This window comes from Mycobacterium sp. NGS19 (genome assembly GCF_059813155.1).
This window is the reverse complement of the sequence record NZ_JCALEB010000003.1, coordinates 164,864-219,932: the sequence shown is the minus strand read 5'-3', so window position 1 is coordinate 219,932 and position 55,069 is coordinate 164,864. Positions and strand designations below refer to the sequence as shown.

Here is a 55,069-nt window from a genome sequence, read left to right as displayed (position 1 = left end):
GCGACACCCGGCTGGAGTTCGCCGCCGCTTCCCCCTAGTCCGCGGCGCGAGCGCGCGCGTCTGCACGCCGACACGGGCGCGAGCGCGCGCGTCTGCACGCCGACACGCCGGGCTCTGCTGTACCGGAGCGCACCCTCGTCACGGTGCGAGCATGCACATCGCGCGGCTGCTAGCGTCGTCACCCATGAGTGGCGCGGTCTGCCCCGGGTCTTTCGACCCGGTGACACTCGGACATATCGACGTCTTCGAGCGCGCGGCCGCGCAATTCGACGAGGTGATCGTCGCGGTGCTGACGAATCCGAAGAAGAGCGGAATGTTCAACGTCGACGAACGCATTGCGATGATCGAGGAGGCTTGCGCCCATTTGCGCAACCTGCGCGTGGAATCCGGGCAGGGTCTCGTCGTCGACTTCGTCAAGGCGCGCGGGTTCACCGCGATCGTCAAGGGACTGCGCACCGGCACCGACTTCGAATACGAGCTGCAGATGGCTCAGATGAACAAGCACATCGCAGGCGTCGACACGTTCTTCGTCGCCACCACCCCGCGGTACTCTTTCGTGTCGTCATCGCTGGCCAAAGAGGTTGCATCGATGGGTGGGGACGTCTCCGACCTGTTGCCCGAGGCGGTCAACAAGCGGTTGCAAGCCAAGCTGCAGGCCAGCTGAAGGATTAGCCCACTGCCACGACGGGTAGCCCGGAGTTGGCGCACAGCCCATTCGCGCCCAATCCAAGTCGTATCTCCGGAGGTTTGTTGCCGTGGTTGAAACGTTCGTCCAGTCGACCGATGACGTGGTGAAGTTCCTTAAGGGACAACACAATCTGATCAAGGACCTGTTCGAGGAAGTCTTCTCGGCGTCCAGCGACGAGGCCCGAGAGAAGGCGTTCGTCGAACTGCGTCAGCTGCTCGCGGTACACGAGACCGCAGAAGAGATGGTGGTGCATCCGCGGGCCCGCGGCGAGCTCGGGAACGGCGACGAGATCGTCGACGCTCGGTTGAAGGAAGAGCACGACGCCAAGGAGCAGCTGTCCAAGCTCGAAAAGATGGACATCGGTTCCAAGGAGTTCATCGACGAGCTCAAGAAGTTCCAGCAGGCGGTCGTCGAGCACGCCGAGCTCGAGGAACTCGAGGAGTTCGACAAGCTGCAGCGCAAGCTCGACGGTGACGACCTCAAGCGGATGGCCACGGCGGTGCGGGCCGCCGAAGCGATCGCACCCACCCGGCCACACCCCGGCGTCGAGTCGGCCAAGCTGAACTTCGCTGCCGGGCCGTTCGCGTCGATGCTCGACCGCGCCCGCGACGCGATCGCAGCCGCGCTACGGTAGCCGACACACCCCTCCAGCCTTCCTAGTCACAGGCGTAACACCAGGCACACTGGTCTCAACAGATGCTGCGGCGATCCCGGTCGCCGGTGACTAGGGCTGGAGGGTGGCCGTGTACCGAGTTTTTGAAGCGCTCGACGAGCTGAGCGCGATCGTCGAAGAGGCTCGCGGTGTGCCGATGACGGCGGGCTGCGTAGTTCCGCGCGGCGACGTCCTCGAATTGATCGACGACATCAAAGATGCGATCCCCGGCGAGCTCGACGACGCTCAGGACGTTCTCGATGCGCGCGACACGATGCTGCGCGAGGCCAAGGAGCACTCGGAGTCGATGGTGGCGACGGCCACCGCCGAGGCCGACTCGGTGCTCAACCACGCCCGCACCGAAGCCGATCGGCTGCTGTCAGACGCGAAGTCGCAGGCCGATCGCATGGTTGCCGAGGCCCGCGCGCATTGTGACCAGATGCTCGCCGAAGCGCGGGACGAGGCCAGCCGCATCACCGCCACCGCCAAGCGCGAGTACGAGGTGATGACCACCCGTGCCAAGAGCGAGGCCGACCGCCTGATCGAGAACGGCAACCTCTCCTACGAGAAGGCCGTCCAGGAAGGCATCAAAGAGCAGCAGCGTCTGGTGTCGCAGACCGAGGTGGTGCAGTCGGCGCGGGCCGAGGCCACCAGGATGATCGACGCGGCACATGCCGAGGCCGATCGGCTGCGCGGCGAGTGCGACATCTACGTCGACAGCAAGCTGGCGCAGTTCGAGGAGTACCTCAACGGCACACTGCGCTCCGTGGGCCGGGGCCGTCATCAACTGCGCACGGCCGCCGGGACTCACGACTACATGCAGCACGCCTGACCGCTGCCCGGTTACGGAGTCGCCGGCGAGAGCAGGTCGTACACCGTCGTCCCACCGATGTCCGTGGCGGCGAAGTGCTGCTGCACCCAGGTGGTGATTTGCGTAGCGCTGCCCGAGCGGCCAGCCGGACCGCCCATTCGGCCGGCGATGAAATAGTGGATCTGGCGCTCTGCCACGTACCGCTGGAACTGCTGCAGCGTCGGGGAGTTGTCGCCGCCGGTGAAGCCGCCGATTGCCATGATCGACGCCCCGGTCTGCAACTCGAGGCTGCTGGCGGTCATCGAGCCGACGGATGCTGCGGCCCAACGTGTTTGGCTGTTCACGAGGAGTTGGTTGAGCGCGTCATTGGTTCCCGAGTCTCCGGGGCCGCGACCGCTGGGACCGAAGTCACCGCTGACCGGGCCCGCGGTGGGCATCGGGCCGCCGTGCGACCGGCTGACCGTCGCGATCGCGTATGCCGCGGGCGCGGCAAGCCCGACCACCAGCGTCGCGGCGGCGACCATCACGGTCGCTTTTCCGAGCCGGTGCGCGCCGACCGCGAGCACCGCGGCGAGTGTGACCGATGCGGCCAGCACTACCCAGCGCAGCGGCGGCAGCCAGTCCGGTGTGCGGTGCAACAGGATGAACGCCCACACCCCGGTGACGGCGATCATGGCCGCCAAAATAGCTCTGGCCCAGGCAAATTCACGTCCTCGCCACAACTCGCGCACCGAGATGCCGATCAGTGCTGAGACCGCCGGCGCGAGTGCCACGGTGTAGTACGGGTGGATGATGCCCGCCATGAAGCTGAAGACCGCACCGGTGACCAGCAGCCACCCGCCCCACAGCAGCAGGCTTGCCCGCACCCGGGCAGTGCGGGGCGTGGTGGCGGTGAACCAGACGCCTGCGACCAGACCGATCAGGGCCGCGGGCAGCAGCCACGAAATTTCGGTGCCCATCGACTGGCCGAACAACCGGGTGATTCCACTGGGTCCGCCGAACATCGGACTGTTGCCGGCCGGCATGCCCTCGCCGCCCGCCACACGTTCGACCCCGTTGTAGCCCAACGCCAACTGAAGCAGGCTGTTGTCGGTCGAGCCGCCGATGTAGGGCCGCGAGCCGGCCGGCCACAAGCTCACCAACGCGATGAACCAGCCAGCCGATAACGCCATCGTCACGGCGCCAATCAGCAACTGCCACAACCGTTTCTGCACCCGGCCCGGCGCGGCGAACAAGAACACCAGTGCAAAGCCGGGCAACACCAGGGCGGCCTGCAGCATCTTTGTCAGAAACGCCAACCCGATCACCGCTCCGACCAACGCCATCCAGCGGGTCGCGCCCGACTCGATCGCCCGCACCATGAAGTACGCCGCGGCCGTCAGCAACAACACCAGCAGCGCGTCGGGATTGTTGTAGCGGAACATCGCTGCGGCGACGGGCGTGACAGCCAACACCGTGCCGGCGATCAGTCCGGCCGCCGCACCGTTGCATCGGCGCACCGCCGCGTACACCAGCGCCACAGCCCCCACTCCCATCAGTGCCTGCGGCAGCAGCATCGAAAACGAACTGAAGCCCAGCAGCCGCGCCGATGCCACCATCACCCACAGCGCGGCGGGTGGCTTGTCGACGGTGATCGAGTTGCCGGGATCCAGTGATCCGAACAGCCACGCCTTCCAGTCCTGGGTGCCGGCTTGCACCGCGGCTGCGTAGTAGTCGTTGGCCCATCCCGCTGAACCGAGGCCCCACAGGTACAGCACAGCGGTGGCAGCCACCAACACGAACAGCGCGGGGCGCTCCCAGCGCAGATGGCGTCGCGCGGGCGCGGTCTCTGCGGCACCAATCGTCATGCGGTCGTCGAGCAGGGTCATGCGGTGGCTCCCTGAAGTGGTTGGGCATTATGACTTCTATGGTCCCGGGGCGGTGTGGGCGGTCCGTGGGATGAAGCTATGCGCAGACTGTGACGTTGACGCTACGTCAGGTCGTACAGCGTGGCGCCGTCGATGGTCCGCGCCGGGAAATGAGCCGCCACCCATGCCGCGATGTCTGTTGCCTCATGGCTGCCGGTGGATGATCCGCGCATCGGGCGACGCATTCCGCTGTCGATGAAGTAGTGAATCTTCTTGGCAGCGACCATGTCCTGGAACTCGCGCAGAGTTGGCGAAGGATCGGTGCCGTTGAACCCGCCGACCGCCATCACCGGCGTTGCGCTGGCGAGTTGATATCCGGCGGCGTTCGACGAGCCGACTGTCGCAGCGGCCCAGGTGAATCGGTCCGCGTCCGCGGTGAGCGCAGCCACCAGCGCCGGCGACGGATCCGGTGAATCGAAAAGCCCGAATCTCGGCGATCCGCCGGACGGACCCGCACTCGGGATCGCGCCGTGGTGTGGCGTCGCGGCGGTCGCGACCGAGTATGCGGCCGGTGCGGCCAGGCAGGCGACGACGGCCAGCGCGCCGACACAGTGCGCCACTGTGACCGGTAACCGACCGGCCACCAGGACCAGCGCCGCTGCGCCCAACCCGGCAACCGCGATCCCGCCGCGCAGCCACGGCAGCCACCAGTCGGTGCGAGCAAGCAGCACGCATGCCAGCACGGTGGTGACCAGCAAAGTAGCGGAAAGTGTTGTGGCAGCGCGGATGTCATTACGCCGCCGCCAAAGCAACGGCGCGCCGATGCCGACGCCCGCGGCGACCGACGGCGCCAACGCGACCGTGTAGTACGGGTGGATGATGCCGTTGCTGAAGGACAGCACCGCGCCGGTGACCGCCAGCCAGCCGCCCCAGAGAATGCTGGTGCCCCGGATTGCGTCCGTGCGGGGTGCGCGCCGGGTGATCACCAGCGCGGCGACGAGGCAGATCACCGCAGCTGGAGTCAGCCACGCGATCTCGGTGCCCATACCGCGGTCGAACAGCCGCGCCCAACCGACGTCGTAATCGAGATTGCCCAAGCCGCCGGGCTCGTTGCCCGTGACTCTGCCGAAACCGTTGTAGCCCAAGGCGAGCTCCACGATGCTGTTGTGCTGCGAGCCGCCGATATAGGGCCGCCGATCCGCGGGCCAGAGCGTGACCAAAAGCAGGTACCACCCGCCCGAGACCAGCAGTGCAGCTCCTGCGGCCGCGGTGCGCGCCAGCCTCGTCCGCCATGGTGCGGGCGCGGTCAACAGATAAGCGGCCACGAATGCCGGCAGGACCAAAAACGCCTGAGCCATTTTCGCCAGGAACGCGCAACCGACGGCGACGCCGGCAAGCGGTAACCACCAACGGCTGCTGTGTTTTTCGCAGGCACGTTGCACACAGTAGGCAGCCGCCACCAGCAGCAGCACCAGCAGCGCATCGGGGTTGTTGTAGCGGAACATCAGTGTGGCCGCAGGCGTCACCGCGAGCACCGCCCCGGCCAGCAGGCCCGCGGTTGCGCCGTTGACGCGCCGCACCGCTGCATACATCAGTGCCACCGCAGCGACGCCCAGAAGGGCTTGCGGCGCAAGGATGCTCCACGAGCTCAGCCCGAAGATCCGCACCGATGCGGTGGTCACCCACAACGCGCCCGGTGTCTTGTCGACCGTGATCGCGTTCGCCGCGTCGCTGGAACCGAACAGGAACGCGGTCCAGCTTTGTGAACCGGCTTGTGCTGCAGCGGAATAGAAGCTGTTAGCCCAGCCGCTGGCCGACAAATGCCACAGGTACAGCACCGCGGTGGCGGCAAGCAGTACGACGAATGCCGCACGCTGCCAACCAAAGCGGGGCAAAGGCTTGGCGGGCGCCGCGTCGAGGGCAGGCCGCGCCGCGGTGAGCGTCATCCGTCCATCGTGGCGTCGGCCGCTATGCACTGGATTTGTCGCCGCTGTGGGGTGGCTGTGATCCCGGCAGCCGCACCGTGAACGCGGTATCGCCGGGAACGCTGCACACCTCGATGGTGCCGTGATGAGCCTTGACGACCGCCGACACGATGGCCAGGCCCAGCCCCGTGCTTCCCTCGCGCCGCGACCGCGACGTGTCGCCGCGCGCGAAACGCTCGAAGATCTCCGGCTGCAACGGCTCTGGAATGCCCGGCCCGTTGTCGGCGACGGTCAGCACCGCGCCGCCCGAATCGTCGCTCGACAGCGACGTCGTCACCGTGGTTCTAGCGGGAGTGTGCGTTCGGGCGTTGGCGAGCAGGTTGACGAGAACCTGCTGAAGCCGCGCCTCGTCGCCCGTGACCACCACGGGTTCTTCAGGCAGTTCCAGCGACCACTCGTGATCCGGCCCGGCGACGTGCGCGTCGGCGACAGCGTCGACCACCAGCTGAGACAGATCGACGGGATCGCGCCGCAGCGGGCGTCCGGTGTCCAGGCGGGCCAGCAGCAGCATGTCCTCGACGAGGTGCGTCATGCGCTCGGCTTCGGACTCGACACGGCCCATCGCATGCGCGACGTCTGAGGGCAGCACGTCGCGGCGGCGCTGGGCAAGTTCGGTGTAGCCGCGGATGGCGGCCAGTGGGGTCCGTAGTTCGTGGCTGGCGTCGGCGACGAACTGGCGCACACGCATCTCGCTGGCATGCCGAGCGGCGAGCGCGTCGGAGATCCGTCCGAGCATGCGGTTGAGCGCGGTGGCCAGCTGTCCGACTTCGGTGTTGGCGGCCGCCGGGTCGACCGCGAGCACACGGGTCGGCAGCGTTACTTCGCCGCGATCGAGTTCGAGGTCCGCGACGTCGCGTGCGGTGGCCGCGACCCGTGACACCGGGGCCAGCTGGTGGCGGATGATCACAATGCCGGCCACCGTCGCGGCGATCAGCGCAATGCCGGCGACGACTCCGAAGATCGCACCGACGGTGAGCAGCGTGTCGTCGACGCCGGTCATCGGCAAGCCGGAGACGATCACCGGGCCGCTGTGGGAGTGCCGCGCGACCACGCGGTAGCGGCCGAGCCCGTCGAGGTCGACGGTGACCGGACGGGAGCTGGGTGTGATCCCGGCGAGCTGCTGGGCCGCCGCCTGACTGATGCCTTCCCGGGCGCCACTGGGGGTGATGATGCCGGCGTCTTGCACATGCCCGTCGAGAACCACGGCACCGACCGTGCGAGTGGCCTGGCCAGGCGCATCGAGAAACACCGGGCCGGGACCGGCGTGCGGCTGGAATCGTGGTGAGCGCCTGGGGAATCCGGGCGGCGGGGGAGGTGGCGGCCCGAGATCGAACAGCGCCGAGGAGCGTCGGCCGGCATCGATCACCTGCTCGTCGAGCTGGCCCATCAGAAACCGGTGCAGCGCAAGCTCGGTGCCCGCGCCGATGCCCACGCAAACGAACCCCAGCAGGGCCACGACGGTGACGAGAAGCCGCGTCCGCAACGACCATGCGCGCGGGCGAAGCCAACGCTTGTCAGTCGGCAGGTTTGAGGACATATCCCGCACCGCGCAGCGTGTGGATCATCGGTGCACGACCGTTGTCGATTTTCTTGCGCAAGTAGGACACATAAAGCTCGACGATGTTGGAGCGGCCGCCGAAGTCGTAACTCCACACTCGATCGAGGATTTGCGCCTTGCTCAACACCTTGCGGGCATTGCGCATCATGAATCGCAACAGCTCGAATTCGGTTGTGGTGAGCGGGATGACGTCGCCGCCACGGGTGACTTCGTGGCTGTCTTCGTCGAGAACGAGGTCGCCGACGACGATTTTCGCGCCGCTGCTTTCGGTGGCGACCCCGGTGCGGCGAAGCAGCGCGCGCAGTCGCAGGACCACCTCCTCGAGGCTGAACGGCTTGGTGACGTAGTCGTCGCCGCCAGCGGTCAGTCCGGCGATGCGGTCTTCGACCGAATCTTTCGCGGTGAGCAGCAGCAGTGGCAGCCCGGGAATCTGGTCGCGGAGTTTGCGCAGCACGTCTAGCCCGCTCATGTCGGGCAGCATCACGTCGAGCACCACCACGTCTGGTGGCTGCTTGCGGGCGGCGGCGAGCGCGCTGGCGCCGTCACCTGCCGTGGAGACCGTCCAGCCCTCGTAGCGCAGCGCCATTGTCACGAGTTCGGCGAGCACGGGCTCGTCGTCGACGACCAGCACGTGGATGGGTCGGCCGTCGGCGCGGCGCATGACCACTCGGTCGTTGACCGCCGAGGGTGAGGTGTCGGACACGACCACGATTATCTTTGTCGCGTATTGGCGACCCCTGTGCCGACCCTATGCGCCCGCTGTGAAAACGCTGCGGTGCACATCCGATGCTGAACCGTCGCACAGTCAGCGCCTAAGTTTGCGGCGCACATTGGGACTCAGCGGGACCGACGGTTCGACGGGAAGGCTTGGTATGAGTTCGGACATCACCTCCACCGCGGCGCAGGAGCCGGTCTGGGGTGCTCCGCAGCAGGGCGGCTGGTCCAGAAAGCACACGCTGGCAGCCGTCGGCATCGCGGCGGTGATTGCGGCTTTCGGCGGCGCGGCGATCTACGCGGCGACAAGTGACGGTGCCGATGCGGCCGGTCCGGGGATGCGCGGGCCGGGTCCTGGTGGCCCCGGCTTCGGTCCGGGCGGCCCGGGGGGCTTCGGTCCGGGCGGCATGGGCCCCGGCGGGACCGGCCCGGGTGGTGCGCCCCTGCACGGGGAGTTCGTCGTCGCCGCCCAAAACGGAAGCTACACAACCGAACTCGTCCAGACCGGCGTTGTCACAGCGGTGTCCGACACGTCGATCACCGCCAAGAGCGCCGACGGGTTCACGCAGACCTATACGCTGGGCAGCCAAGCCGCGAATGGTCAAGTGGCAGTGAACGATACGGTCGTGATCCACGCGACAAAGGCGGGTGACACCGCCACCGCCAGCTCGGTGGCCGAGCCGAACCAGCCGGGACCGGGCGGACCGCGACGGCAACGTTAGTTCTGCTTTTCGGCTTCGGGCTTGGCTTCGGGGTGGAAGGATACCTCGATGTGCTCGAATCCCTTGGCCTGCTGGGCTTTTGCCTGCCCCGCATAGGTCTTGCGGTCACCGTGCGTCAATGACACGTCGTCGGTGAACGGTGTCAGCAGCGCGCGTGGATAAAGATGGTCGACGCGCACGGCGTTGATCTCGGCGCAGATGATCAGCGCGACGGACGTCAGGTACAGAAACGCAAGCAATCCCAGGACCAAAGCGAAGACGCCGTTGGTCATGCTGGCCGACTTCACCACGTGGGTCACGTAGAGAGCGCCGAAGGACTGTAAGAGCTGCCAGACGATGGCCGCGGTGATCGCACCGGGTGCGACCTGGCGGAAGGTCAGCTCTCGAGCGGTGGTCACCTTGAAAGCGACCAGGCACACCGCCGCGTTGAGCGCGACCGCCGCGACGATCACGGCAACCTTTCCGGCGATGCCCAGCACGGCGGACTCCCGGCCGAGCGCGGACAGCAGCGTCGCGCCCACCAGCGCCGAGCCGAGCAGAAAGAGCAACACGAGGCTGCGGACACGCGAGCGGATGGGGTCCGGACGCGCATGGCGCGGCACGGCCCAGACGGTGTCCATCGCGTTCTGCAGAGCTTGGCCGACGCCCAGGCCGCCGTAGAGGGCACCGGCGACCCCGACCACCACCGCGGTCGCTCCGCCGCTGAGGTGATGTGGCTCGCCGAGCTGATTGCCGATGACGGGGAACTGGCTCAGCGCCGAATGCACCACCTGGTCCTGGAGCTCGGGGTGGCCGGCCAAAACCACACCGAGCACCGTCGTCAGCAGAAGCAGCAGCGGAAACAGGGACACGAAGGCGTAGTAGGTGATGAGCGCGGCGAGGTAGCCGCCCTGGTCGTCGACGTACTTGTAGATGACCGCGATGACGAATCCGGCGGCGCGACTGCGCCGCTGTAGCCGATCCAGCCAGCTGACCATGCGCACTCCGGATGACGAGGGCGCGGATGCACCCGTTCGACGCACGTCATACCCGCTTTTGGCGGCGAAAACCCAGATCAGCCAGCGACCGGTGAGCGGCTGGGCAGCTCCGCCTACCATGGAAGCCATGGCCACGCAGTCGCGCGCGGCAATCCACCACACTCCCGGGTCGCCGCTCACCTTCGACGTTTCACGGCTTCCTCGGCGCCCCGGGTCGATGCAGCCGCTTCAACAGACCGTCTTCAGCCCGTTGCGCATCGGGCTGGACCTCATCGCCATCGTCGAGGGTGCGCCCCTGGAACTCGACCTGAAATTCGAGTCGGTATCCGAAGGCGTGCTGGTGACGGGCACCGTCAACGCGCCGACGTCGGGGGAGTGCGCGCGCTGCCTGACCGCGACCAGCGGCGACATCGAAATCCACTTCACCGAACTTTTCGCCTATCCCGACAGCACCACCGAGGCGACCACCGCAGAAGACGAGGTCGGCCACGTCATCGACGGCACCATCGACCTCGAGCAGCCGCTGATCGACGCCGTCGGGCTGGAGCTGCCGCTGTCCCCGGTGTGCCGGGACGACTGCCCCGGGCTGTGCGCGGAGTGCGGGGTGGCGCTCGCCGAGGCCGAACCGGGCCACCACCACGACCAGATCGATCCGCGATGGGCCAAACTCTCCGGGATGATGTCGGAAAAGACGCCGGATCGCCCGTGAGCCCCGCACGCGAGGAACTGATCGCTGCCCTGGGTGTCGACCTGCCCGACGACCTGCTGACGCTGGCGTTGACGCACCGCAGCTATGCCTACGAGAACGGCGGCCTGCCCACCAATGAAAGGCTGGAGTTCCTCGGCGACGCGGTGCTGGGGCTGACGATCACCGACGAGCTGTTCCACCGCCACCCGGACTGCTCGGAGGCCGACCTGGCCAAGTTCCGCGCCAGTATCGTCAACACCCGGGCGTTGGCGGACGTCGGCCGCGGCCTCACCGACCACGGGTTGGGTGCATACCTGCGGCTCGGCCGCGGCGAAATCAACTCCGGAGGCGCCGACAAGTCGAGCATCCTGGCCGACGCCGTCGAATCCCTCCTGGGCGCGGTCTACGTCGCCCACGGATTCGACGTCGCCCGCAAGACCGTGCTGCGGTTGTTCGGCGAGCTGATCGACACCGCACCCACATTGGGCGCCGGACTGGATTGGAAGAGCAGTCTGCAAGAACTCACCGCCGCGCGCGGCCTGGGCGCACCCACCTATGCGTTGACGTCGGCCGGCCCCGAGCATCAGAAGAAGTTCACCGCGAAGGTGGTGGTTGCGGGCACTGAGTACGGCGTCGGCGTCGGCCGGACCAAGAAGGAAGCCGAGCAGAAAGCCGCCGCGGCGGCGTGGAACGCGTTGGACGCGGCGTCACTGGATGCCTGAACTGCCCGAAGTCGAAACCGTCCGGCGCGGCTTGGCTTCCCACGTCACCGGCCGCACGATCACCGCCGTTCGCGTCCACCATCCTCGTGCGGTCCGCCGCCACGAGGCCGGTCCCGCCGACCTGACTGCGCGCCTGATCGGGCAACGCATCGTCGGCACGGGCAGGCGCGGAAAGTATCTGTGGCTCAACCTCTTTGACGAAACAGCGCTCGTCGTTCATCTGGGAATGAGCGGCCAGATGCTGCTCGGGCCCGTGCCCAAGACAGATCACGTACGGATCGCCGCACTGCTTGACGACGGCACCGCGCTGAGCTTCGTCGACCAGCGCACGTTCGGCGGCTGGATGCTGGCCGAGATGGCCGACGACGTCCCGGCGCCCGTCGCCCATCTGGCCCGCGATCCCCTCGACCCGCTCTTCGACCCCGACGCGGTCGTCAGGGTGTTGCGGCACAAAGACTCTGAGGTCAAACGCCAGCTGCTTGATCAGACCGTCGTGTCGGGCATCGGCAACATCTACGCCGACGAGGCGCTGTGGCGGGCCAAGGTGCACGGGGCGCGGGTGGCGTCGTCGTTGAGCCGGCCCAAGCTTCGGCTGATCCTCGACTGCGCCGCCGACGTGATGCGCGACGCACTGAAAGCCGGCGGCACATCGTTCGACGCGCTGTATGTCAACGTCAACGGCGAATCCGGCTACTTCGACCGGTCGCTGGATGCCTACGGCCGCGAAGGCACACCGTGTCGGCGCTGCGGTGCGGTGATCCGCCGCGAGAAGTTCATGAACCGCTCGTCGTTCTACTGCCCGCGCTGCCAACCGCGGCCGCGCCGCAGCTGACGCCGAAACGGTATTCCGCGTGGCCCGCACTCGCAGTTCTACGCGGCAGTTACCGTCTCGGGAAGGAGGAAGTAGATGACGCAACTGTGGGTCGAGCGCACCGGGGTACGCCGCTACACCGGCCGCAGCTCGCGCGGCGCGGAAGTGCTGGTGGGCAGCGAGGACGTCGACGGCGTCTTCACGCCCGGTGAGCTGCTCAAGATCGCGCTGGCGGCATGCAGCGGGATGGCTTCCGATCAGCCGCTGCGGCGCAGACTCGGCGACGACTACCGCGCCACCATCCGCGTCGCCGGACCGCCGGACCGCGATAAGGAGATCTACCCGCTGCTGGAGGAGCGCCTCGAAGTCGACCTCTCCGGCCTCTCCGACAACGAAACAGCCCGGCTGCTGACGGTGGTGAATCGGGCCGTCGAGCAGGTCTGCACAGTCGGGCGCACGCTCAAGCAAGGCACCACGGTCACCTTCGAGGTCGAGAACATTGGCTGACGCACGGTTGACAGCCTGGGTGCACGGCCGCGTGCAGGGCGTCGGCTTTCGGTGGTGGACCCGCAAACGCGCGCTCGAACTCGGCCTGACGGGCTACGCCTCGAACAAGCCCGACGGCCGCGTGCTCGTGGTGGCGCAGGGTCCGCGGGACTCATGCGAACGTCTACTGCAGCTGCTGCAAAGCGGCGACACGCCGGGCACCGTCGACAACGTGGTCGCGGACTGGACCGACGCGACAGAGCCGATGCACGGCTTCGTCGAGCGCTAGTCTCAGAGCCCGTGCACCTCAAGAGTCTGACGCTGAAGGGCTTCAAGTCCTTCGCCTCGCCGACGACTCTGCGCTTCGAACCCGGCATCACCTGCGTCGTCGGCCCGAACGGATCGGGCAAGAGCAACGTCGTCGACGCGCTGAGTTGGGTGATGGGCGAGCAAGGCGCCAAGACCCTGCGCGGCGGCAAGATGGAGGACGTCATCTTCGCCGGCACCTCGTCGCGCGCGCCGCTGGGCCGCGCCGAGGTGACCGTCACCATCGACAACTCCGACAACGCGCTGCCGATCGAGTACTCCGAGGTGTCGATCACCCGGCGGATGTTCCGCGACGGCGCCAGCGAGTACGAAATCAACGGCAGCTCTTGCCGTTTGATGGACATCCAAGAGCTGCTGAGTGACTCCGGTATCGGCCGCGAAATGCATGTGATCGTCGGCCAGGGCAAGCTGTCGGAGATCCTCGAGGCCCGACCGGAGGAACGGCGAGCCTTCATCGAGGAGGCCGCCGGCGTGCTCAAGCACCGCAAGCGCAAGGAGAAGGCGGTGCGCAAGCTCGACGCGATGTCGGCGAATCTCGGCCGGCTCACCGACCTCACCACCGAGCTGCGCCGCCAGCTCAAGCCGCTCGGCCGCCAGGCCGAGGTGGCCCGTCGCGCCCAGACCATCCAGGCCGACCTGCGCGACGCCCGGCTGCGACTGGCGGCCGACGACCTGGTGACACGCCGCAACGAGTTCGCCGGCGTAGGTGATGCCGAGGCCACCCTGCGCCGCGAACACGACGAGGCGACCGCACTACTCGAGTCGGCCACCGTCGAACTCGCCGCCCACGAACAAGCGGTGGCCACGCTGAGCGAACGCGCGGAAGCCGCGCAGCAGACGTGGTTTCGGCTGTCCGCGTTGGCCGAACGCGTCTCGGCGACCGTGCGTATCGCGACCGAGCGCGCCCAGTACCTCGACGAGGAGCCGCCGCGGGGCTCAGGCGTGGACCCCGACATGCTCGACGCCGAGGCCGACGAGGTGGCCGCCACCGAGTCGCGGCTGGTCGCCGAGCTCGACGAGGCCCGCGCGCGACTGCAAGAGGCGCGCACGCGGATGGCCGAGGCCGAGCGAGCGGCCGCTGCGGCCGAGCAAGCCCACCTGGCTGCAGTGCGCGCCGAGGCCGACCGGCGTGAGGGGCTGGCCCGCCTCGCCGGCCAGGTCGACACGATGCGCACTCGGGTGGAGTCGATCGACGAGGCCGTGGCCCGGCTGACCGGGGCCATCGACGAAGCCGCCGCCCGGGCCCAACAGGCACAGGCCGAATTCGAGACCGTCCAGGCCCGGGTCGGAGAGCTCGACCAAGGCGAAGTCGGCCTCGACGAGCATCACGACCGCTCGGTGGCGGCATTGCGGCTCGCCGACGAACGCGTCGCCGAACTTCAAGCCGCCGAGCGCGCCGCAGAACGCCAGGTCGCCTCGCTGCGCGCTCGCATCGAGGCGCTGGCGGTGGGGCTGGACCGCAAGGACGGCGCCAGCTGGATCCTCGAAAACCTAAGCGGCCCAGGGCTTTTCGGCCCGCTGGCCAACCTGGTCAAGGTGCACCACGGCTACGAGGCGGCGGTGGCGACGGTCCTGGGCGCGGCGGCTGATGCGGTGGCGGCTCAGGACGGCAAGACGGCCGCCGACGCGGTGGCGGCGCTCAAGGAATCCGACGGCGGACGGGCCACGATCGTCGTCGGTGACTGGCCGTCCCCCGCCGAGGCGCGGCCGATCGACCTGCCGCCGGGTGCCCGATGGGCCATCGACCTGGTGGAGGCGCCGGAGCGCTTCCGCGGCGCCGTGGCGGCGATGCTCTCTGACGTCGCCGTCGTGGATTCCCTGGATGCGGCCCTCGATCTGGTGGCGTCGCATCCGCGGCTGCGCGCAGTGACTTGCGACGGCGACCTCGTGGGCGCCGGCTGGGTGAGCGGCGGCTCCGACCGGCGTCCGAGCACGCTGGAAATCACCTCGGAGATCGAGAACGCGCGCGCCGAACTCGCGCGGGCCGAGAAGCAGGTGCACGAGCTGGGCGCTGCACTTGCCGGCGCACTGGCCGAGCAGTCCGCCCGACAGGACGCCGCCGAGCAGGCGCTGGCCGCGCTCAACGAGTCCGACGCGACGATCTCGTCGGCCTACGAGCAGCTGGGCCGGCTGGGGCAAGACGCACGCAGCGCCGAGGAGGAGTGGCGCCGGCTCACGCAGCAGCGCGCCGAATTGGAAGCCACCCGGGCCCGCACGGTCGAGGAGCTGACCGACCTCGAGCAGCGGCTCGCCAACGCGGAGCAAGTGCAAGAGCCTGTCGCCGACGACTCCGCAGAGCGGCAGGCCAGCGTGGCCGCCGCTGAAGCGGCCAGAGCGGTCGAGATCGAGGCGCGGCTGGCGGTGCGCACCGCCGAGGAACGCGTGAACGCCGTTCGGGGGCGGGCGGATTCGCTGCGCCGGGCCGCGGCCGCCGAACGCGAAGCGCGGATCCGGGCAGAGCGTGCGCGGGAAGCGCGCCGGAATGCAGCGGCGGTGGCGGCGGCGGTCGCAGAATCCGGCCGGCAGGTGGCGTTGCGCCTGGCACAGGTGGTCGCTGCTGCCTCACAGATCCGCGACGCACTGGCCGCCGAGCGGACACAACGCGCGACCGCGCTGTCGCAGACCCGTACGACGGTGACCGCGCTGACCGCCAAGATCGGCACGTTGACCGAGGCGCTGCATCGCGACGAGGTGGCCAAGGCCCAAGCCGCATTGCGGATCGAGCAACTCGAGGAGCACATCCTCGAACAGTTCGGCATGGCCGCCGAGGACCTCATCGCCGAGTACGGACCCGATGTGCCGCTGCCGCCGTCAGAGCTGGAGCTTGCGGAGTACGAGCAAGCCCGCGAGCGCGGCGAGCAGGTGAGCCCGCCGGCACCGATGCCGTTCGACCGGCCCACCCAAGAGCGGCGCGCCAAGAGGGCCGAACGAGAACTGGCCGAGCTGGGCCGCGTGAACCCGCTGGCACTCGAGGAGTTCGCCGCGCTCGAAGAGCGTTACAACTTCCTGTCCACCCAGCTCGAGGACGTCAAGGCCGCGCGCAAAGATCTGCTCGACGTCGTCGCCGACGTCGACGCGCGTATCGAGTCGGTGTTCGCCGAGGCCTACTACGACGTCGAGCGCGAGTTCCGGGTGGTGTTCGACGCGCTGTTCCCTGGCGGCGAAGGACGGCTGTTGCTGACCAACCCCGACGACATGCTGACCACCGGCATCGACGTCGAGGCGCGTCCGCCCGGCAAGAAGATCAAGCGGCTGTCGCTGCTGTCCGGCGGTGAGAAGTCGCTGGCGGCGATCGCCATGCTGGTGGCCATCTTCCGCGCGCGTCCCTCGCCGTTCTACGTCATGGACGAGGTCGAGGCCGCGCTGGACGACGCGAACCTGCGCCGGCTGATTGCGCTGTTCGAGCAGCTGCGGTCGCAGTCGCAGCTGATTGTGATCACACACCAGAAGCCGACGATGGAAGTCGCCGACGCGCTCTATGGCGTGACGATGCGCGACGACGGCATCACCCAGGTCATCTCGCAGCGGCTGCGGGGGCAGGAGATCCCGGCGGGGCAGGAGCGCAGCGACCGGGGGGAATCCGTGGTGACCGCGGGCTAGTCCTCACGTAGTGCAGGTCGGCACTCGCACCTCCTCTGCAAAACGTCAATCTCGCGACACGCCGATCTGCCGCAGATCCGCCAAATCGCTTGCTCCGCAACCATGTAGGCAGATTCGCAACTCGTCGACGAAGCGTGTCAGCCACTCCAGCGCCGCCGACGCCGATGCGATCGCCGGCGCCAACAGCGGGCGCGCCACCGCGACCACGTCAGCTCCCAATGCCAGCGCCTTGGCGGCATCCATGCCGGAGCGGATGCCGCCCGACGCCACCAGTGCAATGTCGGGCAGTGCCCGCCGCACCTGCACGATTGCGTCCGCTGTCGGCACGCCCCAGTCGGCGAGCTCCGGGTGACGCAGCTCGCCGTACCGGACGTACTGCTCCACCCGCGACCACGATGTCCCGCCCGCGCCGGCGACGTCGATGGCCGCGACAGGCAGCTCGCCGGGTGCCCGCAGCAATTCGGCGACCGCCGCCGCTCCGAGGCCGTGGCCGACTTCTTTGAGCAGAATCGGATATCCGAGCGCTGCCGACACGTCGCGCAGCCTGTTGACCGAACCGGAGAAGTCGGTGTCGCCGCCGGTTTGCATCGCCTCCTGCAGCGGATTGGTGTGGACGGCCAACGCGTCGGCGCCCACCCGGTCCAGGGCTTTGACCAGATCCGGCAGCGTCGACTTGGTCAGTTGGGAAAGCCCGATGTTGCCGATCAGCAGGACGTCGGGCGCGACGTCACGGACGTCGAAGCTCGCGGCGGCCCGCTCGCCCAGGGCGCTGTCCAGCATGATCCGTTGCGAGCCGAGCATCATCCCGATGCCGAGTTCCGCAGCGGCCGCGGCCAGGTTGCGGTTGATGGTCCCGGACAGCTCGGCGCCGCCGGTCATGGCGCCGACCAGCACGGGCGCACGCAACGAGGCCCCCAGGAAGCCGGCCGACAGGTCGATTTGGCTCAGGCTGGTCTGCGTCAACGCGTTGTAGGGCAGCCGGTAGCGCTCGAGTCCGGTGGTCAGGCTGCCGTTGTCGACGTCCTCGGTCAGGCAGACGTCGATGTGTCTGCGCTTGCGCCCGGCCATCCCAGCGGAAGTCATCACCGCGCGCCCTTGGTTGAATGGCCGGGTGGGAGAAGGTCTGTGGATAGCACTCGCTGTCGTTGCCGTTCTGCTGGTCGCCGCGCTGGTGGTGGGGCTGCTGCTGTACCGGCGCCGACGGATCACATTGTCACGTTCAGACACTGCCACACAGATCGACCGCTCCGGCGGCTATACCGCAGCATCGGGGATCACGTTCACCGAATCGTCAGCGACTGACCTCAAGGAGCGCGCGAGCCCCAGGCCCACGGTCGAGGAGGTCATACCGCCGCAGCCGCCCGTCGAGCCCACGGTCGAAAGACCCGCGCCGGCTCCGGTCGTGGAACCGGTCGACACGCCCCCTGCACCGCCTGTCGGCGAAGAGACGGTAGCGCCGCCCGAGCTGGAGACCATCGCCCCCACCGAGGGCCGGCTCGAACGGTTGCGCGGACGACTTTCCAAGTCGCAGAACGCAATTGGCCGCAGCATGCTTGGTCTGCTGGGAGGCGGCGACCTCGACGAGGACTCGTGGCAGGAAGTCGAGGACACCCTTCTGGTTGCCGATCTGGGACCGACCGTCACCGAATCGGTGGTGTCGTCGCTGCGGTCCCGGTTGGCCAGCAGCACTGTGCGCACCGAGGCCGACGCCAGGGCGGTGCTGCGCGAAGTGCTGATCACCGAGCTGCGCCCAGAACTGGACCGCTCGATCAAGGCGCTGCCGCACGCCGACGCCCCGTCGGTGCTGCTGGTGGTCGGCGTCAACGGCACCGGGAAGACCACCACCGTCGGCAAGTTGGCGCGAGTGCTGGTAGCCGACGGCAGACGTGTGGTGCTCGGCGCCGCCGATACGTTCCGCGCCGCGGCGGCCGACCAGTTGCAGACGTGGGCGTCACGGGTCGGCGCGCATGTGGTCCGCGGCGCCGAGGGTGCCGACCCGGCATCGGTGGCGTTCGACGCGGTGGACGCCGGCATCAAGGACGGCGCGGACGTCGTCGTCATCGACACCGCAGGGCGGCTGCACACGAAGACCGGGCTCATGGACGAGCTCGGCAAGGTCAAGCGGGTGGTCAGCCGCCGAGCTCATGTCGACGAGGTGCTCCTGGTGCTCGACGCGACCATCGGTCAGAACGGGTTGGCTCAGGCCCGGGTGTTCGCCGACGTCGTCGACATCACCGGCGTCGTGCTGACCAAACTCGACGGCACAGCCAAGGGCGGCATCGTGTTTCGCGTGCAGCAGGAACTCGGTGTGCCGGTGAAGCTGGTGGGGCTCGGCGAAGGGCCCGACGATCTGGCGCCGTTCGAGCCGGCCGCTTTCGTCGACGCGCTGTTGGGCTGAGGTGCCCTCGTTTCCCGCCGAGCAGACACCAAGTCGCATGGATCCGGTGCCGGTAATGCGATTCCGCGTCTGGTCGGCAAGGCAAGCAAAGGCCGCGTAACACCGCGGAAACCGCGACCGCCTATCCGTTCACACGAGCGAAACACCGCAGCGTCCTCGACGAAACAACCACTGCGCATTGTCTGAAGCCGACGGTCGGATGCCTCGGCGGCCAGCGGGGTCGCAGGGCTTCGGCGAAGGAGGAAGCTGCGAGTGGCTGATTTCCCGCTAATGGGTGTGCCGGACGCCGGTGACACCGCTTGGATGCTGGCCAGTTCGGCGCTTGTCTTGCTGATGACGCCCGGGCTGGCCTTCTTCTACGGCGGCATGGTGCGCGCCAGGGGGGTGCTCAACATGATCATGATGAGCATCAGCGCGATGGGCGTCGTCACCGTGCTGTGGGTTCTCTACGGCTACTCGCTGGCGTTCGGCAACGACGTCGGCAATATGTTCGGCAGCCCGTCGACGTTCTGGGGTCTGCACGGGCTCATCGGTGCGAATGCCACCGCGCCCGATGCCGCCGGCGCCGGCGGGGTGCCCATCCCGGTTGCGGGCACCATTCCGCAGACCGTGTTCGTGGCGTTCCAGCTGATGTTCGCGATCATCACCGTGGCGCTGGTGTCTGGTGCCGTAGCGGATCGCTTGAAATTCAGCGGCTGGCTGCTCTTCGCGGCTCTGTGGTCGACGGTCGTGTATTTCCCCGTGGCGCACTGGGTGTTCGACTTCGACGTCAAGAACACGGCCGGCGACATCGTCCACCACGGCGGGTGGATCGCGAACAAGCTGCAGGCCATCGACTTCGCCGGTGGTACCGCGGTGCACATCAACGCCGGTGCGGCCGGCCTGATGCTGGCGATCGTCCTGGGCAGGCGCCGCGGCTGGCCCGGCACGCCGATGCGGCCGCACAACCTGCCGTTCGTGATGCTCGGGGCCGGGCTGCTGTGGTTCGGCTGGTACGGGTTCAACGCCGGTTCAGCATTGTCCTCAGGAGGCCTTGCCGGGTCCACGTTCGTCACCACCACCATCGCCACGGCCGCCGCGATGCTCGCGTGGTTGCTCACCGAGCGCATCCGCGACGGCAAGGCGACCTCGCTGGGCGCCGCGTCGGGCATCGTGGCCGGCCTGGTCGCGATCACTCCGTCCTGTTCGTCGGTCAACGTCTTGGGCGCCATCGTGGTCGGCCTGTGCGCAGGTGTGTTCTGCGCGTTGGCCGTTGGCCTGAAGTTCCGGCTCGGGTTCGACGATTCGCTCGACGTCGTCGGTGTGCACCTGGTCGGCGGCCTGGTCGGCACCCTTCTCGTCGGCTTCCTGCTGGCGCCGGAATCAGGAGCCGCGGCGGCGGTCGGCCGTACCGGCTTGTTCTACGGTGGTGGATGGGACCAGCTGTGGCGCCAGGCGGTGGGTGCTTTCTCGGTTATGGCGTTCTCCGCGATCGGGGCGGCTATCTTGGCGTTGATCGTGAAGTACACGATCGGTCTGCGCATCAACGAAGAGGATGAAGTGAACGGTATCGATGAGGCCGAACATGCCGAAACCGCATACGATTTCGCCAGCCTCGGCACAGGCTCTGCGTTGAGTGCCGCTGGCGTGGGCGGCAGTTCGATCATCGGGCGTCACGGGGCGGAGGTTTAGGACACATGAAGCTGATCACCGCGATCGTCAAGCCGTTCACTCTCGAGGACGTCAAAACCGGTTTGGAACAAACCGGAATTCTCGGAATGACGGTGAGCGAGGTGCAGGGCTACGGCAGACAAAAGGGCCACACCGAGGTCTACCGCGGCGCTGAATACTCCGTCGACTTCGTTCCCAAGGTGCGCGTCGAAGTGCTTGTCGACGACTCGGCCGTCGACAAGGTGGTGGACATCATCGTGCAGGCTGCACGCACCGGCAAGATCGGCGACGGCAAGGTGTGGGTGAGCCCCGTCGAAACGGTGGTCCGGGTGCGCACAGGGGAGCGGGGCGCCGACGCGCTGTGAGTGGATGACACCGCACACGCCTGATCCCGCTGCCGAAACACCCCAGCCTTCGGCAGCGGGATCACCCCGCCCCGCAAAGGATTTGGTCGCTGCCACGCAGCAGCTCTTGGCCGGCGGACCGCGCCATCTCGACTCCGCCGCACTGCGCGACGCTCTCTCGGACTTACACGAGTTCTGGCTGACCACCAAGGCAACCGAAATCGGTATCACCGACACGAGCGGCTTCGCGATCGTGGCTACCGGCGGCCTCGGCCGTCGTGAACTGCTGCCGTATTCGGACCTCGATCTGATGTTGCTGCACGACAACATGCCTGCCGATGACGTCAGCAGGGTCGCCGATCAACTGTGGTATCCGTTGTGGGACGCCAACATTCGCATCGACCACAGCGTGCGCACGGTAGCCGAGGCGCTGCACGTGGCCGGCGACGACATCTCGGCCGGGTTGGCGATGCTCGAGGCGCGCCACATCGCCGGCGACGCCGAGTTGTCGAATCTGCTCGTCGGCGGCGCACGACGACAGTGGCGCACCGGAATCCGTTCTCGTTTCGATGAACTCGTCGAGCACACGCATGCGCGCTGGCAACGCTTCGGTCAGATCGCACACCGCGCCGAGCCCGACCTCAAAAGCGGCCGCGGGGGACTGCGCGACGTGCAGTTGCTGAATGCGCTGGCAATCGCACAGCTGGCCGACCACTATTCGAGCCGAAACTCGGACGGCCCCAGCGGTTCACTGGCCGGGGCGCATCTGGCGCTGCTCAATGTCCGCACCGAGCTGCACCGAGTTTCGGGGCGAGGCCGCGACCTGCTGCTGGCTCAGTACGCCGACGAAATCGGTGCGGCGCTGTGCATCGGTGACCGCTTCGACCTGGCCCGCATGCTGAGCGACGCGGCCCGCACCGTCAGCTACTACGTCGACGCGGGATTGCGCACAGCGGCGAATGCGTTGCCACGCCGGGGACTTTCGGTGTTACGTCGTCCGGTACGCCGACCTCTCGACGAAGGGGTCGTCGAGTTCGCCGGCGAAGTGGTGCTGGCCCGCGACGCCCGCCCCGAACGCGACCCGGGGCTGATCCTGCGGGTCGCGGCCGCCTCGGCCATCACCGGGCTGCCGCTGGCCGGTTCGACGCTGAGCCGGCTGGCCGACGCGGCCCCCGAGTTGCGAACTCCCTGGCCACGCGAGGCGCTCAACGACCTTTTGGTCCTGCTCGCCGCCGGGCCCACGGCAGTGGCAACCATCGAGGCACTGGACCGGACGGGCTTGTGGGGCAGGCTTTTTCCAGAGTGGGGAGCTGTGCGCGACTTGCCGCCTCGCGACATCGTGCACACCTGGACGGTCGACCGGCACCTCGTCGAAACCGTCTCGAAGGCAAGCGCTTTCACCACCCGGGTATCGCGCCCGGATCTTCTGTTGCTCGGTGCGCTGCTCCACGACATCGGCAAAGGCCGCGGCGGAGACCACAGTGTGATCGGCGCCGAGTTGGCCACCCAGATCGGCACCCGGCTGGGACTGTGGCCGTCGGACGTGGAGGTCTTGTCGAAAATCGTGCGCTTCCACCTGCTGCTGCCCACCACGGCCACCCGCCGTGACCTGCAAGACCCGGACACCATCACCTTCGTGGTAGACCGGCTCGACGGCGACCCGCTGCTGCTCGAGCTGTTACACGTTCTCGCCGAAGCGGACTCGCTGGCCACCGGACCCGGCGTCTGGGGCGACTGGAAGGCGCTGCTGATCGGTGACCTGGTGCGCCGATGCCGCACGGTGATGGCAGGCGAGCCGCTGCCGCACGCGGATCCGATTGAACAGCAATATGTTTCGCTTGCAGCCGACGGCAAGGTGCACGTCGAGCTGAGACCCGGCGACGGCGATCACATCTTCAAGGTGACCATGGTGGCGCCCGACCGCCGGGGTCTGCTGTCCAAGGAAGCCGGTGTGCTGGCGCTGAACTCGCTGAGCGTGCATTCTGCGTCGGTCAACAGCCACGAGGGCTCGGCAATCAACACGTTCGTCGTCTCTCCGCACTTCGGCGCACCCCCGGCGGCGGAACTGCTGCGTCAGCAACTCATCCAGGCGCTCGACGACGATTTGGACGTGATCGGCGCGCTGGAACAGCGCCACCACGAGGCCACCCGGTACGGGACGGGCCGGGCCGGCGAGGCGCTGGCTGCGGTGCCCGCCAACCAGGTGCCGGCACCGCCGCGGATCCTGTGGCACGACGGCAGCACACCCGGTCAGCTGCTGGTGGAGATCCGCTCCACCGACCGGGCCGGCCTGCTGGCTGTGCTCACCCGCGTGTTCGAAAAAGCAGGCGTCGACATCGCGTGGGCCAAGGTGACGACATTGGGCTCGTCGGTGGACGACGTATTCGGCGTGGTGGCGCCGCCCCTGGTCGGCGGGGATGTCGACGGTCTGCGGCAGGCGCTGGAACGCGAGCTGCTGGCCGTGCTGCCGCATCCGCCGCCGCAGAAGCCGGCGGAGCACGCCAGCTAGGCTGGCCCACGTGTTCGAAACCCTGTCAGACCGGTTGACCGGTGCTCTGCAGAACCTGCGCGGCAAAGGCCGGTTGTCCGACGCCGACATCGACGCCACCACCCGCGAGATCAGGCTCGCACTGCTGGAGGCGGACGTCTCGCTGCCGGTCGTGCGCGCCTTCGTCGCACGCATCAAAGAGCGCGCCAAGGGTGCGGAGGTCTCCGCCGCACTGAACCCGGCCCAGCAGGTCGTCAAGATCGTCAACGAGGAATTGATCGCGATCCTTGGCGGCGAAACCCGCCGGCTGGCCTTCGCCAAGACACCGCCCACGGTGATCATGCTGGCCGGCTTGCAAGGCTCCGGTAAGACCACGCTGGCCGGCAAACTTGCGAAATGGCTTAAGGGACAAGGCCACACACCTTTGCTGGTGGCATGCGACCTGCAGCGGCCAGGCGCGGTCAATCAGCTCAAGATCGTCGGCGAGCGAGCGGGAGTGCAGGTGTTCGCACCGCACCCCGGCACATCGGTGGAAGGCGCGGCGCAGGCCGGTCCGGGCGACCCGGTGGCGGTCGCGGCGGCGGGGCTGGCCGAGGCCAAGGCCAAGCTCTTCGACGTGGTGATCGTCGACACCGCGGGTCGCCTCGGCATCGACGAGGAGCTGATGGCGCAGGCCGCTGCCATACGCGATGCCGTCGACCCCGACGAAGTGTTGTTCGTGCTCGACGCGATGGTGGGCCAGGACGCCGTCGCGACGGCCGAGGCGTTCCGCGAGGGCGTCGGCTTCACCGGGGTGGTGCTGACCAAACTCGACGGCGACGCCCGCGGCGGCGCGGCGCTGTCGGTTCGCGAGGTCACCGGCGTGCCGATTCTTTTCGCGTCCACCGGTGAGAAGCTCGAGGACTTCGACGTCTTCCACCCCGATCGGATGGCCAGCCGGATCCTGGGCATGGGCGATGTGCTGAGTCTGATCGAGCAGGCCGAGCAGGTCTTCGACGCCCAGCAGGCCGAGGCCGCAGCCGCCAAGATCGGCGCGGGCGAGCTGACGCTCGAGGACTTCCTCGAACAGATGCTCGCGATCCGCAAGATGGGACCGATTGGCAACCTTCTCGGGATGCTGCCCGGAGCCGGCCAGATGAAAGAGGCACTGGCCGCGGTCGACGACAAGCAGCTGGATCGCGTGCAGGCGATCATTCGCGGCATGACACCCGAGGAACGGGCCGACCCGAAGATCATCAACGCGTCACGGCGGCTGCGGATCGCCAACGGCTCGGGTGTCACCGTGGCGGAGGTCAACCAGCTGGTCGATCGGTTCTTCGAGGCGCGCAAGATGATGTCGCAGATGGCCGGCCAGATGGGCATGCCGGGCTTCGGGCGCAAGAGTTCCCGAAAGGCCAAGGGCGGCAAGGGAAAGAAGGGCAAGAAGGGACGGGGTCCCACTCCGCCGAAGGTCCGCAGTCCGTTGGGCATGCCGGCGGGCTTTCCCGACCTGTCGCAGATGCCGCCCGGTCTTGACGAATTACCGCCCGCCTTGGCGGATTTGGACCTGTCGAAGCTGAACTTCCCCGGCAAGAAGTGACGTCACGCCTGCATGTGCGGGGGCGCGGCCTGCCCGACGGCGAGCCGGTCGAGTGGTGGATCGTCAACGGCCAGTTGAGCGCTGAGCCGGTAGCGGAAGCGGACACCGTGTTCGACGGCGGCTGGATTCTGCCCGGGCTCGTCGACGCGCACTGCCACGTCGGGATCGGTGCGGACGGACCCGCCGACCTCGACGAGGCGATCATGCAGGCGGAGATCGAACGTGGCGTCGGCGCGCTGCTGCTGCGTGATTGCGGCTCGCCTCTCGACACCCGCAGCCTCGATGACCACGCCGACTTGCCGCGCATCATCCGCGCCGGGCGTCACCTCGCTAGGCCCAAGCGGTATAGCCGCGGACTGGCGCTCGATCTCGAGGACGAGACGCAGCTGCCGGAAGCCGTTGTGGCACAGGCCCATTGGGGCGATGGCTGGGTGAAGCTGGTCGGTGATTGGATCGACCGGTCGATGGGCGATCTGGCGCCGCTGTGGTCCGACGACGTGCTGAAAAAGGCAATCGATGCCGCGCATGCGGTGGGCGCCCGGGTCACTGCGCATGTGTTCGGCGAGGATGCGCTGCCAGGGCTGGTCAATGCGGGAATCGACTGCATTGAACACGGCACCGGGATCACCGACGACGTGATCGATGCAATGGTCTCGAACGGCACGGCGCTGGTACCGACGCTGATCAACATCGACAACTTTCCCGGAATCGCCGACGGCGCAAGTAAATACCCGGTCTACGCCAAGCACATGCGTGACCTCTACGCGACCAGCCGCCAACGGGTGGCGGCCGCCCGGGAGGCCGGTGTGCCGATCTACGCGGGCACCGATGCAGGATCGATGGTGGCCCACGGGCGGATCGCGGACGAGATCGACGCGCTCAAGGGCATCGGGATGAGTCCCACGGACGCGCTCGGCGCGGGCTGCTGGAGTGCGCGGCGATGGTTGGGCCGGCCGGCACTAGAGCACGGCGCGTCAGCGGACTTGATCTGCTTCGCCGAGGATCCCCGCACCGGCGCGGCCGTGCTGAGTGCACCTGACGTGGTGATCCTGCGCGGCCGCGCCTTCGCCGCTTAGAGCGGGCCGATCCCGCTCTGCTGGCTCTGCGCGAAACCCCAGTCGAACAGGCTCATCGCCTGGTCCCAGTAGGTGGGGCCGCCATCTTTGACCAGTCCGTACATCAGCGAGATCACCAGACGTCGGCCGTTGCGCTCGGCGGCGGCGACGTAAGTCTTGCGGGCCGCGTTGGTGAAGCCCGTCTTGCCGCCGAGCGTGCCGGGGTAGCGCTGCAGCAGCTGGTTTTCGTTGACGATCTGCACGGCGCCGTTGTCACCGGGGAACATCGCCGACGGTTGGGCGGTGATCATCGCGAACACCGGATTGGCCATGGCCGCACGGAAGATGATGGCGAGGTCGCGTGGGGTGGTCCAGCCGGAACCGCCCGGCCCGTCGAGTCCCGACGGGGTGGCGGCATGAGTGGCGGTGGCGCCGATCGCGGCGGCTTTGGCGTTCATCTTGGCCACTGCGGTGTCGAACCCGCCCAGCATGTCGGCCAGCGTGTTGGCGGCGTCGTTGCCCGATACCAGCAGAATCGCGTCGAGCAGCTGGCGGGCGGTGTAGGTGCGGCCTCGCTTGATGCCCACACAGTTGCATTCCACGTCGGTGTCGGCGACGGTCGCGGTGACCGTATTGCCCAGGCCCACTTCGTCGAGGGCGGTCAGTGCCAGCAGCGTCTTGATGGTGCTGGCCGGTGGATGGGGCACGTCGATGTCGCGGCCGGCGAGCACCTGACCGGAGTCCATGTCCGCGACAATCCAGGCCGGCGCCGGGCCGGTTGGCACGACGGCTGTGCCGGGCGGTTGCACGTCGGAGTCGGCCTGGGCGACCGGTGCCGCGAGGGCGAAGAAGGCGACCACGAGGGCTGCGAACCATCGAGCCGATGAGCGCTTGCGCGAAGAGCAAACAGTCATGGCGCGTGAGCCTATCGTGTTCAATCAACTGCCATGTTGAGCTTGCAGGAGATCTCCGACCGGCTGGAAATTCAGCAGCTGCTGATCGACTACTCGACCGCGATCGACCAGCGGCGGTTCGACGACCTCGATCGGGTGTTCACCCCGGATGCGCACATCGACTACAGCGCCTTCGGCGGCATCGTGGGCAGCTATCCCGAGGTGAAGTCATGGCTTGCGGAGGTGCTGCCGAACTTCCCGTCGTACGCGCACATGCTGGGCAACGTCGACATCCGGATAGACGGCGACAGGGCGTCGTCGAGGACGATCTGCTTCAACCCGATGGTGCTCGGAGGCGAACAGAAGCAGGTGATGTTCTGCGGGCTCTGGTACGTCGACGAGTTCGTCCGCACGTCCGACGGCTGGAGGATCACCCGCCGGGTCGAGGTGAAGTGTTTCGACCGCGTGGTCTAGAGGCGGCGGGGTCTTATTCACGCCTCGGAGATCCGGCCTCGTCGATAATCGTCCAAGGTGTAGGTCTGGCCCGCTCTGCGTCTGCGCTCGGCCTCTTCGATGGCGCGCTGGCGTTCGTCCGCAGGCGCGTGCACCAGGTGACGGTAGAGCTCGTTGTCGACGGCGTACACGCCCGGAACGGGCTCACGTAGGTGGCGGCGGTAGACCTGGTCGGCGTGGGCCAGGGGATCCTCGCCCGCATTCTGCCGCCGGATGAATTCTTGGCCGAGCCTCTGTAACGCTTCGCCTCTGCTGCGCCCGCACACCGACCAGTCAGCACCTGGATACGACGCCCTCCACCCGTCGTCGTCCGCCTTCAGTTGCGGTTCCATATGAAAGGCGAAGCGGCGCAACTCATCTTCGGCTTCCCACGACGATGTGCTCATCCCCGTACCTTTCTCGTCCGCAGAGTCGGTAGTCATGGCAGCGATTCGATGATCCAACGTCGCGGTTCATGAGGTCGTGTGTCGGTGAGTGTGCGGATTTGTACGCGGCGACGTCGTGTCGCCTACGAAACCGCACACTCGCCGATTTCGCCCGCTGAGCGGCGGTCTGGCACAATAGTCGGCTGGTCAGACCCACGCGAGGCAAAACCGGATCCGGCAACCGCCTGGCATCGCTGAATTGCCGCGTGACACCTACAGGAGTATCCGCATGGCTGTGAAGATCAAGCTCACCCGGCTTGGCAAGATCCGCAATCCCCAGTACCGCATCGCCGTCGCCGACGCGCGCACCCGCCGCGACGGCCGCGCCATCGAGATCATCGGCCGGTATCACCCCAAGGAAGACCCGAGCCTCATCGAGATCGACTCAGAGCGCGCCCAGTACTGGCTGTCCGTGGGTGCGCAGCCCACCGAGCCGGTGCTCAAGCTGCTGAAGATCACCGGCGATTGGCAGAAATTCAAGGGTCTGCCCGGCGCCGAGGGCACGCTGAAGGTGGCCCCACCCAAGCCGAGCAAGCTCGAGCTGTTCAACGCTGCGCTCGCCGAGGCGGAGGGCGGCCCGACCACCGAGGCCACCACGCCGAAGAAGAAGGCCCCCGCGAAGGTCGGAGCCGCGAAGGCGGCGACATCAAGCAAGGCCGCCAAGAAAGCGGCGGACAAGGCGGAAGACCAGCCGGCGGGGGAGGCTTCTGAACCTGCCGCCGAGTCCGCCGGCACAGAAAGCTAAGCGATGAGCTCTGTGGTCGTCGATGCCGTCGAGCATCTCGTCCGCGGCATCGTGGACAACCCCGACGACGTCCGCGTCGACATGGTGACCAACCGCCGCGGTCGCACCGTCGAAGTGCATGTGCACCCCGACGACCTCGGCAAGGTCATCGGACGCGGCGGGCGCACAGCAACCGCGCTGCGCACCCTCGTCGCCGGCATCGGCGGCCGGGGGATCCGCGTCGACGTGGTGGACACCGACCGATAGTCGTGGAGCTCGTCGTCGGGCGGGTGGTCAAAGCGCACGGTGTCACCGGTGAGCTCGTCGTCGACGTGCGCACCGATGATCCGGACAGCCGCTTCGCGGTAGGCGCCACCCTGCGGGGTCGGGCTCCGAAGAGCGCGACACAAGCCACTTACACGGTCGAGTCGGTCCGCCCGCACGGCGCCCGGTTGCTGGTCCGGCTGGCCGGGATCGCCGACCGCGACGCCGCCGACGCGATGCGCGGCACCGTGTTCGTCATCGACTCCGCTGATCTGCCGCCGATCGACGACCCCGACGAGTTCTACGACCACCAACTCGAGGGCCTAAGGGTCCACACTGTCGACGGGCTTCCAGTCGGTGCTGTCACCGAGGTGCTGCACACCGCGGCCGGCGAGCTGCTGGCGATCCGCCGCGACGACGGCAGCGAACTGCTAGTGCCGTTCGTCACGGCGATCGTCACGTCGGTTTCGTTGGCCGACAAGCTGATCCAGATCGACCCGCCCGACGGTCTGCTGGAGTTGACGTAGCCGTGCGCATCGACGTCGTCACCATCTTCCCGCAGTACCTTGACCCACTGCGACAGTCGTTGCCCGGCAAGGCAATTGAGGCCGGCATCGTGGACCTGCGGGTGCACGATCTGCGGAAGTGGACTCACGACGTGCACCACTCGGTCGACGACGCGCCCTATGGCGGAGGCCCGGGAATGGTGATGAAAGCGCCGGTGTGGGGGGAGGCGCTTGACGAAATCTGCTCGGCGGAAACGCTTCTGGTGGTGCCGACGCCGGCGGGTGTGCCGTTCCGCCAGGCCGACGCCCAGCGCTACAGCGCTGAGCCGCATCTGGTGTTCGCCTGTGGCCGCTACGAGGGTATCGATCAGCGCGTGATCGACGATGCCGCCCGGCGGATGCGCGTGGAGGAAGTGTCGATCGGCGACTACGTGCTTCCCGGCGGTGAGTCGGCAGCGCTGGTGATGATCGAGGCAGTGGTGCGCCTGCTGCCGCAGGTCATCGGCAATCCCGAATCGCACCAACAGGATTCGTATTCCGACGGCCTGCTCGAAGGGCCGGCCTACACCCGTCCGGCCAGTTGGCGCGGACTCGACGTGCCGGAGGTCTTGCTGTCCGGCGACCATGCCCGCATCGCGGCGTGGCGGCGGGAGATGTCGTTGCGCCGCACCGCCGAACGCCGCCCCGACCTGTTGGACTGACGAGCAGCCCGTCGCCGCCGAGACGGGAACTACCGCGGGGAAGTGCGAGAGCGCGCCACGTGGAATACCGTTTCGGCGTCTGACGCGGGGCGGACGCCAGCGCTCAGATCCGTCCGTTCGGGAACATCGTCTTGACGGCTTGGGTAATCGTGTTGCGTGCCGTCAGGTCGTCGCTGGGCTGCAGCGATCCGATCGCCATCGCGTACCGGCGGTCGGCCCCGACCACGCCTGTGGACAAGTGCATCCAATTAGGACCGTCCCAACAGCACATCCAGCCCTGCTTCACCGCGACCGGCGTGGCATACAGGCCGTCGGGGATGCCGAACCGCTGCGAATAGCCGTCGACGCCCGTCGGCGTGGACTGCGCGAGGTTGGACACGATGATGTCGGCCAGCTCGACAGGCAGGCCACCGCTGCCGTCCAGAAGCATGTCGTAGTAGCGGACGATGTCGTTTGCGGTGCTCAACGTGTTGAACCAGCGCCCGTCATACGGGGTCGTCGTCGCGGTCAGGCCGTAGCGCTGAACGACGCGAGAGATCACCGCGCTGCCGCCGCTGCGGTTCCAGAATTCCTCGGCGGCGTTGTCGTCAGACGAACGCAGCATGACCTCGAGCGCCGCGCGGTCACCGGGCGTGAGTTGCGTCTGCCCCTTGGCTACTTGTGCCAACAGGTCGTCGGCGATGAACACCTTGGCCACCGAGGCGATGGGCATCGGCGAATCGTCGCCGTTGGACACGGTCTTTCCGGTGGTGCGATCGACCACCGCGACCGAGATCTCCGCACCGCTCTCGGTGGCCTGCAGCGTGGCCTGCGCCACGCGCGCTTCCAGCCCGTCCAAGGCGGCGGCGGCCACCACTTCGGCGGGAGCGCCGGGAGCCGGGATGTGCGTGGCCAGAGCAGTGAACCCGTTGTGGTTCCGGTGAATTCCGGTGACGCCGCGCTCTTTGGCGACGCACGCTGCGATCAGCACGGCAGACACCAGTACCGCAGTCGTCGTCCTCAGAACCGACCGCGGCCGCCGCATGTCTCTCCTCAATCAATTGGTGTGGTGTAGAACGGTCCGACCGCACCGCCGTCCGTTGATGCGCCAGCCTATCGAGTTTTTCGGTCGCTCGGGCCGTTACGCCGGGGCGCCGGTCGCGGTGTGTCGGACGCGATTTCCGCCCATGCGGGCGATCTGGCACAATTGACCAGTTGTCTGCGCGCTGGGAGATCGTTCCCGCGCCGCAGGGATCACGACGTCAAACCTGACGGGGCTGCGTTTTCACGCGCCCCTGCCGCGACCGCGAGGAAGATTTCGATATGAACACGCTGGACTTCGTCGACCAGGCATCGCTGCGCGATGACATCCCGGCTTTCAACCCCGGCGACACGGTCAACGTGCACGTCAAGGTCATCGAGGGATCCAAGGAGCGGATCCAGGTGTTCAAGGGCGTGGTGATTCGTCGGCAGGGCGGCGGCATCCGGGAAACGTTCACGGTCCGCAAGGAAAGCTACGGCGTGGGCGTGGAGCGCACCTTCCCGGTGCACTCGCCCAACATCGACCACATCGAGGTCCTCACGCGTGGCGATGTGCGCCGGGCGAAGCTGTACTACCTGCGGGAACGTCGCGGCAAGAAGGCCAAGATCAAGGAGCGGCGCTGACCGCCGGGGCTCTCTCGCCCCTGATGCCTGCGTGGCTACGCTGATCCCGTGACGGACAAAACCGAATCGACAGACGCGCCGCAAGAGCGACCGCTGACCGCGGAAGCCGAGTCTGACGCCAAAGCCGACGCGAAGAAGTCGAAAGGCAAGAAGTCCGCACTGAAAGAGGGCGCGATCCTGCTCGTGATCGCGGTCGGCCTCTACTACCTGATGCTGACGTTCATCGCGCGGCCGTATCTGATCCCGTCGGAATCGATGGAGCCGACGCTGCATGGCTGCTCCGGATGCACCGGTGACCGGGTGATGGTCGACAAGCTGACCTACCGGTTCAGCACCCCCGAGCCCGGCGATGTGATCGTTTTCAAGGGCCCACCGAACTGGAACGTCGGCTACAAGTCGATCCGGTCGACGAATCCACCCGTGCGATGGGTGCAGAACGCTCTGTCGTTCGTCGGGTTCGTGCCGCCCGACGAGAACGACTTGGTCAAGCGCGTGATCGCGGTGGGCGGCCAGACCGTCGAATGCCGCAACGACACGGGCCTGACCGTCAACGGCAAGCCTCTGAACCAGCCCTTCTTGGATGCGAAGACCATGGGTGTCGAGGGTCTCGATCCGGCCTTGTACCGCTGTTTGGGACCTGAGTTCGGGCCCGTGAGCGTGCCGCAGGGGCGGCTGTGGGTGATGGGTGACAACCGCACCCATTCGGCGGACTCCCGTGCGCACTGCACGAGCACGCCAGCGGACCTTCAACGCCGGATCCTGTGCACGGGAGACCCGACTGCGGGCACGATTCCGATCGACAATGTCATCGGCAAGGCAAGGTTCATCGCCTGGCCGCCGTCGCGATGGGGTGGGGTTAGTTCGGTGGACGTTCAGCAACAGCAGTAGGTAGCAGCGATGGGCACTCGCTGGCCGCCGCGCGCGGTCGTTCGCAAGTCGTCGGGTCTTCGCACGCTCGAGTCGGCGCTGCACAACAGCGGCCTGGGTCCGGTGGCGGGCGTCGACGAAGTCGGCCGAGGGGCGTGCGCCGGGCCGCTGGTGATCGCCGCGTGCGTGCTCGGGCCGAACCGCTTGAAGAGCCTGGCCGCCCTCGACGACTCGAAGAAGCTGACCGAGAAGGCCCGTGAGGCGCTGTATCCGCTGATCCGCCGCTACGCGCTGGCCTACCACGTGGTGTTCGTGCATTCGCACGAGGTGGATCGCCGCGGCGTGCACGTCGCCAACATCGAGGGCATGCGCCGCGCGGTGGCCGGGCTCCCGGTGCGCCCCGGCTACGTGCTGTCCGACGGCTTCCGGGTGCCGGGGTTGCCCATGCCCTCGCTGCCGGTGATCGGGGGTGATGCGGCCGCCGCGTGCATTGCCGCGGCCAGCGTCCTGGCGAAGGTCAGCAGGGACCGCTGGATGGTCGCCAAGGACGCCGAGTACCCGGGCTACGGCTTCGCCGAGCACAAGGGCTACTGCACGTCGGCCCACGCCGCGGCCTTGTCACGGCTCGGGCCGTGCGAGATACACCGCTATTCGTTCATCAACGTGCGCAGGTCGGTCGTCGAGTTCGTGATGCCCGAGGAGCGCATGGAGCAGGCGTGAGAGAAAATACGGAAATAGTGAGCAAAGGACAGTCGGGTAGATGAGTGCCGAAGATCTCGAAAAATACGAAACCGAGATGGAGCTCTCGCTCTACCGCGAATACAAGGACATCGTCGGCCAGTTCAGCTACGTGGTGGAAACCGAGCGACGGTTCTACCTGGCCAACAGCGTCGAATTGATTCCCCGCAATGCCGACGGGGAGGTCTATTTCGAACTGCGCCTCGCCGACGCCTGGGTGTGGGACATGTACAGGCCGGCTCGCTTCGTCAAACAGGTGCGGGTGATCACGTTCAAGGACGTCAACATCGAAGAGGTGGAGAAGCCCGAGCTGCGGCTGCCGGATTGAGCCGACGGCTCGTCAGTGCATTTCGAGCGGCTGTCCGTAAGTCGTGACACTGTCGCCGTCTTTCGACGTCAGCCGCGCATAAGGGCGCAGCGTTACGCCGCCTGCCGCCCCGGTCACCGAGCCGTGTGCACCGGCAACCGCCACGGCGCCGTCGGCTCCCGAGACGTCGACACTGAAGGTGGAGATCTCGCGCAGCCCGGGGCCGTTTCCGAGGTCGATGCTGATGCCGAGTCCGGGAATGAAGGGTGGCGTGGTGATCAGCAGCTGCGGAACGGGCGCCACTTGCGTCTGGTCGAGGTTCAGATTGGGTGTGGTGTAGCTGAAGTTGATGCCGCTGCCCAGTTCCCACGGAAAGGCGACTTGATAGCCCAATTCCAGTGTGCCCTGGAAGTTTTCGGCGTCCTCGCCGGTCACGTGGTAGACGGCACGGCCGGTTTCGAACCACTCGCGGGTCAGCGGATTGCTGTCCAACGGCGACACACTGTTGATCAACACGTCCCACTGCTGGATGTTCAACGTCCGGCCATGACCGTCGACCACACTGAGCTCGTTGTCCATCGCGGCTTGCGTTGTGGCTGCACCGACGGTCATAGCGGTGGTGACCGCGGCCACCACCGACACGAATAACCGGGTGACGCCCTTCATCTTCTCCTCGGCTTGAAAACAGGCCGTCGCAACGAGCCGACCGGTCAGATTAATGCCTGCGGCGCGGAGACATTGGTACTGCGTTGGTTTCCTCGTTTCGAAAGATAACTGCGGCAAACAAGCTTGGGCAATAGCTCGTGACATTTGCTGGCTGAACTGTCGCGAAGTTGTTGCCATTCGGCGCCCGTGTCGTGACAGCATTCAACGGCTGACTTGAAGACCTGTGTGCTATGAGCGAAATCAGCTGTGGCGCAATATATCCGAAAGCACTTTAGCGTGCGGTGCGCGTCACCCCGGCGAGAGCCCCAGACGAGTGGTTGTACGCACCGGCGAAATTTGCTTGCGCTGAATCGGCGGAAATGACGCTCACCGCTTAAGCCATGCTCGGTCAGCCACTTGGCGCCACGGCGTTTCGACGCGCGCGAAAGCCACGCGTCCTGGATCAGTTCGGCGAGTTCGTCGCGGGAGATGCGATCTAATTGCGACGCGCGCACCAAGACGGACAGGTGGCCGTCGAAGTGGCTGGTGGTGAAGAACGGGCTTTGCGGATCCTGCACCAGGGCCTGTTTGTCCGCGTCGGAGCCCACCCAGATGACGATGACGTCGGAATACGGTTCGCCCGTCGCGGGGTCTCGGGCATCAGGCCGCGGATTACGAAAAAACACGAACGACTTTCCGCCTACCTGATAGATCGCATTGCCCTTCGGGCCCTCGAGGCGCGTCGTGTGCGGCATCGCTGCAGCGATCTCATGCACGTCATCGACATTGGCCGGGCGTTTCGCCATGCCGGAAGGGTACGGGACCTATTCGGCCGCAGTGTCCGGCGCCGGGCGTGATGCTCGAGTGCGCGGTCTGCGCGGGGCCAACAGCACGCGGGCCGACGAGTCGAGGAGATAACCGATCACGCCGATGACGACAATCACTGCGACCACTTGGTCGTACGCCAGTTGATCGCGGGCATTGAGGATCTGATAGCCCAAACCCGAACGCACACCGAGCATCTCCGCAGGAACCAGGACCACCCAGGCGATCCCCAAGGCCAGTCGCAGACCGGTCTGAACGTGGGCACGGATCGCCGGCAGCACCACCGCGGTCAGCAGCTCGACACGGGTGGCGTGAAACGACCGTGCCACCGAAAGATAGCCCGGGTCGATAGCGTGTACGCCGGCGGCGGTGTTGAGCAGGATCGGCCAGACCGCTGCGACGGCGATCAAGAAGATCACCGGCTGGTTGCCGATACCGAAGACGGCCAATGCGATTGGCGTCCACGAGAGCGGCGAGATCATCCGAATGAACGCCACGACGGGACTCACGGCGCGTTCCGTGGTGCTGCTCAGCCCGACGAGCAGTCCGGCCGGTATCCCGAGGACCGCGGCCACCAGCAGCCCGATCACCAGCCGGTAGAGGCTGATACCGGTGTCGGGAAGCAGCACGCCGCGTCCCAGCAACTCGCCGATCGCGGGTACGGCTTTCTGCGGTGCGGTCTGCCGCAGCAGCGATTGCGGCGCGCACAATACCGATGTCACCAGCCACCAGAGCCCGACACTCACCGCGATCGCCGCGAGCGCAGGCCCCACCCGCTGCCAGCGTGGCGGCGAGGAGTCTGCGGGATGCGTTGCCTCATCGTGCCTTTCGGGTGATACGGCATCGACGGCGGCGCTGGGCGCGGTGGTCATATCGCTTGTACCTGTTCGTGTCGGATGAGGTCGTCACTGAGGCCGAAGGCGGCTGGCCCCCCTTGAGCGAAAAGGGATTTGCGCACGAATTGGTCATCGACCAGGTCGAGGTGCACGGCCGCCGGGTCCAGCTTGTCGAGGAAGCGTCGGTCACCGTCGACGATGGTTTCCCCCATCGCCTCGATCAGCCGCTCGGTGAAGCTGGGGTAGGGAAACGGCTGAAAGCCCAGGCGCTGAGGCTGCCAGTCCGGATGCGCCAGCGGATAGGGCGGCTTGGGATACGTCAACGCCAATTGAACCGCCGGGACGGGCTGGGGCAGATAGCGTCCGCCGGCGAGTGCGACCGCGGTTGCGCGTCGGTCGTCGTTGATACGCAGCTGCGCTGCCACCACCGCATCGGCGAGTGACTGCACCGCCTGCGCGCGGTCGGCGATCACGTCGTCGCGGGTGATCAGCACGCAGCAGGCGTGGTCGCGCCACACGTCGCCCAGGAACGTATGGATCCGGCCGATCTTCTTGATCTGGGCGACGGCATTGAACGGATCGGCCACGACGTAGCCGCCGATAGAGCGGTTCGCCAGCGCCGGCACCATGTCGGAGGGGCTCATCACGATCAGCTCGACGGTGCGTTGCGCACGAGAAGCGTTGCGGCGCAACACTGGTCGCAGTCCGTGGGCGCGCAGCAACTGCTGCAGCACGATGTTGTGGATCGACCACCAGAACGGGATGGCCACCTGAGTGCCCGCCAAATCGGCGAGGTCGGTGATGTGCGGTGCGACGGTCAGCGCAGAGCCGTTGGTGTGATTCCAGCCCAGCACTTTCACAGCGCCGCCCAGCGCGTAACGGAGCTGTACCGCCATCGGCATCAACAGGTGGACGACGTCGACCTGGCGGGTGATGAATGCCTCGGCCAGCGCCGACCAACTGCGGAACATCACCGGCTTGGCCGTGGCCACGACGCCTGCCGGAAACAGCGCGGCGCTGTGCGCGATCAGAAGGGGAGCGGCGTCGGTGATCGGTAGATATCCGATCCGCAGCCTCCCGCTGGCGTTGACCGTACTGGTGGCTGCGCTGCGCGCCAGGTCGCCGATACCGAACAACCCGCCGGCAGCGGCCAACGCTGCTGCGCCAGTGAGGAATTGACGACGGTTCGGCTGCAGCGACATCATCGGGCCACCTTCGCGGCGTGCTGGTAGTGGCGCAGAATGTGCGCCCGCAGACCGGTTTTGTCCGCCCCTGGCGTGTCGGCGAGATGCCATTGCCCCCGGAGCTCACCGCTCGTGCCGAGCAGCACGACGCGATCCGCCAGGGCCAGCGCTTCGTCCACATCGTGAGTGACCAGCACGACGGTGACGTCCAACTCGTCGGCCAACTCGGCCAGCCAGCGTTGTAAATCGCTTCTTGTCGCAGGGTCCAATGCACTGAACGGCTCGTCGAGCAGCAACAACCGGGGCGACGTCGCGACCGCCCGCAGGATTGCCACCCGCTGCGCTTGACCGCCGGAAAGTTGTTCGGGATAGCGGTCGGCGAGGACGTCGACACCGAAGCGGGCCATCAGCGCGGTGGCGTGGTCGTCGTCGAACGCGTTGCGGTGCGCGGCGAATCGGCGCGGAAACGCCACGTTGTCGGCGACGGTGAGCCACGGCATGAGCAGAGGCTGCTGAAAAACCACACCGGTGCGAGGCCGGCCGCCGTCCTGGGCCCATTCGATCGTTCCGGCGCTGAGGGTGTCGAGCCCGGCGAGTATGCGCAGCAGGGTGGACTTGCCGCTTCCGCTGCGTCCCAAGATGGCGACGAACTCCCCGTCCTCAATGGCCAGCGTGATGTCGCGCAGGGCGGTGGTGGCTCCGAAACGCTTAGCGCCGTGAGTTATTCGTACTGACTCAGTTCCCACCGCAGTTGTCCTTCCGACGGCGATTGGATCGGCAGAAACGCCGCCTCGCGGAAACGACGGTTGGCCGCACTGCCGGTGACGTAGCCGGCTCCTCCGGCCAACGTGGACTCGAGCCGGGTGGCCGACAGCGCCGACGTGGCGGCCTGCAGCCGCAGCCGGATCAACTCGGAGAGGGGCGGCCGCGACGGGTCGGCGGCGAATTCGTAGAGCCGCTGGCGCAGGCCGCCGGACTGCTGGATGTGATCGTCGAGGTCGGCACGGAAGCTACCGGCCAGCACGCCGCCGGCCTGTCGCGCGCCGGCCAAAGCGGCTCGGCCCACGCCGACGCAGAAGGCGGTCTGCAGCAGCAGGAAAGCCGGCCGGACGGTGGTGACGAACTGCTGCAGGTCGGTGCTGACGACGTGTTCGGCTGACACCTCGACGTTCTGCAGCCGCACAGAGCCGGAAACGGTGGCGCCCAGGGCCATCAGCGATTCGGCGGGCTTGACGGTGACGCCGGAGGCGGTGGCGTCGACGGCGAGCACATACGTTTCGTCGGCGAGACCCCGAGCGGGAAGCACGATCAGTGCGTCGTGGAACAGGTTGGAGGCCCAGCGGATTGGGCCGGTGACGCTCAGCCCGTCGTCTCTTCGCTCGGCGATCAGGGGCAGCTGCTCGAGTCCCACGACGTGCTTGAGGCCCGCAGCCATTGCGGTGACACCGACCCGTCGCCCGGTGCGCAACGCGTCGAGGTGCTGCTCACACAGCGCCGTCGGTGCGTGGCGCAGGTAGCGCAGCGTCATGACGTGCGCCCAGGCCGAAAACGCGACCGCCAAGCTGTGGGCGGCGAGTTCGTCGAGAATGCGCACGCAGTCGGCGAGTCCGGTTTCGGTGAGTGCTGGGTCGAAGAGCCCTGCCGCGCCGAGCGCGGCGAGATCGGTGCGGACGTCGGTCAATTGGGCGTCCAGGGCGGCGGCGCGGCCGGCCACCGAAAGCACCGCTGTGTGCAGGGCGGTGTCCAGATCGTCACTGATCGTGGTGACCATCGGTGCCTTGCAGCCGGTGCAGACGGTCGACCGGGGCGCTGACGGCCTGACGCGCGCGGCGTACCGCCTGCTCGTCGGGCGCCTGGTAGAAGCACAGGCACTTGTCCATGTCTTCGCGGACATACGTGCGCAGGAAACTCACTTCGGGCACGTCGGCGTAGTTGGGCGAGTTGGCCTTCTTGCGAGCCAGATAGGACTCCATGTCCAGATCGGCGGGCAGATCCCATTCCACGAGATAGCCGGCGGCGGGCCGGGCGGCTTTGAGTTCACTCAGATCGGCGCCGACCAGCCGAACCTGATGGGGACCGCTGATCTCGTCGGCGTCGATGTCGCCTGCATCGAGTGAAGGAGCGGCACCGGCGGATTCGGCGATCGCAAAGATGCGGCGGGCGTCTTCGGTCACCTGTACCTCGATCAGCTCACCTCCGCCTTCGCGGATGCGGACGTCGATGCCCTTGAGCAGTTGGTCGGTGTCGAGCTGGGTGGCGCGGGAATTGATCTCGTAGAGGTACAGGGTCACTGTTGCGCTCGTTTCGTCGGTGGATCTGCATGGGGACACTGTCATAGACAGACTGGTCGGTCTAGTCGAGTGGTGGGGCTACGCTTTGCTTATGCACTCGACCACGCAAGAGCTGGCCGCATCGTCTCGTGAACGCAAGGTGACGCCCAAGCCCGCCGAGCGGTTGTTGAATACCGCCGCGAAATTGTTTGCGGCACAAGGGATCAGAGCGGTCGGCATCGACCAGATCCTGCGTGAGTCCAGGGTGCACAAAGCCAGCCTCTACACCAGCTACGGCTCCAAGGACGCATTGGTGCGGGCCTACCTCAGCGATTTGGATCAGGCTGATCGCAACCGCTGGGCCGCGGCGGCCGCCACGCACCGTGATCCCGTCGACAAGGTCTTGGTGTTCTTCGACTTGGCGGCGACTGCGGCCACTCAACGCAACTTCAGCGGATGTCTGTATGCGAACGCGGCCACCGAGTACCCCCGAACCGAACTCGAACCGGTTCGCGCCCATCGCGAGTGGTTCCTCGACACCGTTGCCGCGCTTCTGAAAAGCGCTGGCGCCGCGCAGCCCCGTGCGACGGCGCGCCGGATCCAATTGCTGTACGACGGCGCTCTGATCGGATCGAAGATGCAGAGGTCCACCCAACCGATCACGCTGGCAAGGCGGCTCGCGGCGGAATTGGCAGGAAAATCGCGCCGCTGACCGATCGTCGCGTCTAGTCTGCGGGCGTGAGTCAGGTGCAGACCCTGCGCGGCGCAGTCGGCGCCGAGCAGCTCGGCCCCACACTGATGCACGAGCACGTCTTCGTCCTCGATCCGGACATCGTCGAGAACGTCCCGACCGACTGGGACGAAGGCAGCGCGCTCGACGACGCGGCCCGTCGGCTCGACGAGCTTTACGCGGCGGGGATCCGCACGATCGTCGACCTCACGGTGATCGGAATCGGCCGGTCGATCGGCAGGCTCAAGCGTGTGCCGATCACCAGTCCGCTGAATATCGTCGTGGCGACAGGGATTTACGACTTCTACGACATCCCGGCGTATTTCAAATTCCGAAAATCCGGGGTGTTGGTCGACTACCTCGTAAACGAAATCGAGCACGGCATCGGCGAAACCGGGGTGCGTGCGGGCATCCTCAAATGCGCCACCGACGAGGCGGGCGTCACTGCGGGCGGCGAAAAGATCCTTCGCGCGGTGGCGCGTGCGCACGTGGCTACCGGCGCGCCGATTTCCACCCACACCCACGCCACGACCCGGCGGGGCCTTGATCAGCTCAAGGTGTTCGCCGAAGAGGGTGTCGACCTGACGCGAGTGGTGATCGGGCACAGCGGTGACACCACGGACATCGATTACCTGCTGCAGGTCGCGGATTCGGGCGCTTACCTGGGCATGGACCGCTTCGGCATCGACACGATCCTCGGGTTCGACGAGCGCGTGGCAACCGTGGCGCGATTGTGTGCGATGGGCCGCGCGAACCAGCTCGTGCTGAGTCACGACGCGTCCTGCTATATCGACTTCTTCGCCGGCGGCCGCCCGCCGGCGTCATTGCCAAACTGGCATTACCTGCACATCACCCGCGATGTCGTTCCGGCGTTGCGAGCGCGCGGCGTCACCGATGAACAACTGCAGCAGATGCTCGTCGCCAATCCCCGTCGGGTGCTCAGCGCAGAGTCCTAGATTCGGCGCATTTTTCGGTCTTGCCAGCCGCGGTACGTTGGCTTCAGAACAGATTGCGCCCAATTGCAGAACAGAAGGACATAAAGCGATGAAATCCACACGCGAAACTGTGCGACGTGAATTGGTCGGGCTCTTCGCCGCGACGGCACTCGGCGCGGCGGCCGTCGTGACCGTGCCGAGCGCGGCGGCACAGCCTGCGTCGTGCACCGCTGCGGGGTTGGCTCACACCATCAGCGGCGTGACTGCGCAAGCCGGCCAATATCTCGACGCCCATCCCGACGCCAACGACGCGATCACCGGCGCGGGCTCGGAGACACCTGAGCAGGCACAGTCCAATCTCCGGGCATACTTCGCGTCCCACCCGCAGCAGTACAACGACCTGCGGGCCATCGCTCAGCCGTTGACCGATCTTCGGTTGTCGTGCAACCAGAATGTGTCAGGTGCACAAATCGCAGCCCTCCTGCAGGCCTTCGCCAACCCGTCATAGTTCTGCGACCAGTGCCGCCTCGCTGTGGACGAAACGTGAGTTGGGGATAACTCGGGCCGGTCTCTGAGCTTTCCGCGCGCTCCGCCACTTCTTGTCAGAGCCTTGTCAGAGGCCCACCCGAAGCTGGGTGCATGACAACGTTGACCCGCGCCGAACTCGGCGCACTCGGCGAGCAATTGGCCGTCGACCATCTACAGCTCCTCGGGCTTGTTGTGCTGGACCGCAACTGGCGTTGCCGGTACGGCGAGCTCGACGTGATAGCCGCCGATCTCGCTTCTCGCACTGTGGTTTTCGTCGAGGTGAAGACCCGCACCTCCGATCAGTTCGGCGGCTTGGCGCAGGCCGTCACCCCCACCAAGGTGCGGCGTCTGCGCCGGCTGGCCGCGTTGTGGCTGGCTCAACAAGACGCCCGCTGGGCGGCGGTGCGCATCGACGTGATCGGCGTGCGGATCGGCCGTCGGCGCACTCCCGAGCTCAGCCACTTAGAAGGTGTCGGCTGATGGCACTGGGCCGGGCGTTCTCCGTCGCGGTGCGCGGCGTGGCGGGAGAAATCGTCGAGATCGAGGCAGACATCACGTCGGGTCTGCCGGGCGTGCACCTGGTGGGATTGCCTGACGCGGCGCTGTCGGAGTCCCGGGATCGGGTGCGCGCCGCAATCATCAACTGCGGCAACAGCTGGCCGATGTCGCGGCTCACACTGGCGTTGTCGCCGGCGACGTTGCCGAAAGTGGGCTCGGTGTACGACGTGGCGCTCGCCGCCGCGGTGTTGTCGGCCGACCGCAGGGTGGCCAACGCGCGGTTGGAGAAGACAGTGCTGCTCGGGGAGCTCGCTCTCGACGGCCGGGTCCGGCCGGTCCGCGGAGTGCTGCCTGCGGTGATCGCCGCCAAACGCGACGGCTGGCCGGCCGTGGTGGTTCCGGTCGAGAATCTCGCGGAAGCGGCTTTGGTCGACGGTATCGAGGTGCACGGCGCGCGCACGCTGGGGCAGGTCCGGTCCTGGCTCAACGGCGCAGATGCTCTCGAGCGCGCCGGGAAAAGCCCAGCCGCCGAACCCGACGACGGTCCCGACCTCGCCGACGTCGTCGGCCAGCCGCAAGCCCGCTATGCAGTCGAGGTGGCCGCCGCGGGCGCTCACCACCTCATGCTGGTGGGCCCCCCAGGCATCGGCAAAACGATGCTGGCACAACGGCTTCCGGGGCTGCTGCCCCCGCTGACGGAAGAGGAGTCGCTGGAGGTCACGGCCATCCACTCCGTCGCCGGTCTGCTGTCGCCCACCACGCCGCTGATATCGCGGCCGCCGCTCGTCGCGCCGCATCCCACCTCCAGCGTCGCGGCACTGATCGGCGGTGGCAGCGGCATGGCGCGGCCGGGCGCGGTCAGCCGCGCTCACCGCGGCGTCCTGTTCCTGGACGAATGCGCAGAAATCGCGACACACGCACTCGAGGCGCTGCGGACTCCGCTGGAGGAAGGCGAAGTTCGGCTGGCCCGCCGGGACGGGGTGGCTGTGTACCCGGCCCGTTTCCAGCTGGTGCTGGCCGCCAACCCGTGTCCGTGCGCTCCGGCGGATCCGCGAGATTGCATCTGCGCGGCGGCGGTCAAGCGGCGCTATCTGGGCCGGCTTTCCGGTCCGTTGCTCGACCGCGTCGATCTGCGCATCACCATGCATCGGGCCCGCACCGGTGTGCTCAGTGCCGACGTGGGTGAGCCCACCAGTGTGGTGCGGGAGCGGGTGGCGCAGGCGCGCGCGGCCGCCGAGCAGCGGTGGCGGCCATACGGCGTGCGAACCAACGCCGAAGTACCGGGTCCGCTTCTGCGGCAACGCTTTCGGCTGAACCCCAGCACCATGGAGCCCCTGCGCAAAGCCCTCGACAAAGGCCTGATGAGCGTACGGGGAGTGGACCGGACCATGCGGGTCGCGTGGACGCTTGCCGATCTCGGCGGCCGTGAGCGACCCAGTCTCGAGGACGTATCCGTCGCGATGGGATTCCGTCAGATCGGCGTGGACCGATGACCAAAGAACAGCGGGCCTGGGCGTACCTGTCGCGGGTGGTCGAGCCGCCGTGCGCGGAGCTTTCCGCGCTTACGGCTGAGGTCGGTGCAGTAGAGGCAGCCGAGCGGGTGCGGCGTGGGGCGGTTTCCGAGCGACTCGCTCGAAACACCGAAGCGCGCCGCGAATTCGATTGCGCCGCCGATGATCTGGACCGCGTGGCCCGCTTGGGCGGGCGGCTGATCACGCCTGACGACGACGAGTGGCCGGTGCTGGCGTTCACGTCGTTCAACGGTGTGGACCGGCGTCGGCATCCCGACGGCATCGCGCCGTTGGCGCTGTGGGCGCTCGGGTGTGCGGCGGTCGACGAGGTGGCGATGCGTGCGGCGGCGATTGTCGGCACGCGCGCGGCCACGGTGTACGGCGAGCACGTCGCGAGTGATCTGGCGGCCGGGCTCTGCGAACGCGGTGTCGCTGTGGTGTCCGGCGGGGCGTTCGGAATCGACGGCGCCGCCCATCGGTCGGTGCTGTCGGAAGACGGGTGCACTGTCGCGGTGCTCGCAGGCGGGGCGGACGTGCCGTATCCCGCTGGCCATTCGGCGCTTTTGCATCGGATCCAACGCACGGGATTGTTGATCAGTGAATATCCGCCCGGCGTGCGGCCGGCCCGATACCGCTTCCTGGTCCGCAACCGCCTGGTGGCCGCGCTGTCAGGCGCCACCGTGGTCGTAGAGGCAGGTCTGCGCAGCGGAGCGGCCAACACCGCGGCGTGGGCGCGGGCGCTGGGTCGGGTGGTGTGCGCGGTGCCGGGCCCCGTGACGTCCGCGGCGTCGGCCGGGTGCCATGTGCTGATCCGCGGCGGTGCGGAGTTGGTGACCCGCGCCGACGAGATCGTCGAACTCATCGGCCGCGTAGGCGAGTTCGCCGAAGAGCCGGACCGCCCGTCGTCGCCGTTGGACGATCTCAGCGAGATCGGAAAGCGCGTGTACGAAGCGCTGCCCGCCCGCGGCGTCCGCTCGGCCGACGAGTTGTCGATCGAGTCGGGCCTTCCGATCGCCCAGCTGCAGGGACAACTCGCGCTACTGGAACTGGCCGGGCTGGCGGTTCAAGACCAGGGCCGCTGGCGATTGCCCAGATCCAGGACTTAGTTCTGCGCGCAGTGGGTATGGAAGTCCCATGGCGATTGTGGCGGTGGTGCTCGCGATTGTGGGCGCGCTCGTGTTCGTGGCGGGAGTTGTGCTGTTCGCCAACGGTGTCGGCGTCGACGCCGAGGGGCGCACGGAAAGCGAGCGGGTGCGCCAAGGCTTCGCCCGAGTGCCCTACCGGGAGATGTTCGGACTGATGCCGCGCTCGGTCAGAGTTGTCACCGACGCCGACGCCGGCCGCCGCGACAGGCTGAGGGCCGCCGGTGCTTTCGTCGCGCTCGTCGGCATCGTCGTGCTGTGCCTCGCGATCGTCTCCGCGATCACCGCGTTGCTGTAGCCGCTGGCTGTGTCGGTATGGTCGAGACGAGCCGATAACCAGCGGGGAGGCGATGTGGCAGGACGGCCGGTGCACAGCTTCGAGGTCGTGCGGACCGAGCAGCTGTCGCCGCACATGGTGCGAGTTGTCCTGGGCGGCAAGGGCTTTGACACCTTCACCCCCAACGAGTTCACGGACGCCTACTGCAAGCTGCTGTTCGTTCGCGAGGACGTCGACGTCGCCGCGCTGCCCGCGCCGCTCACGCTCGACAGCTTCCAGGTCTTGCCGCAAGACCGCCGTCCGGTCGTCCGCACGCTCACTGTGCGGTGGGCCGATCCCGAGAAGCGCGAAATCGCCATTGATTTCGTGGTCCATGGCGAGCATGGGGTCGCCGGACCCTGGGCACTGGCGGCGCAGCCCGGGCAGCCGGCGTATCTGATGGGTCCCGGCGGGGCGTATGCACCCGATCCGAGCGCCGACTGGCATCTGCTGGCCGGTGACGAATCGGCGCTGCCCGCGATCGCCGCCTCACTCGAAGCGCTTCCCGCCGACGCCGTCGCACGGGTGTTCATCGAGGTAGCCGGCCCCGACGACGAGATCGAACTGCGTTCGGGCGCCGACATCCAGACATACTGGATCTACCGCGGCGGTCGCGCCGACCTGGTGCCCGAAGACCGGGCAGGCGACAATGCGCCGTTGATCTCCGCGGTGAAGGAGGCCCGTTGGCTGCCGGGCCAGGTCCAGGTGTTCATCCATGGCGAAGCGCAGGCCGTGATGCACAATCTGCGGCCCTACATCCGCAAGGAACGGGGCGTCGAGGCCAAATGGGCATCGATCTCGGGCTATTGGCGTCGCGGCCGCACCGAGGAGACGTTCCGGCAGTGGAAAAAGGAGCTGGCCGCCGCCGAAGCGGGGGAGAGCTAGACACGCGGCGCGGTTGACGGATTCCACGGCCGGCATCTGCGACCGTGGTCTTCGTGTCCCGACCGGCCGCCTTCGCCGCAATTCTCGACGACTTCGCCGAGTTCCTGACGCTGGAGCGGGGACGCTCCGAGCACACGCGCCGCGCCTATCTCGGCGACGTCGGCTCGTTGCTGGACTTCGTCGCCGCGCGTCGTAGCGAGCCTGCGCTCAGCGATCTCACGCTGCCGCTGTTGCGGGCCTGGCTGGCCGCTCAAGCCTCGGGCGGTGCCGCCCGCACGACGCTCGCCCGCCGCACCTCCGCGACGAAGACCTTTACTGCGTGGGCGGTGCGGCGTGGCTTGCTGGACACCGATCCGGCGGCGCGGCTGCAGGTGCCCAAGGCGCGCCGCACGCTGCCGGCGGTATTGCGTCAGGACCAGGCGCTGGAGGCGATTACGGCTGCGAAAATCGGTGCGGCCGAAGGACACCCGATGGCGTTGCGCGACCTGCTCATCGTCGAGCTGCTGTACGCGACCGGGATCCGCGTCAGCGAGCTGTGCGGGCTGGACATCGATGACGTCGACACCGACCGCCGGCTGCTGCGCGTCCTGGGCAAGGGCGACAAGCAGCGCACCGTGCCGTTCGGCGCACCGGCACATGCCGCGCTGACCCGATGGCTGGCCGAGGGCCGGCCTGCGCTGGCCACTGCCGCGTCGGGTCGTGCCCTACTGCTGGGGGCACGCGGCCGACGTCTGGATCCCCGCCAGGCCCGCACCGTCGTCCACCAGACCGTCGGCACCGTCGCCGATGCCCCCGACATGGGTCCGCACGGCTTACGCCACAGCGCTGCGACGCATTTGCTGGAAGGCGGGGCCGACCTGCGGGTCGTCCAGGAACTGCTGGGCCATTCGACGCTGGCCACGACGCAGTTGTACACCCATGTCTCGGTCGCGCGGCTGCGAGCCGTGCACGACCAGGCGCACCCCCGCGCCTAGCCGTGCGATTCCGGCGTGCAAAACGGCGCAAAGCTTCGGAAAGCGCGCCGGCATCACCCGGCGGCGACGGGCTTGAGCCGGATCGGGGTCGCCGCCAGCAGGCCCAGCGGGTCGACGTAGTCGGCCGCGGACGCCGGACCCCACATCGCGCCCCAATGCAGGCAGGCCGCTGCCGCGCAGTCGGGATGCCCGGCTAGTAGCTCACCGATCACCGTGCCCGTCGCGACCTGCTGCCCGGGACGCACCGACGGCTGCACCGGTTCGTAGGACGTCCGCAAACCGCTGGGATGGGCGATCGACACCACCGGCCGGCCCGCGAGCTGGCCGGCGAACACCACCGTGCCAGCGCCGGCGGCGAACACAGGTTGGCCGGCAGTGCCGGCCAGATCGACGCCGCGATGACCGCGGTTCCAGTTCGGCGTCGGCGCGTCGAACGTGCGCACCACGGCCGGTTGTGGGCGCAGCGGCCAGTCGAACCGGTAGCCGTCAGCGGATGCGGGCGCTGCGACGACGAGTGCGGCCACCAGCACCGCGAACCGCTTCATCAGTTCAGTGCAGCCCAGCCGCTGCGCCCGCGCCAGTACAGGCCCGGCTCGGCTGTGGACAAACCGCCTGCTGGCGGCGTGTAAACTCCTACCCGCAGCCTGTGCAAGCGGGCTGACTTCGCGCGTCTGCAGCCAACCGAATGCCGTGCGGTCCCGTCCCCGGACGGGTGCGGCATCCCGCAGACGCCAGGGCCCGTCGTCACCCGGCGCCGGGCGACAACCGACACATGTGAGGCATGAGCATGGCCGTAGTGACCATGAAGCAGCTGCTCGACAGCGGCACCCACTTCGGGCACCAGACCCGTCGCTGGAATCCCAAGATGAAGCGGTTCATCTTCACCGACCGCAACGGCATCTACATCATCGACCTGCAGCAGACGCTGACCTACATCGACAAGGCGTACGAATTCGTCAAGGAGACGGTCGCGCACGGCGGCACGATCCTGTTCGTCGGCACCAAGAAGCAGGCGCAGGAATCGATCGCGGCCGAGGCCACGCGCGTCGGCATGCCGTACGTGAACCAGCGCTGGCTGGGCGGCATGCTCACCAACTTCTCGACCGTGCACAAGCGGCTGCAGCGGCTCAAGGAGCTCGAGGCGATGGAGCAGACGGGCGGCTTCGAGGGTCGCACCAAAAAGGAAATCCTGATGCTGACCCGCGAGAAGAACAAGCTCGAGCGCAGCCTCGGCGGTATCCGCGACATGAACAAGGTGCCGTCGGCGATCTGGGTCGTCGACACCAACAAGGAGCACATCGCCGTCGGCGAGGCCCGGAAGCTGGGCATCCCGGTGATCGCGATCCTGGACACGAACTGCGATCCGGACCTCGTGGACTATCCGATCCCGGGCAACGACGATGCGATCCGCTCTGCGGCGCTGCTGACCAAGGTGATCGCCGCCGCGGTCGCCGAGGGCTTGCAGGCGCGCGCCGGCTTGGGTAACGGCGACAAGGCGGAGGTCCAAGCTGAGCCCCTGGCCGAATGGGAGCAGGAACTGCTCGCCAGCGCCACTGCCGCCGCAGCCGAAAACGCACCGCAAGACGCTCCGACCAACCCGGGGCCGACTGCCACCGAAACCAAGACTGAAACCTCCTAGGGAAGGCTCACATGGCGAACTTCTCCGCTGCCGACGTCAAGCGACTACGGGAGCTGACCGGCGCCGGCATGCTCGACTGCAAGAACGCGCTGACCGAAAGCGACGGCGATTTCGACAAGGCCGTGGAACTGCTGCGCATCAAGGGCGCCAAGGACGTCGGTAAACGTGCCGAGCGGTCCACTGCCGAAGGGCTCGTCGCCGCCAAAGAAGGCGCGATGATCGAACTCAACTGCGAGACCGACTTCGTCGCCAAGAATGACGAGTTTCAGAAGCTGGCGAACGACATCGTCTCTGCGGCGGTGTCTTCCGGTGCTGCCGACGTTGACGCATTGAAGGCCGCGTCGGTGGGCGACAAGACCGTCGAGCAGGCGATCGCGGACCTGTCGGCGAAGATCGGCGAGAAGCTCGAATTGCGCCGGGTCGCTGCGTTCGACGGCAAGGTCGAGACCTACCTGCACCGGCGGTCGGCGGACCTGCCACCGGCTGTGGGCGTGCTCGTCGAATACGAGGGCAGCGATTCGAACGCAGCGCATGCGGTGGCGCTGCAGATCGCCGCTCTGAAGGCCAAGTACCTGACGCGTGACGACGTGCCCGAGGACGTGGTAGCCGACGAGCGCCGGATCGCCGAGGAGACCGCCCGCAACGAGGGCAAGCCGGAGCAGGCGCTGCCGAAGATCGTTGAGGGCCGGCTCAACGGGTTCTTCAAAGACGTTGTGCTGCTTGACCAACCGTCGGTGTCCGACAACAAGAAGACGGTCAAGGCACTGCTCGACGAGGCCGGCATCACTGTGACGCGATTCGCCCGATTCGAGGTGGGACAGGCTTAGGCGGGTGCGTGTCCATGCCTTCCGCGACGACGCGTTAGGCGACGACGACGCCCTCGGGCTCGTCTCCCGGCTGCGGGCCGGTGACGTGTCCGCCGTGGAGTTGGTGGACGCGGCCATCGCCCGCGCCGAGGCCGTCAACCCGGCGCTGAACGGCCTTGCGCACGAAGCGTTTTCGCAAGCACGCCGGCAGGCGGCGGCTGCGTCGCTGTCGGGCTTTTTCGCGGGCGTCCCCACGTTCGTGAAGGACAACGTCGACGTTGCCGGATGGCCGACCATGCAGGGCACGGATGCATGGGAACCCACGCCCGCACCATCGCACGGCGATTTCGCGCGGATGTTCTTGGCGACGGGTCTGATCCCGCTGGGCAAGACACAGCTCTCGGAGTTCGGATTCAGCGCCGCCGCAGAGCATCCGCGGATCGGGCCGGTCCGCAACCCGTGGAACACCGAGCACACCGCGGGTGCGTCGTCCTCAGGGTCGGGTGCGTTCGTCGCCGCGGGTGTGGTGCCTATCGCGCACGCCAACGATGGCGGCGGCTCGATCCGAATTCCAGCCTCGTGCAACGGTTTGGTGGGTCTCAAGCCCACTCGTGGACGGCTACCGCTGGACAGGCCCACCCGCCAGATGCCGCTGCGCGTGGTGCACAACGGGGTGCTGACCCGCTCGGTGCGCGACACCGCGGCGTTCTACCGTGAAGCAGAACGGATCTGGCGTAACCGGAAACTGCCGCCGGTAGGCGACCTCACCCGATCCGGCGACGAGCGGCTGACCATTGCGGTGGTCACGCGCTCGCTGTTCCGGGAGTCCTCGCCGGAGGTGCGGGAGCTGACGTTGAAGACCGCAAACCTGCTGGAGGAGTTGGGGCATCGCATCCATCACCTCGAAAGTCCGCCGGTGCCACCGTTTTTCGCTGACGATTTCCTCCTGTACTACGGCTTTTTGAGTTTCGCACTGGTGCGCAACGGGCGTAGGATGTTCGGGTCGAGCTTCGATCGCACCAAGCTGGACAACCTGACGCTTGGTTTCGAGCGCCACGCCGCTCGAAACCTGCACAAACTGCCGCTGGCCATTGCCCGGTTGTCGGCGATGCGACGACGAACCGCCAGGCTGTTTCGCACCTTCGATGCGGTGCTGACGCCCACTGTCGCCGATCCACCGCCACCCGTCGGGCATTTTGACCCCCGCGCCGACTACGAGCAGATCATCACCCGGCTGGTCGACTGGGTTGCGTTCACCCCGCTGCAGAATGCCACCGGCGACCCGGCGATCTCACTGCCGCTCGCGGAATCCTCCGGCGGGCTCCCCGTCGGGATGATGTTCAGCGCGGCTCGCGGTCGCGAACGCCGGCTGCTGGAGTTGGCTTACGAGCTCGAAGAGGCGCGGCCGTGGCGGCGCATACAGGATTGCCCGCCGACATAATGCGTCTACCGCGTCGCTGAACGAGACGACCCTGCCTGAGCGTCGGAGTCGTGGCCTTCGGACTCGTCGTGCCCGGCGTCAGAATCCGAATCTGAGCTGCCTAGCCCGGTGTACTGGCGGATCGTCTCAGCGATCGCTTCCTGGTAGCCGTGAATAGTGTCGCCCGGCAAGTTGGCGTAGTTGTTGAGCGTCTTCGGCACGAACTTCGCGTAGTTCGCGGGAGTGTCGAGCCAGAACGGGCCCTCGGTCTGGTAGCAGGGTTCGTGACCACCCTCGTCGCACGATGGGTGCGCCCCGGCCGGCGCGGCCAGAACGATACCGGCGGCCCCGAGGGCTGCCGCGACGACGAACGCACGGATCATGGCTCTCTCCTGGTCGGTGGCGTCAAGAATTGGTTTGGCTACTGGCTAGGGGATTGCTGCAGCGGCTGAGATCCCACCTTCGACGTGGGGCGGACCGTGCACGCCCCGGCGCTTCCCACGCAGGGGGTGGTGGCGTCGTTGCCCTTCTTGGACCCGGACGGTCCGCTGCTGTCGCCTGAATCAGAACCGTGGTCGTGGCCTGGATGAGCGATCGCGGTTCCTGCTCCCGGGCCGCCCAGCAGTAAAGACCCAGCGGTCAACACGCTGCTCAGCGCGACAAGCGCCTTGGTGCGACAGTTCAGTACCTTCATGCCGGGCCTTCGACCTCCTCCACACCGATCCGACGCTCGATTCCTGAGCACCATCTGACAGCCAGCTGTGAACTACGCGCCGTAGTGGAAGTTAGCATGCCCTAATCGGGGCATCTTGCGCGGTCGTCGCCGGATCGAGAATCCGTGAGTCCGGAAGTCGGGAATCGGCGCACCCGGGCCCACCGGCCCGCGCCGATGAGGCAGGATAAGGGTGCCATCGGAACGACCCAGCCCGGCGGGAGCTTCCGGTGGCGCTCTCATGCGGGGTGCGTGAAGGAGGGGTGATGACGGAGTTCGACGGCACCTCATCCCCGCAGCGCGGGCCGTATCGCCGGGTGCTCCTCAAGCTGGGTGGCGAAATGTTCGGCGGCGGCCAGGTGGGCCTGGACCCCGACGTGGTGCACCTTGTGGCCCGCCAGATCGCCGAGGTTGTTCGCAGTGGCGTGCAGGTGGCCGTCGTGATCGGCGGCGGCAATTTCTTCCGCGGCGCCCAGCTTCAGCAACGCGGCATGGAACGCACCCGCAGCGACTATATGGGCATGCTCGGTACGGTGATGAACAGCCTTGCGCTGCAAGACTTTTTGGAGAAGGAGGGCATCGCCACGCGGGTGCAGACGGCGATCACCATGGGTCAGGTGGCCGAGCCGTACATTCCGCTGCGCGCCCGTCGTCACCTCGAGAAGGGCCGCGTCGTGATTTTCGGCGCCGGCATGGGCCTGCCGTACTTCTCCACCGACACCACCGCCGCGCAACGGGCGCTGGAGATCGGCGCGGACGTGGTGTTGATGGCCAAGGCCGTCGACGGCGTTTTCACCGACGACCCGCGCGACAATCCAGAGGCCGAATTGCTCACCACCATCACCCACCGCGAAGTCATCGACCGCGGGTTGCGCGTGGCCGACGCCACCGCGTTCAGCCTCTGTATGGACAACGGGATGCCGATCCTGGTGTTCAACCTGCTCATCGACGGAAATATCGCCCGCGCGGTCGCAGGTGAGAAGATCGGAACACTGGTCACCACGTGAGGCCGCGGACCCGAGGAGCGAGACGAAGGATGGCACCGTGATCGACGAAACCCTCTTCGATGCCGAAGAGAAGATGGAGAAGGCCGTCGCCGTGGCGCGCGACGACTTGGCGTCGATTCGCACCGGCCGCGCCAACCCCGGCATGTTCGCCCGCATCGCGATCGACTACTACGGCGCGATGACGCCGATCACCCAGCTGGCAAGCATCAACGTCCCCGAGGCGCGGCTCGTCGTCATCAAGCCCTACGAGCAGTCACAACTCGGTGCGATCGAGAAGGCGATCCGCGACTCCGACCTCGGCGTCAACCCCAGCAACGACGGCAACGTGATTCGCGTGGCGATTCCGCAACTCACCGAGGAGCGCCGCCGCGAGCTCGTCAAGCAAGCCAAGGCGAAGGGCGAGGACGCCCGGGTCTCCGTCCGCAACATCCGTCGCAAGGCGATGGAGGAACTGCACCGCATCCGCAAAGACGGCGAGGCCGGTGAAGACGAGGTCAAGCACGCCGAGAAGGAACTCGAGAAGACCACCCATCAGTACGTCGCGCAGATCGATGATCTCGTGAAACACAAAGAGGGCGAGCTGCTCGAGGTCTGACCGACCAGCAGCGACCGAGATCCGTGGCAGAAACCGATCCGTCGACAGGCGCCGACGCGCAGACGAAGCAAAAGAAATCGCGCACCGGGCGCAACCTCCCGGCGGCGATCGCGGTCGGCGCCACCCTCGGCGCTCTGGCCATCGGGGTGCTGCTGTTCGCGCCGACGGGCTGGCTGGTGATGCTGGCGGTCGCGATCCCGATCGCCACGCACGAGGTGATCCGCCGGCTGCGCGAGGCCGGCTACGTCATCCCGATGGTGCCGCTGCTACTCGGCGGCCAGGCCATCCTGTGGCTCACGTGGCCCCTCGGTCCCGAGGGCCTGCTCGTCGGCTACGGCGCCACCGTGGTCGTCTGCATGGTGTGGCGGCTGGTCGGCCAGGGCCTGTCCCAGCAGCCGGTGAATTATCTGCGTGACATCTCGGCGACGGTATTGCTCGCGACGTGGGTGCCGGTGTTCGCCAGCTGCAGCGCGCTGCTGATCCCGCAGGATCACGGCGGCGAACGGGTGTTCACGGTGATCGCGACCGTCGTGTTCGCCGACATCGGCGGCTACGTCGCCGGCGTCCTGTTCGGCAGGCACCTGATGGTGCCCGCGATCAGCCCGAAGAAGTCCTGGGAGGGACTCGGCGGCTCACTGCTGTTCGGTGTCACCGCCTCGGTGCTGTCGGTGACGTTCCTGCTCGACCGGCCGTGGTGGGTCGGGTTGCCGCTGGGCCTGCTGCTGGTGATCACCGGCGTGCTCGGCGACCTGGTCGAGTCCCAGGTCAAACGTGACCTCGGGATCAAGGACATGGGCGCGCTGCTACCTGGTCACGGCGGTTTGATGGACCGCATCGACGCGATGTTGCCCTCGGCCGTCGCCGGCTGGATCGTGCTGACGCTGCTGGCGTGATCCGCGGGCGTTCAGCCAGCACGCCACCGCTCCGAGCACTAGGCCTACACCCACGCCGACGTCCGGTCGCTGACCCAGCATCAGCCACGACAGCAGGCCCGCGACGGCCGGGATCACACAGAACAGCATCGACACCGTCGCCGCACCGTAGAACGTGATGGCGCGCACGTACATCGTCATGCACAGCGTCGCGTTGAGCAGCACCACCGCGGCCACCGCAAACGTCGCGTGCCAAAGGTCGTGGACCACAAGCGGCGACACCGACGCGAGCACCAGCACCGGGCCCACGCACGCCGCGTTCTGCAGCGTCGCCGTCGCCCGGAAATCAACGCCGGCGCAGAACCGCTGCTGGTACACACCGCCGGCAGCGATGCCCACCAAGGCGGCCAGCAGCAGGCCGACCGCCGCATCCACACCGGTGGCCTCCAGCCGGCCCGCGCAAGCGGCCAGCACCGCCGCGACGCCGAGCAGCAGCGCCACCATCCGCGTCACCGTCAGCGCCTCGCCGAGAAACATCGCCGCCAGCAGCGCCGTGACAACGGGGTTCATCGACACCACGACGGCTCCCAGCACAGCGGGTGCTCCGTGCTGCAGCGCGAGGTACAGGCCGACGAACAGGAATCCTTGGCCCAGCAAGCCGCTGACCACGACGTGAACCAGCGCCACGCCCGTGGGCCATGTCACACGCGCCACCAGTGCCCACGCGCCCAGAATCGCCGCGGCCAACCCGAACCGGAACACCAACACCACCATTGGTGACACAGCGCAAACGGCAAGCGCCCCAATGGGATAGCCCAGGGCATAGACGAACGTCAGCGCGGCGGCCGAACGCAGCGGCATGGCAAGCACGTTCGCCATGCTGGCGTTGGCAACCCGGCTCGTCCACCGAATTTCGGCCATCGTGCGATGAGATACTGACAATTGTCATGCCCAAATCCTCACCACCGCGGCACTTGGCCGACCTCGACGACGCCGGCCTGGTGGAGGCCGTCACCGACCTCGGGCTGCCGGCGTTTCGCGCCAAGCAACTGGCG

General features: G+C 67.3%; 61 protein-coding genes and 1 pseudogene (2 of these 62 cut by a window edge). 42 read left to right on the top strand and 20 right to left on the bottom strand.

Annotation, left to right across the window (positions count from 1 at the left end; translation table 11 throughout):
• From rsmD to sepIVA, 4 genes are all read left to right on the top strand, one after another.
• Positions 1-38, top strand: the end of a protein-coding gene (gene rsmD / locus AC5Y4N_RS10845; protein ID WP_499908085.1) for a 16S rRNA (guanine(966)-N(2))-methyltransferase RsmD. Its footprint begins 520 nt before the window's first position; 38 of the gene's 558 nt are visible here — the last part of the coding sequence; its start codon lies off the left edge, out of view; its stop codon occupies positions 36-38.
• A 146-nt stretch (positions 39-184) separates the two neighbouring features.
• Positions 185-664 carry a pantetheine-phosphate adenylyltransferase gene (gene coaD, locus AC5Y4N_RS10840; RefSeq protein WP_499908033.1) on the top strand — a complete coding sequence of 160 codons (480 nt, stop codon included), beginning with the start codon at positions 185-187 and terminating at the stop codon, positions 662-664.
• Positions 665-755: 91 nt separating this feature from the next.
• The gene (locus AC5Y4N_RS10835; RefSeq protein WP_499908034.1) at positions 756-1,322 is read left to right on the top strand and encodes a hemerythrin domain-containing protein; all 567 of its coding nucleotides are present in this window, start codon (positions 756-758) and stop codon (positions 1,320-1,322) included.
• A 109-nt stretch (positions 1,323-1,431) separates the two neighbouring features.
• Positions 1,432-2,172: a cell division protein SepIVA gene (gene sepIVA, locus AC5Y4N_RS10830; protein WP_499908035.1), complete on the top strand. Its 741-nt coding sequence runs from the start codon at positions 1,432-1,434 to the stop codon at positions 2,170-2,172.
• Positions 2,173-2,183: 11 nt separating this feature from the next.
• On the opposite strand, the gene AC5Y4N_RS10825 is transcribed toward sepIVA, so the two are convergent.
• From AC5Y4N_RS10825 to AC5Y4N_RS10810, 4 genes are all read right to left on the bottom strand, one after another.
• Positions 2,184-4,019, bottom strand: a complete 1,836-nt coding sequence (locus tag AC5Y4N_RS10825) for a glycosyltransferase family 39 protein (RefSeq protein ID WP_499908036.1) — start codon at positions 4,017-4,019, stop codon at positions 2,184-2,186.
• 101 nt (positions 4,020-4,120) lie between these two features.
• A complete protein-coding gene (locus AC5Y4N_RS10820) occupies positions 4,121-5,944 on the bottom strand; it encodes a glycosyltransferase family 39 protein (protein ID WP_499908037.1) in 1,824 nt (607 codons plus the stop codon).
• A gap of 22 nt (positions 5,945-5,966) precedes the next feature.
• On the bottom strand, positions 5,967-7,520 hold the full coding sequence (locus AC5Y4N_RS10815; RefSeq protein WP_499908038.1) for a sensor histidine kinase: 1,554 nt from the start codon (positions 7,518-7,520) through the stop codon (positions 5,967-5,969).
• Positions 7,498-8,202: a response regulator transcription factor gene (locus AC5Y4N_RS10810; RefSeq protein ID WP_499908086.1), complete on the bottom strand. Its 705-nt coding sequence runs from the start codon at positions 8,200-8,202 to the stop codon at positions 7,498-7,500. The genes AC5Y4N_RS10815 and AC5Y4N_RS10810 overlap by 23 nt, the downstream gene beginning before the upstream one ends.
• A 211-nt stretch (positions 8,203-8,413) precedes the next feature.
• Between AC5Y4N_RS10810 and AC5Y4N_RS10805 the strand changes: the two genes are divergently transcribed.
• Positions 8,414-8,977 carry a hypothetical protein gene (locus AC5Y4N_RS10805; protein ID WP_499908039.1) on the top strand — a complete coding sequence of 188 codons (564 nt, stop codon included), beginning with the start codon at positions 8,414-8,416 and terminating at the stop codon, positions 8,975-8,977.
• Here the strand turns inward: AC5Y4N_RS10805 and AC5Y4N_RS10800 are convergent.
• Positions 8,974-9,954: a YihY/virulence factor BrkB family protein gene (locus tag AC5Y4N_RS10800; protein ID WP_499908087.1), complete on the bottom strand. Its 981-nt coding sequence runs from the start codon at positions 9,952-9,954 to the stop codon at positions 8,974-8,976. The genes AC5Y4N_RS10805 and AC5Y4N_RS10800 overlap by 4 nt on opposite strands.
• A gap of 127 nt (positions 9,955-10,081) precedes the next feature.
• Between AC5Y4N_RS10800 and AC5Y4N_RS10795 the strand changes: the two genes are divergently transcribed.
• The 6 genes from AC5Y4N_RS10795 to smc all read left to right on the top strand — a co-directional run bounded on the left by AC5Y4N_RS10795 (position 10,082) and on the right by smc (position 16,588).
• Positions 10,082-10,663 (top strand): YceD family protein, encoded by a 582-nt coding sequence (locus tag AC5Y4N_RS10795; RefSeq protein ID WP_499908040.1) that lies wholly within the window; start codon positions 10,082-10,084, stop codon positions 10,661-10,663.
• Complete coding sequence (rnc, locus tag AC5Y4N_RS10790; protein WP_499940490.1) at positions 10,660-11,364, top strand: ribonuclease III; 705 nt, start codon at positions 10,660-10,662, stop codon at positions 11,362-11,364. The genes AC5Y4N_RS10795 and rnc overlap by 4 nt, the downstream gene beginning before the upstream one ends.
• Positions 11,357-12,196, top strand: a complete 840-nt coding sequence (gene mutM, locus AC5Y4N_RS10785) for a DNA-formamidopyrimidine glycosylase (protein ID WP_499908042.1) — start codon at positions 11,357-11,359, stop codon at positions 12,194-12,196. Before rnc ends, mutM begins: the two co-directional genes overlap by 8 nt.
• A 75-nt stretch (positions 12,197-12,271) precedes the next feature.
• Entirely contained in the window at positions 12,272-12,682 is a 411-nt protein-coding gene (locus tag AC5Y4N_RS10780) for an OsmC family protein (protein ID WP_499908043.1), read from the top strand.
• Positions 12,675-12,950, top strand: a complete 276-nt coding sequence (locus AC5Y4N_RS10775; RefSeq protein ID WP_499908044.1) for an acylphosphatase — start codon at positions 12,675-12,677, stop codon at positions 12,948-12,950. The genes AC5Y4N_RS10780 and AC5Y4N_RS10775 overlap by 8 nt, the downstream gene beginning before the upstream one ends.
• 11 nt (positions 12,951-12,961) lie before the next feature.
• Positions 12,962-16,588, top strand: a complete 3,627-nt coding sequence (gene smc, locus AC5Y4N_RS10770) for a chromosome segregation protein SMC (protein WP_499908045.1) — start codon at positions 12,962-12,964, stop codon at positions 16,586-16,588.
• 45 nt (positions 16,589-16,633) lie between these two features.
• Here smc and fni read toward each other — a convergent pair whose 3' ends face one another.
• A complete protein-coding gene (gene fni, locus AC5Y4N_RS10765; RefSeq protein ID WP_499908046.1) occupies positions 16,634-17,671 on the bottom strand; it encodes a type 2 isopentenyl-diphosphate Delta-isomerase in 1,038 nt (345 codons plus the stop codon).
• Positions 17,672-17,699: 28 nt separating this feature from the next.
• Here fni and ftsY point away from each other — a divergent pair, with 28 nt between their 5' ends.
• The 6 genes from ftsY to AC5Y4N_RS10735 all read left to right on the top strand — a co-directional run bounded on the left by ftsY (position 17,700) and on the right by AC5Y4N_RS10735 (position 26,123).
• Positions 17,700-18,986, top strand: a complete 1,287-nt coding sequence (gene ftsY, locus AC5Y4N_RS10760; RefSeq protein ID WP_499908047.1) for a signal recognition particle-docking protein FtsY — start codon at positions 17,700-17,702, stop codon at positions 18,984-18,986.
• A 252-nt stretch (positions 18,987-19,238) separates the two neighbouring features.
• Entirely contained in the window at positions 19,239-20,657 is a 1,419-nt protein-coding gene (locus tag AC5Y4N_RS10755; protein WP_499908048.1) for an ammonium transporter, read from the top strand.
• Positions 20,658-20,662: 5 nt separating this feature from the next.
• A complete protein-coding gene (locus tag AC5Y4N_RS10750; protein ID WP_499908049.1) occupies positions 20,663-21,001 on the top strand; it encodes a P-II family nitrogen regulator in 339 nt (112 codons plus the stop codon).
• Between the two features lie 4 nt (positions 21,002-21,005).
• Complete coding sequence (locus tag AC5Y4N_RS10745; RefSeq protein WP_499940488.1) at positions 21,006-23,489, top strand: [protein-PII] uridylyltransferase; 2,484 nt, start codon at positions 21,006-21,008, stop codon at positions 23,487-23,489.
• 10 nt (positions 23,490-23,499) lie between these two features.
• Complete coding sequence (gene ffh / locus AC5Y4N_RS10740) at positions 23,500-25,047, top strand: signal recognition particle protein (RefSeq protein WP_499910156.1); 1,548 nt, start codon at positions 23,500-23,502, stop codon at positions 25,045-25,047.
• The gene (locus AC5Y4N_RS10735; RefSeq protein ID WP_499910160.1) at positions 25,044-26,123 is read left to right on the top strand and encodes an amidohydrolase family protein; all 1,080 of its coding nucleotides are present in this window, start codon (positions 25,044-25,046) and stop codon (positions 26,121-26,123) included. The genes ffh and AC5Y4N_RS10735 overlap by 4 nt, the downstream gene beginning before the upstream one ends.
• Here the strand turns inward: AC5Y4N_RS10735 and AC5Y4N_RS10730 are convergent.
• On the bottom strand, positions 26,120-27,016 hold the full coding sequence (locus AC5Y4N_RS10730; protein ID WP_499910164.1) for a D-alanyl-D-alanine carboxypeptidase family protein: 897 nt from the start codon (positions 27,014-27,016) through the stop codon (positions 26,120-26,122). The genes AC5Y4N_RS10735 and AC5Y4N_RS10730 overlap by 4 nt on opposite strands.
• A gap of 33 nt (positions 27,017-27,049) precedes the next feature.
• Here AC5Y4N_RS10730 and AC5Y4N_RS10725 point away from each other — a divergent pair, with 33 nt between their 5' ends.
• Entirely contained in the window at positions 27,050-27,469 is a 420-nt protein-coding gene (locus AC5Y4N_RS10725) for a nuclear transport factor 2 family protein (protein WP_499910166.1), read from the top strand.
• A gap of 17 nt (positions 27,470-27,486) precedes the next feature.
• Here the strand turns inward: AC5Y4N_RS10725 and AC5Y4N_RS10720 are convergent, their stop codons facing one another.
• On the bottom strand, positions 27,487-27,894 hold the full coding sequence (locus AC5Y4N_RS10720) for a hypothetical protein (RefSeq protein WP_499910168.1): 408 nt from the start codon (positions 27,892-27,894) through the stop codon (positions 27,487-27,489).
• Positions 27,895-28,162: 268 nt separating this feature from the next.
• On the opposite strand from AC5Y4N_RS10720, the gene rpsP reads away from it, so the two are divergent.
• From rpsP to trmD, 4 genes are read left to right on the top strand one after another with little or no spacing between them, the layout of a single operon-like run.
• Complete coding sequence (rpsP, locus tag AC5Y4N_RS10715; protein WP_499910171.1) at positions 28,163-28,678, top strand: 30S ribosomal protein S16; 516 nt, start codon at positions 28,163-28,165, stop codon at positions 28,676-28,678.
• A 3-nt stretch (positions 28,679-28,681) separates the two neighbouring features.
• The gene (locus AC5Y4N_RS10710; RefSeq protein WP_098004435.1) at positions 28,682-28,924 is read left to right on the top strand and encodes an RNA-binding protein; all 243 of its coding nucleotides are present in this window, start codon (positions 28,682-28,684) and stop codon (positions 28,922-28,924) included.
• Between the two features lie 2 nt (positions 28,925-28,926).
• Positions 28,927-29,448 (top strand): ribosome maturation factor RimM, encoded by a 522-nt coding sequence (rimM, locus tag AC5Y4N_RS10705; protein ID WP_499910175.1) that lies wholly within the window; start codon positions 28,927-28,929, stop codon positions 29,446-29,448.
• Positions 29,449-29,450: 2 nt separating this feature from the next.
• Positions 29,451-30,128, top strand: coding sequence for a tRNA (guanosine(37)-N1)-methyltransferase TrmD (gene trmD / locus AC5Y4N_RS10700; protein WP_499910177.1), 678 nt, complete (start codon positions 29,451-29,453; stop codon positions 30,126-30,128).
• 103 nt (positions 30,129-30,231) lie between these two features.
• Here trmD and AC5Y4N_RS10695 read toward each other — a convergent pair whose 3' ends face one another.
• Positions 30,232-31,152 (bottom strand): serine hydrolase, encoded by a 921-nt coding sequence (locus AC5Y4N_RS10695; protein WP_499910179.1) that lies wholly within the window; start codon positions 31,150-31,152, stop codon positions 30,232-30,234.
• A 278-nt stretch (positions 31,153-31,430) separates the two neighbouring features.
• Here AC5Y4N_RS10695 and rplS point away from each other — a divergent pair, with 278 nt between their 5' ends.
• The 4 genes from rplS to AC5Y4N_RS10675 all read left to right on the top strand — a co-directional run bounded on the left by rplS (position 31,431) and on the right by AC5Y4N_RS10675 (position 33,705).
• Positions 31,431-31,772, top strand: coding sequence for a 50S ribosomal protein L19 (rplS, locus tag AC5Y4N_RS10690; protein WP_499910181.1), 342 nt, complete (start codon positions 31,431-31,433; stop codon positions 31,770-31,772).
• 93 nt (positions 31,773-31,865) lie between these two features.
• The gene (gene lepB, locus AC5Y4N_RS10685) at positions 31,866-32,660 is read left to right on the top strand and encodes a signal peptidase I (RefSeq protein WP_499910616.1); all 795 of its coding nucleotides are present in this window, start codon (positions 31,866-31,868) and stop codon (positions 32,658-32,660) included.
• Between the two features lie 9 nt (positions 32,661-32,669).
• Positions 32,670-33,359: a ribonuclease HII gene (locus AC5Y4N_RS10680; protein ID WP_499910183.1), complete on the top strand. Its 690-nt coding sequence runs from the start codon at positions 32,670-32,672 to the stop codon at positions 33,357-33,359.
• Between the two features lie 40 nt (positions 33,360-33,399).
• On the top strand, positions 33,400-33,705 hold the full coding sequence (locus tag AC5Y4N_RS10675) for a DUF2469 domain-containing protein (RefSeq protein WP_499910185.1): 306 nt from the start codon (positions 33,400-33,402) through the stop codon (positions 33,703-33,705).
• Between the two features lie 12 nt (positions 33,706-33,717).
• Here AC5Y4N_RS10675 and mspA read toward each other — a convergent pair whose 3' ends face one another.
• From mspA to AC5Y4N_RS10640, 7 genes and pseudogenes are all read right to left on the bottom strand, one after another.
• Complete coding sequence (gene mspA / locus AC5Y4N_RS10670; RefSeq protein WP_499910186.1) at positions 33,718-34,350, bottom strand: porin MspA; 633 nt, start codon at positions 34,348-34,350, stop codon at positions 33,718-33,720.
• A gap of 383 nt (positions 34,351-34,733) precedes the next feature.
• A pseudogene (locus tag AC5Y4N_RS10665) lies at positions 34,734-35,135 on the bottom strand (MmcQ/YjbR family DNA-binding protein); the annotation flags it as partial.
• Positions 35,136-35,153: 18 nt separating this feature from the next.
• Positions 35,154-36,026: an ABC transporter permease gene (locus tag AC5Y4N_RS10660; RefSeq protein WP_499910187.1), complete on the bottom strand. Its 873-nt coding sequence runs from the start codon at positions 36,024-36,026 to the stop codon at positions 35,154-35,156.
• Positions 36,023-37,192 (bottom strand): ABC transporter substrate-binding protein, encoded by a 1,170-nt coding sequence (locus AC5Y4N_RS10655; RefSeq protein ID WP_499910188.1) that lies wholly within the window; start codon positions 37,190-37,192, stop codon positions 36,023-36,025. The genes AC5Y4N_RS10660 and AC5Y4N_RS10655 overlap by 4 nt, the downstream gene beginning before the upstream one ends.
• Positions 37,192-37,920, bottom strand: a complete 729-nt coding sequence (locus AC5Y4N_RS10650; RefSeq protein ID WP_499910190.1) for an ABC transporter ATP-binding protein — start codon at positions 37,918-37,920, stop codon at positions 37,192-37,194. The genes AC5Y4N_RS10655 and AC5Y4N_RS10650 overlap by 1 nt, the downstream gene beginning before the upstream one ends.
• Complete coding sequence (locus AC5Y4N_RS10645) at positions 37,896-38,945, bottom strand: acyl-CoA dehydrogenase family protein (RefSeq protein ID WP_499910192.1); 1,050 nt, start codon at positions 38,943-38,945, stop codon at positions 37,896-37,898. The genes AC5Y4N_RS10650 and AC5Y4N_RS10645 overlap by 25 nt, the downstream gene beginning before the upstream one ends.
• On the bottom strand, positions 38,926-39,465 hold the full coding sequence (locus tag AC5Y4N_RS10640; RefSeq protein WP_499910194.1) for a DUF4242 domain-containing protein: 540 nt from the start codon (positions 39,463-39,465) through the stop codon (positions 38,926-38,928). The genes AC5Y4N_RS10645 and AC5Y4N_RS10640 overlap by 20 nt, the downstream gene beginning before the upstream one ends.
• 91 nt (positions 39,466-39,556) lie before the next feature.
• On the opposite strand from AC5Y4N_RS10640, the gene AC5Y4N_RS10635 reads away from it, so the two are divergent.
• From AC5Y4N_RS10635 to AC5Y4N_RS10595, 9 genes are all read left to right on the top strand, one after another.
• The gene (locus AC5Y4N_RS10635) at positions 39,557-40,156 is read left to right on the top strand and encodes a TetR/AcrR family transcriptional regulator (RefSeq protein WP_499910197.1); all 600 of its coding nucleotides are present in this window, start codon (positions 39,557-39,559) and stop codon (positions 40,154-40,156) included.
• 26 nt (positions 40,157-40,182) lie between these two features.
• Entirely contained in the window at positions 40,183-41,130 is a 948-nt protein-coding gene (locus AC5Y4N_RS10630) for a phosphotriesterase family protein (protein WP_499910199.1), read from the top strand.
• Between the two features lie 88 nt (positions 41,131-41,218).
• Positions 41,219-41,617, top strand: a complete 399-nt coding sequence (locus tag AC5Y4N_RS10625; protein WP_499910201.1) for a heme-binding protein — start codon at positions 41,219-41,221, stop codon at positions 41,615-41,617.
• 131 nt (positions 41,618-41,748) lie between these two features.
• Positions 41,749-42,117, top strand: coding sequence for a YraN family protein (locus tag AC5Y4N_RS10620; protein ID WP_499910204.1), 369 nt, complete (start codon positions 41,749-41,751; stop codon positions 42,115-42,117).
• Positions 42,117-43,628, top strand: a complete 1,512-nt coding sequence (locus tag AC5Y4N_RS10615) for a YifB family Mg chelatase-like AAA ATPase (protein ID WP_499910206.1) — start codon at positions 42,117-42,119, stop codon at positions 43,626-43,628. The genes AC5Y4N_RS10620 and AC5Y4N_RS10615 overlap by 1 nt, the downstream gene beginning before the upstream one ends.
• Positions 43,625-44,752, top strand: a complete 1,128-nt coding sequence (gene dprA, locus AC5Y4N_RS10610) for a DNA-processing protein DprA (protein ID WP_499910208.1) — start codon at positions 43,625-43,627, stop codon at positions 44,750-44,752. Before AC5Y4N_RS10615 ends, dprA begins: the two co-directional genes overlap by 4 nt.
• A 28-nt stretch (positions 44,753-44,780) precedes the next feature.
• Positions 44,781-45,086, top strand: coding sequence for a hypothetical protein (locus tag AC5Y4N_RS10605; protein WP_499910210.1), 306 nt, complete (start codon positions 44,781-44,783; stop codon positions 45,084-45,086).
• 54 nt (positions 45,087-45,140) lie between these two features.
• A complete protein-coding gene (locus tag AC5Y4N_RS10600) occupies positions 45,141-45,989 on the top strand; it encodes a siderophore-interacting protein (RefSeq protein ID WP_499910214.1) in 849 nt (282 codons plus the stop codon).
• Between the two features lie 53 nt (positions 45,990-46,042).
• Positions 46,043-46,963, top strand: coding sequence for a tyrosine recombinase XerC (locus AC5Y4N_RS10595; protein ID WP_499910216.1), 921 nt, complete (start codon positions 46,043-46,045; stop codon positions 46,961-46,963).
• 53 nt (positions 46,964-47,016) lie between these two features.
• On the opposite strand, the gene AC5Y4N_RS10590 is transcribed toward AC5Y4N_RS10595, so the two are convergent.
• Positions 47,017-47,508, bottom strand: coding sequence for a M23 family metallopeptidase (locus tag AC5Y4N_RS10590; RefSeq protein WP_499910218.1), 492 nt, complete (start codon positions 47,506-47,508; stop codon positions 47,017-47,019).
• A gap of 242 nt (positions 47,509-47,750) precedes the next feature.
• Here AC5Y4N_RS10590 and rpsB point away from each other — a divergent pair, with 242 nt between their 5' ends.
• From rpsB to AC5Y4N_RS10575, 3 genes are read left to right on the top strand one after another with little or no spacing between them, the layout of a single operon-like run.
• On the top strand, positions 47,751-48,602 hold the full coding sequence (rpsB, locus tag AC5Y4N_RS10585) for a 30S ribosomal protein S2 (RefSeq protein ID WP_499910618.1): 852 nt from the start codon (positions 47,751-47,753) through the stop codon (positions 48,600-48,602).
• A gap of 11 nt (positions 48,603-48,613) precedes the next feature.
• Positions 48,614-49,429 carry a translation elongation factor Ts gene (gene tsf, locus AC5Y4N_RS10580; protein WP_499910220.1) on the top strand — a complete coding sequence of 272 codons (816 nt, stop codon included), beginning with the start codon at positions 48,614-48,616 and terminating at the stop codon, positions 49,427-49,429.
• A 4-nt stretch (positions 49,430-49,433) separates the two neighbouring features.
• Positions 49,434-50,849: an amidase gene (locus tag AC5Y4N_RS10575; protein ID WP_499910222.1), complete on the top strand. Its 1,416-nt coding sequence runs from the start codon at positions 49,434-49,436 to the stop codon at positions 50,847-50,849.
• A gap of 5 nt (positions 50,850-50,854) precedes the next feature.
• Here the strand turns inward: AC5Y4N_RS10575 and AC5Y4N_RS10570 are convergent, their stop codons facing one another.
• Positions 50,855-51,211 (bottom strand): hypothetical protein, encoded by a 357-nt coding sequence (locus AC5Y4N_RS10570; protein WP_499910224.1) that lies wholly within the window; start codon positions 51,209-51,211, stop codon positions 50,855-50,857.
• Positions 51,212-51,249: 38 nt separating this feature from the next.
• Positions 51,250-51,522, bottom strand: coding sequence for a hypothetical protein (locus AC5Y4N_RS10565; RefSeq protein WP_499910226.1), 273 nt, complete (start codon positions 51,520-51,522; stop codon positions 51,250-51,252).
• Positions 51,523-51,806: 284 nt separating this feature from the next.
• Here AC5Y4N_RS10565 and pyrH point away from each other — a divergent pair, with 284 nt between their 5' ends.
• Genes pyrH through AC5Y4N_RS10550 form a run of 3 tightly spaced genes read left to right on the top strand, consistent with a single transcriptional unit; the run spans position 51,807 to position 54,035 of the window.
• Positions 51,807-52,547 carry a UMP kinase gene (gene pyrH / locus AC5Y4N_RS10560; RefSeq protein WP_499910228.1) on the top strand — a complete coding sequence of 247 codons (741 nt, stop codon included), beginning with the start codon at positions 51,807-51,809 and terminating at the stop codon, positions 52,545-52,547.
• A gap of 37 nt (positions 52,548-52,584) precedes the next feature.
• Positions 52,585-53,142: a ribosome recycling factor gene (frr, locus tag AC5Y4N_RS10555; RefSeq protein ID WP_499910230.1), complete on the top strand. Its 558-nt coding sequence runs from the start codon at positions 52,585-52,587 to the stop codon at positions 53,140-53,142.
• Positions 53,143-53,165: 23 nt separating this feature from the next.
• A complete protein-coding gene (locus AC5Y4N_RS10550; RefSeq protein ID WP_499910233.1) occupies positions 53,166-54,035 on the top strand; it encodes a phosphatidate cytidylyltransferase in 870 nt (289 codons plus the stop codon).
• Here the strand turns inward: AC5Y4N_RS10550 and AC5Y4N_RS10545 are convergent.
• On the bottom strand, positions 53,946-54,875 hold the full coding sequence (locus tag AC5Y4N_RS10545; RefSeq protein ID WP_499910620.1) for a DMT family transporter: 930 nt from the start codon (positions 54,873-54,875) through the stop codon (positions 53,946-53,948). The genes AC5Y4N_RS10550 and AC5Y4N_RS10545 overlap by 90 nt on opposite strands.
• A gap of 86 nt (positions 54,876-54,961) precedes the next feature.
• Between AC5Y4N_RS10545 and rlmN the strand changes: the two genes are divergently transcribed.
• Positions 54,962-55,069: the 5' portion of a dual-specificity RNA methyltransferase RlmN gene (gene rlmN / locus AC5Y4N_RS10540; RefSeq protein WP_499910235.1), read on the top strand. It continues 954 nt past the right edge of the window; the window shows 108 of its 1,062 coding nt (coding positions 1-108); its start codon is at positions 54,962-54,964; its stop codon lies beyond the right edge, outside the window.

What these genes read in the sequence shown, in the direction of transcription:
- tsf (WP_499910220.1), top strand. Translation starts at nt 48,614, where the DNA reads ATGGCGAACTTCTCCGCTGCCGACGTCAAGCGACTACGGGAGCTGACC.
- AC5Y4N_RS10645 (WP_499910192.1), bottom strand. Translation starts at nt 38,945, where the DNA reads ATGGTCACCACGATCAGTGACGATCTGGACACCGCCCTGCACACAGCG.
- AC5Y4N_RS10810 (WP_499908086.1), bottom strand. Translation starts at nt 8,202, where the DNA reads ATGCGCCGCGCCGACGGCCGACCCATCCACGTGCTGGTCGTCGACGAC.
- AC5Y4N_RS10815 (WP_499908038.1), bottom strand. Translation starts at nt 7,520, where the DNA reads ATGTCCTCAAACCTGCCGACTGACAAGCGTTGGCTTCGCCCGCGCGCA.
- AC5Y4N_RS10570 (WP_499910224.1), bottom strand. Translation starts at nt 51,211, where the DNA reads ATGATCCGTGCGTTCGTCGTCGCGGCAGCCCTCGGGGCCGCCGGTATC.
- AC5Y4N_RS10605 (WP_499910210.1), top strand. Translation starts at nt 44,781, where the DNA reads ATGGCGATTGTGGCGGTGGTGCTCGCGATTGTGGGCGCGCTCGTGTTC.
- mutM (WP_499908042.1), top strand. Translation starts at nt 11,357, where the DNA reads ATGCCTGAACTGCCCGAAGTCGAAACCGTCCGGCGCGGCTTGGCTTCC.
- AC5Y4N_RS10730 (WP_499910164.1), bottom strand. Translation starts at nt 27,016, where the DNA reads ATGACTGTTTGCTCTTCGCGCAAGCGCTCATCGGCTCGATGGTTCGCA.
- AC5Y4N_RS10720 (WP_499910168.1), bottom strand. Translation starts at nt 27,894, where the DNA reads ATGAGCACATCGTCGTGGGAAGCCGAAGATGAGTTGCGCCGCTTCGCC.
- AC5Y4N_RS10805 (WP_499908039.1), top strand. Translation starts at nt 8,414, where the DNA reads ATGAGTTCGGACATCACCTCCACCGCGGCGCAGGAGCCGGTCTGGGGT.
- AC5Y4N_RS10565 (WP_499910226.1), bottom strand. Translation starts at nt 51,522, where the DNA reads ATGAAGGTACTGAACTGTCGCACCAAGGCGCTTGTCGCGCTGAGCAGC.
- AC5Y4N_RS10545 (WP_499910620.1), bottom strand. Translation starts at nt 54,875, where the DNA reads ATGCCGCTGCGTTCGGCCGCCGCGCTGACGTTCGTCTATGCCCTGGGC.
- AC5Y4N_RS10635 (WP_499910197.1), top strand. Translation starts at nt 39,557, where the DNA reads ATGCACTCGACCACGCAAGAGCTGGCCGCATCGTCTCGTGAACGCAAG.
- rplS (WP_499910181.1), top strand. Translation starts at nt 31,431, where the DNA reads ATGAACACGCTGGACTTCGTCGACCAGGCATCGCTGCGCGATGACATC.
- AC5Y4N_RS10820 (WP_499908037.1), bottom strand. Translation starts at nt 5,944, where the DNA reads ATGACGCTCACCGCGGCGCGGCCTGCCCTCGACGCGGCGCCCGCCAAG.
- fni (WP_499908046.1), bottom strand. Translation starts at nt 17,671, where the DNA reads ATGACTTCCGCTGGGATGGCCGGGCGCAAGCGCAGACACATCGACGTC.
- rpsP (WP_499910171.1), top strand. Translation starts at nt 28,163, where the DNA reads ATGGCTGTGAAGATCAAGCTCACCCGGCTTGGCAAGATCCGCAATCCC.
- AC5Y4N_RS10710 (WP_098004435.1), top strand. Translation starts at nt 28,682, where the DNA reads ATGAGCTCTGTGGTCGTCGATGCCGTCGAGCATCTCGTCCGCGGCATC.
- AC5Y4N_RS10750 (WP_499908049.1), top strand. Translation starts at nt 20,663, where the DNA reads ATGAAGCTGATCACCGCGATCGTCAAGCCGTTCACTCTCGAGGACGTC.
- AC5Y4N_RS10660 (WP_499910187.1), bottom strand. Translation starts at nt 36,026, where the DNA reads ATGACCACCGCGCCCAGCGCCGCCGTCGATGCCGTATCACCCGAAAGG.
- AC5Y4N_RS10695 (WP_499910179.1), bottom strand. Translation starts at nt 31,152, where the DNA reads ATGCGGCGGCCGCGGTCGGTTCTGAGGACGACGACTGCGGTACTGGTG.
- AC5Y4N_RS10800 (WP_499908087.1), bottom strand. Translation starts at nt 9,954, where the DNA reads ATGGTCAGCTGGCTGGATCGGCTACAGCGGCGCAGTCGCGCCGCCGGA.
- dprA (WP_499910208.1), top strand. Translation starts at nt 43,625, where the DNA reads ATGACCAAAGAACAGCGGGCCTGGGCGTACCTGTCGCGGGTGGTCGAG.
- mspA (WP_499910186.1), bottom strand. Translation starts at nt 34,350, where the DNA reads ATGAAGGGCGTCACCCGGTTATTCGTGTCGGTGGTGGCCGCGGTCACC.
- AC5Y4N_RS10625 (WP_499910201.1), top strand. Translation starts at nt 41,219, where the DNA reads ATGAAATCCACACGCGAAACTGTGCGACGTGAATTGGTCGGGCTCTTC.
- AC5Y4N_RS10680 (WP_499910183.1), top strand. Translation starts at nt 32,670, where the DNA reads ATGGGCACTCGCTGGCCGCCGCGCGCGGTCGTTCGCAAGTCGTCGGGT.
- pyrH (WP_499910228.1), top strand. Translation starts at nt 51,807, where the DNA reads ATGACGGAGTTCGACGGCACCTCATCCCCGCAGCGCGGGCCGTATCGC.
- coaD (WP_499908033.1), top strand. Translation starts at nt 185, where the DNA reads ATGAGTGGCGCGGTCTGCCCCGGGTCTTTCGACCCGGTGACACTCGGA.
- AC5Y4N_RS10675 (WP_499910185.1), top strand. Translation starts at nt 33,400, where the DNA reads ATGAGTGCCGAAGATCTCGAAAAATACGAAACCGAGATGGAGCTCTCG.
- AC5Y4N_RS10590 (WP_499910218.1), bottom strand. Translation starts at nt 47,508, where the DNA reads ATGAAGCGGTTCGCGGTGCTGGTGGCCGCACTCGTCGTCGCAGCGCCC.
- AC5Y4N_RS10745 (WP_499940488.1), top strand. Translation starts at nt 21,006, where the DNA reads ATGACACCGCACACGCCTGATCCCGCTGCCGAAACACCCCAGCCTTCG.
- AC5Y4N_RS10725 (WP_499910166.1), top strand. Translation starts at nt 27,050, where the DNA reads ATGTTGAGCTTGCAGGAGATCTCCGACCGGCTGGAAATTCAGCAGCTG.
- rpsB (WP_499910618.1), top strand. Translation starts at nt 47,751, where the DNA reads ATGGCCGTAGTGACCATGAAGCAGCTGCTCGACAGCGGCACCCACTTC.
- AC5Y4N_RS10615 (WP_499910206.1), top strand. Translation starts at nt 42,117, where the DNA reads ATGGCACTGGGCCGGGCGTTCTCCGTCGCGGTGCGCGGCGTGGCGGGA.
- AC5Y4N_RS10825 (WP_499908036.1), bottom strand. Translation starts at nt 4,019, where the DNA reads ATGACCCTGCTCGACGACCGCATGACGATTGGTGCCGCAGAGACCGCG.
- AC5Y4N_RS10655 (WP_499910188.1), bottom strand. Translation starts at nt 37,192, where the DNA reads ATGTCGCTGCAGCCGAACCGTCGTCAATTCCTCACTGGCGCAGCAGCG.
- AC5Y4N_RS10795 (WP_499908040.1), top strand. Translation starts at nt 10,082, where the DNA reads ATGGCCACGCAGTCGCGCGCGGCAATCCACCACACTCCCGGGTCGCCG.
- AC5Y4N_RS10620 (WP_499910204.1), top strand. Translation starts at nt 41,749, where the DNA reads ATGACAACGTTGACCCGCGCCGAACTCGGCGCACTCGGCGAGCAATTG.
- AC5Y4N_RS10780 (WP_499908043.1), top strand. Translation starts at nt 12,272, where the DNA reads ATGACGCAACTGTGGGTCGAGCGCACCGGGGTACGCCGCTACACCGGC.